Below are 53,653 nucleotides of genomic sequence, written 5' to 3'. Positions count from 1 at the left end.
GTCAAGTAAATCTGAAATAATTGACAATAGTGTTTCAGAACTTGATTTGATAATGCCGATTCTTTCTTTTTGCGGGTCTGTTAGTTTTCCCAGATGCTCATTAAGTAAAATATCTGCGTATCCTTGAATTGGAACTAGAGGTGTTTTTAATTCATGTGTAATCATTGCAAGAAATTCATCTTTTGCAACGTCTGTTTTTTTTGCATCTTCTTCTTTCTCTTTAATTGTATCTGACATTATGTTGAAGTTTGTTACAAGTTGTCCTACTTCATCCGTACCTGAATATTCTATTTTTTCACCATACACTCCTTCTTTTACCCTTGAGAGTGCCTTACTGATTGAATCTAGTGGGGAAAGTGATTGTCTGATGACAAACAAAACTGAAAAGAACACTGCGATATCTATTCCTAATAGAATTTGTATGATGATTTGTCCCTCTGAACCTTGGGCTTTTATCTCTTCATTCCATGAATTTTGCAGATTGTCAATGTTGCTAAACAAAATATATTTTTCATTATTCATTTCATTTTTTGCTGAATTAAATTCAGGTGATAAAAGTGCCCTTTCTTCAAGAATTTCTATTTTTATTTTAATTGACTCCCACAATGGATCTAATTTTCTTAATGATTCTGAATTCTCTCTCGGTATTGGAATTATTTTCTCATGAGTCATCCCAACTTTTTCTACATCCAAGTCTGCTGTAGAAATTTGTAGCAATTTTCTTAACCCTATTTCAAATTGCAAGTTCTTTTCATGCAGTATTTCTTGAGCGTTATCCCCTTCTCCGATAGAAATAAGGAGGCTTTGCTGTCCGATAATTTTGGCATAATCAGCTAAATCCTTTGAGATTTGTTTGTGTTCGTTGTAATCTCTGTCCAAATCATTGACTTCTTTTTTTAATTCATCTGTTAGTAGAACTAATTCTTGATTTTTCTGTAAAACATAATTCATTGCACCTGTAGCTTCCGAATCAAACACTGATGTCACTTCTACTTTGATTGCTTTTTCTTTGTAAGACTCCCATGATGTTAGAACTTTATTGTAATCTGGAATTAATGATGTTGGAATACTTGTTAGTGCTTGTCCTTTGAACTCCCCTCCATTTTTAATAATTGCCAATGTTGATTGTATTTCTTCAATTTCTTTTTCAAGTTCTCCTTTATCCACCGTTACCCCACTTGCAACTGATGTCGCCAAACCTGCAACAGATTCAGCTTTTACTTTTACATCTCCAGTTCCAATAATGGAGTATGACTGTGATGTCTCCAATTGCTGATCTTGATATAATAAAAATAAATTAAAAACGGCAACAACTATGAGAACAGATATCAAAACATATGCTTTACTAACTATCTTCATAACAAAAAAATACGTATAGCAGGCTATAAAAATAATGGGTGAATTCTAGTTATCATGTCTGATGAATTTATTGCTGTTGCAACTAAGGAAGTAAATGCTGATATTGAATCCCTTGAAAATATTTTAAAATCATGTACAAACGATGCTGATATATCTCTAAATTCTCCCAGGCTTCAAAAACACACTCATAAAATTAAAGGTCTGGCACCTATGATGGGCAAAGAATCCCTTGGAACCTTTTCTTCTTTACTTGATGATTTTTTTAAGAAAATGGCTGATGGTGTCTCAATTAATGGAATTTTTGATTTGATTTTGCCCTCTATTATCCACATGAAAAAATCAATGAATGAGACTGACTATGATTTTAGTCAAATTACTAAGAACATCAATGAACTCTGATTGAGGTTTGAATGCTGACATTTTTTAATGTGTGACTTTAAAGAAACACAATGGCCAAAATTTTGATTGCAGATGATTCTGATGCAATTCGACTTGTTTTGAAGGATATTTTGTCAATTGGGGAACATGAAATTATTGGAGAAGCAACAGATGGTGCTGAGGCCGTAGATTTCTATAAACAGTATAATCCTCAAGTTTTGTTGTTGGATTTAGCAATGCCAAAAAAAGATGGATTTACTGTTGTAAGAGAAGTAATTGCATATGATCCTACTGCAAAAATTATTCTAATTACTGCAAGTGATGATCAAAAAGTCATTCAACAATGCTTGGATGGTGGTGCCTCATCATACATTTCAAAACCTTTTGATTTTAACGGTGTTTTGGAATCCATAAAATCATTAATTTAAGAAAGTAATTTAGGGCCTAGGTTAATTGTAAAATTGATTAGAAAATTGTCAAAAATTGTAGCTGATACCAGTGTGATTGTCAACGGCCAACTTGTCTCTCGAATTGAATCTGGAAGTATTAGAAATTTTGAGATTATTATTCCTCAGGCAGTATTTGATGAATTGCAATCTCAAGCATCAAAGAAAAAAGAACAAGGATTCATTGGTCTTGAGAGAATTCAAAAACTAAAATCTCTATCTGGAAGTTATGGATTAAATGTAGTTGTTAGTGGTACACACCCTTCTTCAGATGATGTTAAACTTGCAAGCAGTGGGAGAATTGATTCCCTGATAGTAGATATGGCTAAACAAAACAATGCTGTTCTATACACTTCTGATCATGTGCAGCATTTAGTTGCTCAGGCAGAGGGTGTTGAAACAATTTTTCTAAAACCTGAATTCAAAAACGAATCTTTGGAATTTCTCAAATTTTTTGATTCTGAAACTATGAGTGTTCATCTTAAAGAAAATCAATGTCCCTTGGCAAAAAGAGGAAAACCTGGTGCATTTGTATTGACAAAGCTAAATGATGATCATCTTTCTAAAGATTATTTGGAAATGATTTCATCTCAAATATTGGATGTTGTAAACATCTCTGATTCTAGTACGTTGGAAATATCAAAAACTGGTGCATCTGTAGTTCAACATGGTGATTATCGAATTGCAATCACTTATCCTCCTTTCTCAGACTCTTTTGAAATTACTATAGTTCACCCAATTGTAAAACTGTCTCTTGATGACTATGCTATTTCTGAAAAATTAATGGAGAGATTCTCTGATAGTGCAGAAGGCATTGTTATTTCAGGTGCTCCTGGTTCTGGAAAAAGTACTCTTGCATCTGGTCTTGCAAATTTTTACCATCAAAAGGGAAAGATTGTAAAAACATTTGAATCTCCGCGCGATTTACAAGTTGATCCTGGAGTAACTCAATATGGCAAACTTGATGGGAGTTTTGACAATTCTGCTGATATTTTGTTACTTGTACGACCTGATTATACGATTTTTGATGAAGTTCGAAGACGTGAGGATTTTGTTACCTTTGCTGATTTGAGATTAACTGGAGTGGGGATGGTTGGAGTAGTCCATGCAAATTCGCCATTGGATGCAATTCAGCGCTTTATTGGAAAAATTGAGCTGGGAATTATCCCAAACGTTTTGGATACTGTGGTTTTTGTAAAGGATGGTGGAATTCAAAAAGTCTACGATTTAGAATTAAAGGTAAAAGTCCCTACTGGTATGACTGAATCTGATTTGGCAAGACCTGTAATTGAGATTAGGAATTTTGAAGACAATGTACTGGAACATGAGATTTACACCTTTGGTGAAGAGAATGTCATAGTTCCCGTAGGAAAAAAAGTTGATAAAATTGGAATAGAAAAACTAGCAGAAGATAAAATCAAAGAAACTTTTCGACGATATGATCCTAATGTGGAAGTTGAAATTTTATCTGATAATCGAGTCAAAGTTATGGTTAATGAACGAAATATTGCATCCATAATTGGTAGAGGGGGCTCAAACATTAATGAAATTGAAAAATTACTCAAAGTTCACATTGATGTTGTAGAAAAATCTTCCAATGATATGTCATTAACATCCAATGATCTGCCCTTTAGTTTTTCAGAATCAAAAACTGCTATTTTGCTTACTGTGAATAGGGATTTCACTTCAATGCATGCAGACATTTATGCAAATGAAAAATTTATCGCATCTGTTAGAATTGGGAAGAAGGGACAAATAAAAATCCCTAAACGTTCTGATACTGCACGGGCATTAATGAATTTTATATCTTCACAAAATGAGATCAAGCTTTATCTCAAAGATTTTTAAAATTATCTATGATTTTTGGATTTGCTTTCAAAAATGTTATAAATTTTCTTAACTGTTTGATGGTCTTTGGATTTAGGTGGTGCTCAATTCCTTCTGTATCTTGGTTTGCTGTGTCATACCCTACCCCTAAAATTTCAAAAAACTCTAATAATATCCCGTGTTTTTGTCTTATTCCTTCTGCTGTCTTTATTCCTTTATCTGTAAGGTTGATTCCATGATATTTTTCATATTCTAAAAATCCGTTTTCATCTAGTCTTTGAAGCATTTTGGTAACGCTTGGTGCACTGACATTCATGTATCTTGAAATATCCAAAGTTGTTGCATATCCTTTTAGTTCAACTAATTCTCCTATGATTTCTAAATAATCTTCCATTCTTGTACTTGAACGAGTTCTCTCTAATTGATGAGCTGCCTTGATTGAATCAAGTCTCTTGGAATCTTTATCTTTCATGTGTCTTTGTATCTAAATAAAATCTAGTATAATTGAGTGTCTTTTTCTTGATTTTAGCTATTCTTTGTTGACTTGAATGTGACCGGAGTTGATCTCTGTTTCTTAACTAATTTTTTATAAATCAACGATGGAATGGTTGACCCACTAAAGGAACGTCTAGATAAATTGAAGAAATTCTCTGATTCTGCTAAACGTAGAGCAAATCTGTATACTGAAGTTAGCAATTTTGATGACACGCACACCGCTCGTTCATTGGGTTCTCTTCAAAAAGCACCTGCCCCAGGTAAAAAACTTCAAAAAATAGGCTTTTTGATGTTGTGGATTCCTGAACCAACTGGTGTGACTTGCGCTATTGGCGGACCAATGATAGTGGCTGGTAGATATCTTGACAAAAAATACAATAGTTCCACAATACATGACATTGGACATCAGACAAAAAATAACATGTCTACAATTAGCGATTTCAAGAATTCTGTAATGTAATGGTGATTAATTTTATCAATGATTCTCAATGAATTGGAGAATCTTGTTGTTAATTGGATTTTGTACTCTATGCTTAAGTTCTCCCAATTCTTTTTAAAACATGGGTTGGTTTGGAAAAAGCAAATATCTGAAATATGGTCAAAAATTACCTGATATTGAAAAACTTGTTAGAGATGAACAAAAAAGATGCACAAACTGCAATCGCCTTTTATCCGAATATACTGAGAAAGAACTTTGTTATTCATGTATAGTGCAAAGCACATCATAGATTCTAAATTCCAATACGCTTAAGTTCAAAAGTTTAGTAGAAAATTCATGAACTTATTTGATTATTTAATAAAACAGAACGATCAAATTTCAACATCAATGCCTGAATGTGATAACATCAATACTGATGGGCAAGACGACGAGTAAGAAATGACTGAATCTTCACTTTCTAAACTAGATGACAAGGGTGTTTTCACTATTGTAAAAGTTGATAGCGTTCAAAGAAAAGTTGGTAAAGAAAACATCACTGAGATCAATATTGAAACTGAAGAAGAGTTTGATGGTGTAAAGAACTTTTATACTTCAAGAAAGATGATCGTCGCAAAATTTTATGATAATGACAAACCTACAGTTTTGGCTCATGATATACAAAGAGGAAAAAAATACCGAGTAAAAATTATCACTCAGAAATTTGGTAATGGGAAAGAAGATTATGACATTGCAAAGTCCTGATGATCTGTCTGTTAGAAAACTTTAATGCTCATATGAACAAACCAGAATAGATTGAATTGTTTTAGATGTGATGGTAAAGGCAAGTTTATGAATCAATTTGGCATAATGGAAAAATGTGAGTCATGCCAAGGACCTGATATGACTTTTCAAAAGAACGAAAATCCTAATTCAGATGAATGACATGGTTGAGAAAAAATCAAAGAAAAAAGATGGGAGAAAACAGAAAGGTGAAAAACTCTCTGAATCAAAACAACGAATTAAAAAATACAAAAGTGAACAGCAAAGAAAAAAAAAGTTTATCAAAAAACATTCCAAGTGAGCAGATTTTATTCCAATATGCTTAAGTCCACAATTCTTACAGATACTCCATGACCGATTATGATGAGGCGGGTAGGCTAATAATTTGCAGAGCCAAACAGTTAGATCAAATTCCTGAAGTTTGCTATCACTGTAATGGTGATGATCTTCAAATGATTATGACTCATGTGGATGGGGGTAGCTGGCTGTGCTTGAGCTGCAACAGTCTGAATTGTTATGAACCCTCTATGAGATTAACAAAGAATATGCCTTTCTCTATGCTAAATTTAGGGCGAGATGAAATTGTTTTTCTTCCTGAATGGGATTTTGAGTGATTAGATTCAAAACTCCTCATTTGGCACAATCTAACACATTTTAAAAGGATCCATACAAATTATTTCATGACAACTCGTGCTCAAGCATTAATTCCAATTACAATTGCAGCCGTGATTATTGGGATTATTGGGATGCTGACTCTTCCTGGCGATAGTAAGTTAGAATCCGTTGAATTTCCACGTGGTACTATCATGATAGATAATGTTCCACTTGAAGTTCAAATTGCAGACTCTGAACCACGACGTGTTAGGGGATTAATGTTTCAAGAACAACTTCCTTATGATCAGGGAATGATTTTCGTATTTACAGAACCTGGTTTGTATTCTTTATGGATGCTTAACATGCAATTCCCATTGGATATGATTTGGTTTGATCAAGATGGATCCATTGTACATATTGAACAAAATGTTCCACCATGTAAAACAGTAGTTGAAATCACGTCTTGTCAAAGTGTAGTTCCTGACAATGAAGCATCATATATTTTAGAGGTCACTGCTGGATTTATTGATCAAAATAACATAACTCGTGATTCTAAACTAACTATAATTTCGATTTAATATTGCAAAGCCTTATCTTTGAATAAAAAATCTATTTTTTTATGAACAAGATGATTATCATTCCTATTTTGGTGGGAATTGTAATTGTCATTTCTGTTTTTTTCCTACTGTTAAATGATGTCTCTTCAGACTCTGAATCTCAATTAATCTACGATGCCGGATTTACTTATTATGATATTGAAAAAATTCAAAATAATTTAAAAGATCATAATATTTTTGTCTCTTCTCCTACGGCAATCACTGATCACACCATAAGTCAATACTGTACTTATTTTGAAAAGGGACTTCCAAGAAGTGTAGAGTACTGTACCACCACTGCAGTATTGGATTATGAGGGAACTGCACTTGGAAATATTAACATCGGGGGTGATATTCAGTCTCCTGTTTTAGCTATTGCTAACCTTGAAACTCCTTCTCTGGAATCAAATCAAGATGAAGTTTTTGCAGTCTTTGAGGTGATGATAGAAACGCTTGTTTGTGACTGCTGGGAAGAGGAAAAATCTGAAAACTATCCTACAATCTCTGCATGGTTGGAGGGAGTTCAAGCCTTTTACATTGATTCAGACAAGCGTGATATTAAATCTAAAATTGATGATTTAGCAGGTCATGAAATTCTTTTAGAAATGACTACAAAGGATAATTCTATTTTGCAGACGTTAATTATTCTAAAATAGTTTAATTATATGGTGGAAAATTCTCTGATTACATTATCATGATTGATCAGTTATGGCTAATTCCTTTGGGATTTGCAGCCGGAATTTTAGGTTCAATGATTGGTCTTGGTGGGGGGATCATAATTGTTCCCATCTTGACATTCTTAGGATTTCCTCCAACAGCTGCTGCAAGCAACAGCCTATTTGCTGCATTAAGTAATGCCACTGCATCCACCATTTCTTATTCCAAACAAAAGCGAATAGAATATTCTTTAGGGCTCAAACTTGGTCTACTTTCAATTCCTGGGACTGTTTTGGGTGCAATTATATCCACTGATGTTGCGCCAGATATTTTTAAAATCTTATTTGGGTTTGTTTTAATTGCATCTGCATCTTACATATTTTTAAGAAAAAAAATTGAAACTAAAGAAAAAATAATCTCAAAACAAATGATTGTTTTTGCAATAGGTGCAAGCTTTTTTGCAGGAATAATTTCTTCCTTCTTTGGTATCGGTGGTGGGATTATCTTTGTACCTTTGATGGTGATTGGCATGGGCATGGCAATGAAAAAAGCTGCCCCCACATCTCAAATGATCCTCTTGTTTGCTTCTTTATCTGGTGTTATTGCACATAGTTTATTGGGACATCCTGATTTTCTTCAAGCTGGTCTGCTCTCTATTGGTTCTTTTACTGGTGGGTTGGTTGGTGCAAGACTCTCTATTGATGTCAAGGAGCGTTATTTACAAATCTTGGTTACTGTAGTAATTTTGATTGCATCAGCTAAACTGTTCTTTGATTCTTTATCTGGGAATTTTAATTTAGGATTTTAGACTTTTTTTATTTTGTATTTTTATATTAATTTTACAATACATGTTGTTCGTTAGGTATTGTAATTTGAGGGTGGGGCTAACCGACTTTCCTGTATTTTACTTGCTACAATATCTCCTTTCTGTGACTAAATCATAAAATTATCCATTTACTAATGGTTATATTTTAAATAATTACAATTAAAGGAATTATTTTTTACTTGACTAATTTTAGATTAAAATAAGAAAATAATTTAAAAAATACTTTGTATTTTAATTGGTTAAAAAATATCTGTTATTTTTTCTTTTTATCCAAACATGTCACTTCCAAATCTATTTCATTTAGTATGATAAAACTAGATTTGATTTTGAATTCAATTAAATTTTGAATAACTAATTGATTTCGTTCTACATGAAATCAATTTAATATTTCTTTATCAATTAAAAAAACAATCCGTATTCCATGAAATCAAAAAAAGGTTTCAATGTAAATGACTATAATCCATTTACACACTATGAGTTTGTGTATGGTGACAAGTCCAATAGAAATTAAAATAATTTTTTCATTCTTCTTATTTTAATTAAATTTTTTATCGTTGATCGTTTTTATTTTTCTTTAATTGAATGTTTTCGTGTGGGTTTTAGTTGATTCGGTTTTGCCTACAAACCTTGAATCTGATAAACGCAGAGTTGGTGTTCATAAATTTAAAATTTTAATTAGTTGATCTAATTCTGAATTAAGTCAATTCCATTCTACTTCATTAACTAGTGAAAACACATTATGCCATGAGTAAAACCTCAAACAAATCTAAAAAAGCAGCAAAAAAAGTAGAAAAAACTAAATCTAACTAGTCAATTTTCTAATGATTTTATTTCTTGTCTTGATTTTTCTTTACTAATTTTAGTGGGATTATTGTTTGCTGTATCTTTGAATCTGTAGGGCTAATCTAAATTTGAATGACTGTAAAAAGAATTTTTATTCTGTGTGTTGATTACACATTTCTAACTTTTTGGCTTTATAGAATCAGGATTTTTTATGATGTAATGGAACATGCACAATAGGTTAGATGTACATTGACATTTCATATTTGAGAGTTCAAATTTTATTATTTAAGTGATGTTTGAATTGACTTCATTTAAGATAAGATCAACTATTTGATTTTTTATTATATTTTGTCAATTTAAAAATTCTTTATTTATAAAAAATAAAATTACCTTTTATGGTTTTGGACAAAATTAAAGTGTTCGATGACTGCGACGGATTTGATGATGATGTCGATGATTCCGAATCCGACTATGATTGGGATTAGAATATCATCGTTTTTTATATTCAAATATTCGCGGTGTTATTTTTTTAATTTGTGATTGGGTTTTACTGTTTTTGCCCTGTAATCTTTGAAAGTTGTTTAATGAATAATGAAAAAAATCCCCCAAAGGATCAACAGTCCTATCTTGATTTTCACTCTGGAATCAGATACACTGGGAATTTGCCCTGATGGAAAACAACAAGACCACTTTTGTACATCTGTAAATCCTGAATGAAAAACTATGTCTAGTGCATTTGAATTTAATAACACTTAAAATTTTAATGCTTTTTCAAAAAAAGGAGTTTTTTCTTTAATCGTTATAGATGACAATAGTTCTGAAATCATTCTTGATGCTAAATGTGATGTCCTATCTTGAATGTCAAATGCGGGACAAACTTCCATAATGTCCATTCCCAATATTCCGCCGCGTGTAATATTTTTTAGAAGTATGGATGTTGTAATGGGATTTAGTCCCATAGGCACAGGAACTGAAACACCTGGTGCAAAAGAAGGATCTATGCAATCCATATCAAATGATATGTAGATGTTTCTTCCTAATTTTGAAAGTATGTCGTTAATGATTTGTTTGAATCCATGATACTGAATATTCTCTGGTGAAAAAACGGATATCCCATATTTTTTTATGTTTTCAATTTCTTCCAATTCTGGACTGCGAATTCCAATCATCACACTTGATTTTGGATTTATGTATGGAAGACAGTCATACACCACAGAGCCATAAAAATTTCTAGTAGATGAAAGAAAATCTGGATGGGCGTCAAAATATACGAGAGAAATAGGTCCACGTTTTTTTCCTAACTCTTTGATAATTTCTGCAGTCAAAGAATGATCTCCCCCCATGGTTATTGGAATTTTTCCTTCATTGAACATTCGTTCATAAACAAACGGAATATTTTCTCTTGAAATATTTCCCAAATCAAAAATCTTTGATTGTGGTTTCCCTGAATTTGTATATGCCAAGGATTCACGATTATTTTCAATGTATATGTCTCGTTCATTGGAAATTTTTCTTATTCTCTCTGGCGCACTTGAAGTTCCCTTACGTGTGGCATGTGAACGTGATTCGTCTTCAAGTCCGACAATCACATACTCGGATTCTCTATATGACTTGCAGTTTGACCAACAAAGTGTTTCCATCAATTCTTCACCAAAACCATACTTTGCATAACACAGTTAAAATGAAATTTTACATCCGTAACCATTTTACATTTTGTACATATGTGTTGAATTGCTGTTAGGCAGTATTGACATTTAGACAATGGTTTAATTTCAAAACCACAATTACGGCAAGATTCATCGGGCATTTTATATCGTTTTTTCAAATAGTCATTTTAACCACTGAAAAATTGAGAATATGGAATGTGGAATCAATTAGTTGATTTAATTCAGAATCAACTCAATTTATGATTGGCCTTTAAATGGTTTCTTCATCGTCGTATTAGTTGATAAAATATAGAGAATTTACGACTGAGGACAAATTATTTGATAAATCAGTTCATTGTGATTACTGTGCAATCAAATTAGATCATGAAAGTGATTATTGTTCAAATACGTGCAAAGAAAAGGATTTAGTTTGGCATAGAAATGATGTGTGAAAATTATGAATAATACTCTCTCTGATGAAAAAAACACAATAGAACAACAATTTGAAAAACTGTATCCTGATTATGATCATTCATTAGAATCCATATCTAATGAAAAAGATTCAAGAAAAAGAAAAAGAATGAAGACGATGTATTAATTATGTGTAAAAGTTTCAAATATATATAACAAAAAAATTATGACCACTTCTCATCCACATACTAGACACAGTCCTGTGTTGATACGACAAATGACAAATGAAGACATTCCAAAAGTTGTTGAATTGCAAAAGATTGCATTTCCAGTAATGGCTGCTGAGGGAGTTTACTGGAAACCAGATCAACTCAAAGCACATCTCAAAGTTTTCCCTCAAGGGCAATTCGTTGCAGAGTATCATGGAAAAATTGTGGGGTCTTGCAGCAGCTTGATCATAAAACTGGAATCCGAATATGAAGACCATACTTGGATGGCTGTTTGCGGAGATAGTTTTTTTAAAAACCATGATCCTAATGGAGATTCTTTGTATGGTGCCGATGTGTCCTCACATCCAGACCATAGACGGTTGGGTGTATCTACAAAACTTTATGATGCAAGAAAAAAATTAGCGGCAGATCTCAACTTACGAAGAATAATTGCAGGAGCTAGACTGATAAATTATTGCGAACATGCAAAAGATCTAACGCCTTTAGAATATGTTGCAAAAGTAAAGCGTCATGAAATTAAAGAGCCCGTTTTGTCATTTCAGATAAGAAATGGCTTCAAATTCATCAAAATATTGCCTAATTATATGAAAGATCCAAGATCATTGAATAATGCAACTTTTATTGAATGGAAAAATCCAAATTTTGTAGAAAAACAATGATTATTGACTGCCATGTTCACGTGAATCAATATGAACTGACCCAAAATATTCCATTACTGGAAGACCGATTAGAAATGCTACAAACTGAAATGACTAGTAACAATGTTGACTATGCCATAATTTTATCTTCTTACAAAGTAAATTCAGAGAGACCTTCAACTGAACAAATCATCGATGGAATTAAAAAATATGATAATCTTGGAGTCGCAGCTGGTTTCACCATAGATAATCACACTGATGAAGATCTTAGAAATTATAGACAATTGATCAAAGACGGTAAAATTAAAGCCTTGAAAATTTATTCTGGATATGAGCACTATTATCCTTACGATGAAAGATATCAAAAAGTCTATGACACTTGCATTGAATTTGGTATTCCTGCAATGTTTCACACCGGAGATACGTATTCTGAGAAAGGAAAACTACGATTTTCAAGACCTCTTAATCTTGATGAGGTTGCAGTTGATAATCCAGAATTAAAAATTGTAATGTGTCATTTAGGAAATCCTTGGATACAAGACGCCCAAGAAGTAATTTATAAAAATAAAAATGTTTATGCTGATGTATCTGGACTTGTTGTTGGATCTTTTGATCACTTTTTTGAAAAGATGATGAAAGATAAGGTTGCAGAATTGATAAATTATGCAGGAGAGCCAAGATATCTTTTGTATGGTACTGATTGGCCAATTAGCACCATGGATTCATACCTTAATTTTGTAGCTAAACTTACAATTAAAAAAGAGTTTAGGGATAATTTGATGTATAAAAATGCAAAAGAATTGTTTAAAATCTAATTCTATACAACGTTATTTCTATCGATAAATAAACAATGTATATTTTTGGTAGTATAAAATTAGCCAATACTGTGATTATCAAAGATGAAGTTAAATCTTAGATTGAATTGGAATGCATGTGCAGAAATTAGAATATGTTTTAATGATTGGAGTTGCACTAAGTGGAAAAACAACTTACATCAAAGCAAATTTTGATCATGAACGTGTGGCTTTATCATTTTTTGATAATATTAGAAAAAAAGAATTTGAATACATAGAAGAATGTTTGAAAGCAGGAAAAAGCGTTGTAATTGATGATACTAATCTAACTATTGCTATACGAAAACAGCACATAGATCTTGCAAAGAAATACAATGCAAAAGTGAGGGGGGTTTTAATGAATACCTCGAGGGGATTGCTTGAAAAAAGACAAAAAAGTAGACGTGATCCATTCCCGTTGGCAGTAATTTACAAACAAATCAGACAACTAGAAACACCTGTTAGTGAAGAAGGGTTTGATGAATTAATTGTAAAAAAGGACTACGAATCCCCTAAAGATACTTGATTAAATTTTATTCCTCGTCTACGTCGTCAAATAATTTCCTTCTTTTCTTCTTTATCATGATGTATCTGCTCATTTGTATGTCCCAAGTAATTCATCATCAAAATGTACTTCGGTTCTTTTCTTTTTTAAAATATTATACATGTGATCTATTATTTGCTGAATCATGACTCACTCCTATGTGATGTTGATGGAATGAATATGGATTCTGTCTCTTCATTCACATGTTGAGTTTTACAATGTTTCCAGATTTGACTAATTGACATTTAGTATTCATCATCCATTAACGTCCATGACAATCCTTGAAATTCTTGCCATGGATAGCCAAACATCTCTGTTGTCGGTGAACGTTTTTGTCCTTCTTGTACTTGTTTTTTTATGATCAGATTTGTTCTATATTCAAGATGTCTGTCCTCGGTAAGGAGTTGTGATGTACTCATAAAGACAAGACTGCAATTTTGATATTAAAGCAACAGAATTTTGTTCAAAATCAAAACAAAACAAATTAGTTATTTTGGTACAATTATTAGTCATCTAGATATCTTTGTATGAATAAATAGTCAACTAGTTTAATGCCTTCATGGGCATGTCTACCTCAAATCTTGCTGGGCTTAGAGTATTTCCCCCAGTTTCACTGCTTGACAAATCCTTGGAATTTTTTGAATTTTTAAGGTATGAGACCAAACCCTTTAGAGATGATGATGTATTACTAAAAGGAGAGTTTTTGGAGATGCTTTCTAAAAGTACTAAAACACCACAACTATCTAAAATTAAAAAGTCTGAACTTGTAAAACTATTTGAAAAATTTACAAAAGATTTGGATAAAACTTTGATGATTAAAAATTCCAAAGAAGAGATTACTGATATTAAATGGAACCAGATTGATGATTTTTGTAAATTACTACGATTAATTGAAAGAAGCGATGAAAGAAAGATTAGGTGGGCTTTATACCATGTATGTGCATCTGGAAATCTATCTATTACAAAAGAAAAACTATCTGAACTTTTAAAATATTTTAAAATTAAAAATCTCGATAAACTCATTAACAAAATCATAAAGGCTGAAACTTTGTCTGGATTAGATGCACAGTATGATGGGGAGACTTTTGTAATCAATCATGAAAAAGATGACAAAATCGTATCTCATTATTTGTCTGATGCAATAGAAGAACAATCCCGACGTTCTCCTGGTGAATTAGAAGAAGAAATATTGAACTTACTTGATGAAGGTTCTTATTCAAATCAAGAAATTTCACAAGCTTTGTTAGTTGATGAAGGACTTGTTTCAAGAACAATTGGCAAACTACGAGACAGCGACAAAATTATCCTTTCAAGTTTTGGTCAAAGAGGTGCACGATATTTTACAACCAATTGTGATAATTGCCCTTTTGGAACTACCAAGGCATCTTGTAAGAAAGAGGCTATCTCTTACATTGCAACTGCATTCATGCATGATTTCAATCTTGATCTTTCTGCCAATGACTTTGATTCTGTAGATACCAATCAGGCATTATTGAAAATCAAAAGAATTGTTATGAATGCACGAAAAGAAAAGACTACTAAACTTGAGATGAATATCAGTGAGAATCTTGACATTTTACTCTCAAAAGTAGTAGATGCTTTTACTGAAATAGAATCCCCTGACACAAAGAATCCTGCTTTGCCTGACATTAGCATGCAAACCAAATCCAATATGGCGAATCTTCCATTGTTGTATCAGTTAGGATTAAAAAAAGGCGCCCATGGTGGTATCAATTTAATGGATGAAATGCTCCATTTGGTCTCAAAATCTATCAAAAAAGAAGATAGATTGAAAATTAGAAAACATGCTTTAACAGAGTCAAATAAATTCCTCAAGCATATTGGATTGGATAAAAAAAATAAATGACTTTATTGCTAAAGGCTCAATGATTTTCTCAACAAATTCAAAAGATGATGTGACACAATGATTTTTACAACATTCTATTAGAAATTTATCGATAGTCATAGAAATTGTTGGGATACGGATTGTATTTTTTATTTTTTACATCTAACTGTGTCGATTTCTGTATTTTATTTTTACTTGAATTTAAAAATTAATTTCTAATACTAAATTCAACATAAATTCAAAGATTTTTTAATTATGCGCATATTCCTTGAAAAATAACTGTTTTCTTCTATTTTTTAATGAAGATCAGTTTTTCTACTAGATGAAAACTTGGTATGTATTGAAAATAGCTTTAATGTATAATAAAAAGATAATTGAACCTTCCGATGTCATTAACATTTCTGATATTCCTACACAAGAACACTACTCTTCAAAAACAATTGAACGAGTTGCCAAAGCTTTAGAAAAAGGTGGCCACACCGTAAAATTGATTGAGGCAAATATGCATGCTATTGATGAGATGCATAATTTTATGCCCAAAGTAATGGATGGTGATAGACCAGGTCTTGTCTTTAATATGGCGTATGGATTACAAGGTCATAACCGATACACTCACGTTCCAGCTTTGCTTGAAATGCTTGGTGTACCGTATCTTGGTTCAGGACCTGAAGCACATGCTATAGTTCAAGATAAAGTAATGACAAAACTTGTTTTACAAAGAAACCATATCCCAACACCTGGGTTTTGGGTATTTTCAAACCATGCTGATGAATTTGATGACATAATTTTTCCTGTAATCGTGAAACCAACATCTGAATCTACATCAATGGGTATGAAAGTTGTAGATAACTGGAATGATCTGAGAGATGCAGTTAAAGAGGAAATTGAAAAGTATCATCAAGATGCATTAGTTGAGCAATTTATTCCAGGACGAGAGTTTGCAGTAGGGTTACTTGGAAATGCTGACAGTGTTGAGGTTTTACCTATTGTAGAAATTGATTTACAAGGTAATCCAGATAAAATTCAAACAAAATCCGACAAGGTAGAAACACCTCTTGATAAAATATGTCCTGCAAAACTAACTGTAGAACAAGTAGAAGAAATGAAACGCTTGTGTGTTGTGTCTTACAAAAAACTTGGCATTCATGATTTCTGCAGAGTTGATTTCCGTATGGATAAAGATGGACACATGTATATTTTAGAATTAAATTCTATGGCAAGTCTTGGTCTTACTGGCTCTTTTGTATATGCGGCAAAGGCTGCTGGATATACTTACGAATCTCTTATCAACAAACTTCTTGATGTTGCAGTGATAAGATACTTTGGAGAATCTCCAACACATTCTCCACAAATGGATGCCTCTGAAAATATTCGCAGTCAACCATTACGAATTGCTGCAAGAAGCTATCTTCGTAGTCATTTACGTACAACTATTGATCTGCTGCAAGAACTTTGTAAAATTAACACAAGCATAAGAAATGTTGAAAATATTAATAGATTAGGTTCAATTCTCTCTAAACGATTAACTCATTTGGGTTTTTCTGAACATATTCATAGACAATTTGACATTGGAGATGTTCGTTATTTTACTAATCATGAAGGAGAAACAAATGATGTTCTTTTGATTTCTCATTTAGACACTCCTTATGCTGCTAGAGATTTTGTACAATTTAGAGAAGACAAGGCTAAATTATATGGTTCAGGAATTTCTGAGAGTAAGGGTGGAATTTCTGTAATGCTTTCTGCGTTACAGGCATTAAGATTTTCAAAGAAATTGAAGAAAATTAAATGTGGCATTTTATTAACCACTGATGATAGTATAGGGGGACAATATGCTAAATCTCTAATAGAGTCTTATTCCAAAAATACAAAATATGTAATTGGATTAAAGTGGGGTGCACTTGATGGAGGTATAATTACTTCTGCATCAGGAAAAGATGAATACAAAATAAATATTTCAAACATTACAGAATCAATCAATCCGACAATTTCAGAATTAATTCCAACTGTTTGTAAAAAAATTATTTCTATAAACAAACTGTCAAAAAAAGATAATGCAGTTAGAATAACCTCTATTAATGCACAAACATCTTTGGGCAGCTCTCCTGATCATGCATCGATATCTCTTTATACGACATTCAAAACTAAATCTGATGCTAATGATATAGAAAGAGAAATAAAATCTATACTAAAAAAACAAGAAAAGATAAAACTAGATATTGAAATATCTAAAGGTGTTCGTCGTGATCCTTACCCTGAATCAACAAACACAAAAAAATTGTATGGAATAGTTCAAGAGATGGCAGATAGATTAGAAATTAAAATAAAATCTAATCACAGAGGTATGTCTTCAGACATTAGTCATGTTCCACAACACATTCCCTCCTTGGAAGGACTTGGTCCAATAGGAGGCGAGTTTCGTTCTCCAAATGAGTATATTCTAAAAGATAGTTTGATAGACAGATCCCTTCTCTTGGCATTGACTATTAACAAATGCGCACAGGAAGAAAAATAAATTATTTCTAAATTAAGAGAACAAATATGGATATAGAAAAAATAGAATCATCATTTACTTCAACTAAAGACAAAAAATGCTCTGTTGCAAAAAAAGGAATGGTATCATCTGCATTCCCTGATGCTACAAAAGCAGGAGTTGAAATGCTCAAAAAAGGAGGTAATGCAATTGATGCTGCGTGTGCCACTGCTTTGGCATTGGGCGTATGTGAGCCTCAGGCCTCTGGACTTGGAGGCCAATCTATGGGAATTATTCATATCGATGGAAAGTCATATGCAATTGACGGTTCTAGTCGTTCTCCATCATTGGCACATTCCTCAGTTTATGCTAAGAAAAAATATCGCCGTCTAGGATACAAGGCAACTACAGTTCCAAGCACTCTTTCCATGATTGGATTTTTGCATGAACGATATGGTAAACTAGAATGGCAAAAAATAGTTACACCGTCAATTCACATTGCCAAAAAAGGATATAAAATTACTCAACTTCAACATGATTTACAAGAACGAGAACTAGAAAACTTTCTTTCAATTAAATCAAAATCTGGCGCTAAATATTTCTTAAAGGACGGGCTAGTTCCATACAGTGTAGGTGACAGATTCATTCAAGAGGATCTGGCTGAAACACTTACTGCCATTTCTGAATTTGGGTACCGTGTTTTCTATCAAGGTGATATTGCTAAAAAAATTGTTCAAGACATGAAAAATAATAGAGGATTAATCCAAGACGAAGACTTGGCATACATTCCTGAACCCCTTGTACGAAAACCCATCAGCAGGAAGTATAGACATGTTTCAGTTGTTACTTTACCTCCTCCTGCTGCTGGAAGAACTTTGCTACTTACATTGATGATGCTAAATCACCTTCCTTCAAAGTTTTTGCGTAGCTCAAAACCCAGCTCATACCATTTTGTTGCAGAAACTTTCAGAAAGGCATTCTTGCACAGAGTACAGCGACCATTTAATCGTCACACCTATAATCAAATTGAGGAAAAAATACATCTTCAAAGATCTTTTGCAAAACAGATGGCAAATTCAATTCACAATTCAATGGATGCTACTTTGCCTATGATTGATCCTGATTTTGGAGGTGAAGACACGACGCATCTTTCAACAATGGATGGTGATGGAAATGCAGTGGGAATAACTCAGTCAGTAGAACTTGCCTATGGCTCAAAAGCCGCAGCTGACGGTCTGGGATTTCTATACAATAATTACATGTCTGCATTTGAATTTACTAATCCAAACCATCCTTTCTATATTCGACCTAATTCAATTCCATGGACTTCAGTTTCTCCTGCTTTGATTTTCAATAATTCTAAACTATGGATGGTACTTGGAAGTCCAGGTAGCCAGAGAATATTTTCTACAGTGACACAGTTTCTTTCAAGGATTATTGACAGTGATTTGCCGATGAGTGATGCAATTGAAAGACCCAGATTTCATTGTTCCATTAATGGCACTGTTAGTATAGAAGATGGGGGATTTCGTACTGAGATAATTGACTATCTTAAAGATATGGGGTATGATATTTCTGTAAAAGACAGGTATTCATTTTATCATGGTGCAATACACGCTGTAATGAAATGTCAAGCAGGCGATGGATTTCAAGGAGTTGCAGAAGTCAGACGGGATGGAACTGCAGAGGGATTGAATTGACCAAACTGCCAATACTGTTATCGATACCACATGGTGGAACAAGAAGACCTCCAGAACTTGATGGCCACTTGTCAATTACAAACAAGGACTTGTTTGATGATTCTGATCCTTTTGTGATTGAACTTTATGATTTGGGTGATAAAGTCCAACGTGTAATTAAAACCGACATTGCAAGAGCCTTTGTAGATCTTAATCGTTCTTTACAAGACATGCCTCCAAATAATCCTGATGGATTAATTAAGAGCAAGACCTGTTATGACAAACCCATCTATACGAATGGAAAAGAGCCCGATGATTCACTTAAAACAATGCTAATTGAATTGTATTACAACCCATATCATAGTTCAATTCAAAAAAGTATTGATGAATTAGATTTACAGTTGTGTTTGGATTGCCATTCTATGGCCTCTACTGCTCCATATTTTTCTCCAGATAAAACCCAATCAAAAAGACCTATGTTCTGCCTTTCTAATAATGATGGACAAACATCATCACAAGAAATGATTGAGTTGTTATCTGACTCTATATCTGAATCTTATTCTATTGATAGAAATGAAATATCTCTAAATGATCCTTTTCATGGGGGCCATATAACCAAAACATATGGAAATAACCCTATTCCTTGGATTCAAGTTGAGATGAATAGGGATTTGTATCTATCATCTCCTTGGTTTGATGAAGATGCCCTTTCTGTAGATTCTAATCATCTTCAAAAGTTAAACAAACAATTTGAAAACTCACTTGATCTTTTATTCTCAAAAATTTAATTTTAGTATCTATCTGATACATCAAATGTCAATTTTGTTTGAGTCTAATTCTGATTAGGTGATCTTTTAATTTTATTTTGTGAGTATGATTAGAACATGCAAACATTGCGGAAATGAATTTCATGATTTGTACAGGGTTTGCTGCTCTTCAAAACGTTCTAAAGAAATCTCATAGGTTCAAAAAATGAAAAATAAAAGTAAATTTCTGACAAAATACTGGTCTGGTCAACAATTTCTCGGTTTATCTGTTTTTGACAGTAAGGGCAATGATTGTGGGAAAATAAGATCTTTGTGTATTGACCCTAAAACTTACTCAATTTCAGGAGTTATGGTAAAAAAGAGATTGTTTTCAGAGTATTTCTTATCTGTCACTTATTTTGAAAATTTAACTGAATCCTCTCTTAAATTAAATTCAATCCCAATAAAACCAAACGATAAGATTGTGGATGTGGATGGAAAATCTGTGGGAAAAGTAATCCAGATTAATCTTGACTCTGAAACAAACAAGATTAAGTCCCTTGAAATAAAATCACGATTTAAATCAAAAATTATTCTTTCTGATAGGATTGTTGGTGTTGGTGATAAAATTACGATTAAAGCCTAGTTTTACAATTAGTACACCCTAACAATATAGATATTAAAATAGCACCATTACACTATAATTTTGAAATCAACAACATGACCAATAAAAAAGTCAAATCTCAAAGTTCTGGAAAAACTCTCAAGAAAAAACAAGAGAATATTTTAGACGATGTCTCAAATAATTATGTTCAAACTATAGAACACGGAAAACAATTAGGTAAAGAATCTCTAGAAAAGATAACTCATATTGCTAACAATACAACAGATTTTCTTAAATCTCAAGAATATCTCAAAACATTGAAAATCAGTTCATTAAAAATTAAAGAAAAAGGTTTAGAGCAAAAAAATATGCTGAAAAAGAACAGTCCTAAATTTTATAAAAAAATCACCAATGCATTTTTCTACTTTTTTGAATTAATTGTAGGGCGAATCAAACTTGGTACACAATACGGTGCTTCAAGTCTTGATATCTTAGAAAAACTAGCAAAGCTTAAAGAATTGGGAATAATCACTGAGAAAGAATTCAATGATAAAAAGAAAAAGATCTTAGATAGAATTTGAATGTGTAGAATGAATTTGAGATAAAATTGACCGATGAAATAACTCTAAAACCTGGTAACGCCCCAACAAAAAAAACTATCGTTCTTAGAACCAAACTCTTACCTCAAGACATTGTGGAAGTTTTAGATAAAAAGAAAACATCTCTTTTTGGTTCTGCGTTAAGACGCCCAAAATCTGACGAGATTACAGTTGAAACTCCCCAATTGTATTTGGAGCAATTCATTTTCATTTCCGGCCATTATGAAATTGATTTTGATCGAAATGTTTCATACGTGATTAAAGTGGATCCTGATGTTGTTGAAGTTTCAATTGGAACTAAAAAATTTCCAATCTTAAACGAATCTGGTGTGTGGAAGAAATTTGGTAAAAAAGTGAAACACGGAGTTGGAATTACCAAACAAGATTTGGAACTAAATGTGGTTGAAAATGCGGTTAAAAGCATGACTGATTCTATGTATCTTGATCACAATGAATTGGACACTGCTTTTTCTTACAGTACTAACTCTGATGCAGTAGAAAATTATGTTCAAAGGACACTTGATGTAAATCGAGGACATATTCGAAGAATCAAAATGACTGATGATGAAATTTTTTCAAAACTATTTCATAAACTCAAAGAAAGCCTTAAACACAATTTGAAAATTAATCATGAGGAATATGTTGTGACTGAATTTCGTGAGATATTTGTTCCAATTTATGAGACAAAATGTTATGATAAGAAAAGTAAAGTTGCAATTGCTAGAGTAGATGCTGTAACTGGAAAAATTATTTGATATTATGACCGTTGAAGTAACTGATTTTCTTGCATTATTGGCTTTACTCTTAGGCGGAGGGATGATTGGAGCTGGAATAATGAAAAAAATTAAATTTCCTACGATTATTGGTTTTATTTTAATTGGAATGATTGCGGGGCCATATGGTCTTGGAATTGTTGATGATGTAGAACTGATTAATCTACTGGCAGAACTTGGAATTATTATTTTACTTTTTGTTGTTGGGTTGGAATTTAGTTTACAGAAACTGCGCAAAGCTGGAATAAAACCTATTGTCGTCGGAATGTCTGAACTTTCAATAATGTTTTTCTTGGCATACATTGGTGCATTTTCTTTTGGCTGGACTCACCTGGAGGCCCTTTATCTAGCAGGAATTCTATCTATCAGTAGTACTGCGATTTCCCTTCGAGTGTTGAGGGATCTTAAACTAGTCAAAACAAAAGAATTCAACACTGTCATAACGATTTTGATAGTAGAAGATATTGCAGCTGTTTTACTTTTAGTAATTTTGGGAAATGTATCAGCTGGTGCAGACCTTGATTTCACTGGAATTGGAATTTTAGTCTTACAGAGTTTAACTTTCTTTGTGATAGCGTTAGGTTTGGGCATCAAACTAATTCCAAAACTTTTAGAAAAAATTCACGGGTTGGATATTCCTGAAGCTCCCTTCATTACTGCATTAGCTTTGGGTTTTGGTTTAGCAGTTCTCGCTCATTTTCTGGGGCAAAGTTCTGCAATTGGTGCATTTATCATGGGAATGATTATTGCATCATCCAAGCATTCTGAACAAATAACTAAAAAGATTCTCCCGTTACGCGATTTCTTTGGGGTGATATTTTTTGTATCTATTGGAATGCTTGTAAACATCATGGCAATCCCTGAAGTTGCATTAATCTCAATACCTATCATAATTTTAGCAGTTATTGGAAAATATGTGGGTAATTTCTTTGGAGCATCTGTTGGGGGCCATGATATCCATGGTGCTTCTACTATTGGGTCTGTTATGGTGCCACGTGGTGAATTTTCATTTATCATGGCAAAACAGGCAGTGGATAGTGGCTCTGTAAGGGATACCTTGTATCCAGTAACAATGCTTGTAACGTTAGCTACGATGCTATGTATGCCATTGCTGTTAAAAATACTGCCTACAAATGCAGATAGGGCAAGCTATGTTCCAATGAAAATATTAAAACCCATTTTCATTGTAGGTAGATTTTTCCATGAATTAATGAATTCATCAGATGATGATAACTCATTTAATAAAATGCTCAAAGAATACGGTCCAAAATTCTTTGTAAATTTAATGATAGTAATCGCAATTTTAGCTGTAATTGATTACTTTAATGATGATATTGTAAATGTCATGAACCAAATTGGTATTCCATTAGCAATAGAGCCTGAAATATTATTAACTATTGTGAGTGTACTGTTAATTATTTATCCTGTAATTGCAATGCTTGGTAAAATTGAAAAACTAGTTACAAACATGTCTGATATTTTATCTACAAAATTAATCCCAACTGACACTACAAAGTTGGAAGAAAAGCCTCTTCATAGATTACTGCGAAATATTTTCTTTACTGGTTTTATTCTGATATTGGTTGCTGTCATACAACCATATGTGGGTGATATGCACTTTTTGCCCTTTTTGCCGTTTATTATTTCAGGCATTGGTCTTGCTGTGGCGATATTACTAATCACAGATTCTGTATTTGTGTTTCAAAAATTATCCCATGGGCATATTATGGACAGTTTAATGAAAGAAGATGAAGATTTAGAATCTGAATAAATAATAAAAAAATAAATTTTTTAGGTTGTCTTATCCTGAAAGTGATGTTATAAAATCAAGAACCTTTTCTAAGAAATTCTCCGTAGGATTTATTTCAAAAATTGTATTTAACAAATGTGGCAAGTTTCGAGTCTAACTTTACAAATATGTGTAATTTGAGCGGTGATCTTTATTTATCATAAATACAATTAAAACCATGCAAGCATACATCCTCATAAATTGTAATACTGGTCGTGAAATCAACGTAATTGCGGAACTCAAGGAATTGCCAGAAATTATTGAAATTAATGGCATATGGGGAAAGTATGATGTTTTTATAAAAATTAGGACTTCAGATCCTAATGGAGTAGAGCAAATAATCAAAAGATTACGAAATCATCCTGATATTACTGATACTTTTACAATGCATGTGTTGTATGGTCAAGGTGGAAGTATTGATCAAGAAAATTAGTATGTGATAACTTTTAGGATGGATTCATTGGGACAGACATATTGGCGAAATATTGTCAGAACATACTCCTTACAATGCAATCTATAAATCTAAAAACCTGTTATCAAAATAAAATAGATTGAACTTGAAAAATAATATTTCCACTAAGCGAACAATCATTTTATTGATTACAGGGATAGGCCTTGTTTTGTTTTGGAGGGGTATATGGGAGGTTTCATCTAGATTCTTTTCGGAATATGTCAGTTTGATTATAGGATTGATAATTTTAATTTTTGTTGCAATCTATGAGCGAAGGCAAATTTTCCAATTTTTTGGAGGTGGCCATTGATTAGTTTATCTTATGGAAAATTAATTTCATAATCAAGTATGTCCTTTGAGGCAATTCTATTCATTGCAGTACTGGTAATTGCATCAAAGCTTGGAGGCGAATTACTTCATAGAATTGGTCAGCCAACAATTCTTGGAAATGTTATTGCAGGAATAATTGTAGGTCCTGCATTTTTAGCTATTGTTCATCCAATTGAAGCGATAGAACTTTTTGTTTCAATTGGTGTGTTTTTCCTATTTTTTCTAATTGGACTAGAAGAAATCGATGTTGCTGGATTATTCAAGGTGATGAAAGGCAGGATTTTTGCAGGTGCTGCTATTGCATTTTTAATCCCATTTGCAATTGCTGGTATTTTTGGACTCGCCATAGATATGAGTTTCATTCAATCATTTGCTATTGCAAGTGTAATTGCTGCATCTAGTTTGGGTGTTACTGCAAAGGTTCTCAGTGATCTTGGAAAATTAAAATCCACTATTGGCCTTGAAATTTTTACCGTAACTGCAATTGTAGAATTTATTGCAATTATTTTTGTCAGCGTCTTTATTCAGATGGATACTAGCTCCGAATCTCTGGAAATCTCTGAAATGCTTTGGCTCTTTGCTAAAATGATTATTTTCTTTGGTGTGGCTGCATTTGTTTCAGTCTATGGATTACCGCAATTTTTCAGGCTAATCAAAAATCATCTTCGTGTCAAAGAAGCATATTTTGGTATCGTGATAGGAATGATTCTTCTTGTTGCATATCTTGCTGAAATCAGTGGGGTTCATGGTGCAATAGGCGCACTTCTCTTGGGAATCGCAGTCTCTAGAATGACTAGGGATGAATATCATGAAATTTCTAAAAACATTGGTGCGATAGGGTATGGAATATTCATTCCGATTTTCTTTGCAGGAATTGGCCTGCATTTCAGTTTGGCCTTTTTGGAACTAGATTGGTGGATCATTGCAGTTTTTATTCTAATTATGACTGGTGTAAAGTTTTTGAGTTCGTATATTGCTGTACGGATAGCCAAAATGCGACCTGCGACAACTGTTGCTTATGGTGTAATGTCAAAAGGCGCAGTAGATTTAGCACTGATGTTATCATTACTACAAGCAGAAATTATGGATAACAAATTATTTTCTCTTTTAGTTTTTGGTACTCTTATCACCATGATAATATCTAGTGTTGAACTTCAGCGTAAACTAAAGAAAATCACTCCTTTCAAGGTTGGAACATCTGAACTTGGACTTGTACCACTCTATTTTAGAAGAGTGGTATCTGACACTCCTGCAATTGCGGTAATTAATACTGCATTTTCAAAAACAACCCCGGAAGTTACAGTTAAAGAATTCCTTGAAAAAAACACTGTAACAAAAAAACCATTTCTTGTTTTTGACAATGAAGATAAATTAGTAGGCCTTGTCTCAAAACGAGAAATAGACAAATCTCATAAAAAAACCCGAGATCTTATCACAATTGGTGATATAATGTATGAAAAATTTCATACAACATTACCTGATGATTATCTTTTTACCGTAATTCAAAAGATGAACTCTCATCCATTTGATATGATTCCTGTTGTTGATCCAAATGATCTTCGAAAAGTTATTGGAATAATCACTGATGAGGCAATTATGAATTTACTATCTGATATTAAAAAGCCAAAAACAGATTAATTTATACTATTTTTTATTCATAAAATATTTAAAAAATAACTAATTTTAATTTAAAATTAAAATTGCCCCGTGAAAATTCTTTGAAACATCTTCAATAGTACTCGGATAATGTATTTTTTCATATCTCGTACGGTTTTTCATTCCCATGATTATCAAATCTACACTGTGTTTATCTGCAAATTCAAGAATTGTTTGTGCTGCCATGTTACTTTTAATTATTTTAGACTCTGGTGAAATGTTTTTCTTCTTTGCATATTCTCCAAGTTTGAGATGCTCTTTTAAGACGAATTTTTGTTCATTCTCAAACTCTTGTTTTTGTGTTTTGGTTTTGAATAATCCAAACGTTGCTCTGTCTTCTAAGCATGTCAAAATTGTTATTTTTGAATCTGTTAGATGTGCCAAGTCCATTGCCTTTTTGAATGCCTTTTGACTTCCTGGGCATCCGTTATATGGCACCAATATGTGCTCAAAAATTTTACTTGTCATTTTTCCTACATCTACCTAAAAAACAGTATATTTTAAAACATCTCTCACGATCTCTCTTTTCATTTTTGAAAATCAATGCTGCTAGTAATATAATAAAAAATTCGATATATAGCGATGGATTCAAAAATTCTTTTGATTTCACTTTTTTTAGTTTTAATCTTTATTTTTGGCCCGACAACTGTTCATGGTGAAACATGGAGGGTGCAAATCCCTGCAGGTTCTGCCGAAATTGATGCTCCTGCGCATTATTTGCCATCTGAAATTTCTGTAAGGCCTGGAGACAAAGTAGAATGGGGAAATGCTGACTCTGTTGATCACACTATTACTTCTGGGACTCTTGAATTGGGATTAACTGGAATTTTTGATAGCGGTTTTATGGGTCCTGGAGGCAAGTACACTGTAACATTTGATGAGAGAAATATTGGAGAAATCAAATATTTTTGTAAAATACACCCTTGGATGTTTGGAATTGTCAATGTGATTAATCTTGATACTGGGTTTCAAATATTTCATAACGTAGGGAGTGGTGTATCTGAGTCACCTATAGATCTGGCATACAAAGTAGAAAGAAATTTGGTAAATGTTGATGTGGATACTGTACGCAATAGTCTCACTTTTAATTTTGTAGGAAAAATAAACAATGATGAATTTACAGTTGTACTGCTTGAAAGCCTGATCAAAAATCCCCAGTCTGTTTGGATAAATGACAAACAAACCACAAACTATGAGTTAACAAAAATCAATGACCTGACTACATTGACAATGACTTTGGGAGATCATGTTAGACAAGTTAAAGTTGTGGGGACTGATGTGATTGGAACATCTATTACAAAAGAGCATGTTTTGGCTAATCAAATCCATGGAATTACAGACAAAAAATTCTATGAAAGTGGTGATGAAATAATCATTTCAGGAATAGTACAAAACTCTATGCAATTATATGAAATCTCTTTGGATGTCGTATCTCCAAAAGGCGTTACTGTATATCATAAGGATCTTCAATTATCTGATTCTGCTAAATTTACTGAAACTGTACCTACAACTGGAACATTGCGAGACTTTGGAGAGTATGATGTAAAAATTACTGCTCCCAGCGCAAAGAGCTTGTTTTTATCTTTTGAATATGGAATAGAGCCGAATGAATTTCAGTCTCCATTAAAACAGATGAGATCTGGAACGGATTCAAGTGATGTTATCTGTAACGAGGGGTTGGAATTATTTAATAAAGTGTCTAATGGAAAAGCAGTTTGTTTAACTGAATCTACTGCAATAATTTTATTGCAAAGAGGATTTGTAGACTATTTTTAATCTATTTTATGGTGATATGAAAATTATTTTGGAAAGTTGTTTTTCATTATGATTCTTTTCTTCAATTATTGAAAGAGGTTTCAGTACATCTACAAAAATGATTCAAACCTCTATGGATTCCCAATACGGATTTCAAATAAACTGATCATATTCCTTAAATCTATGAATTATAATTGAATTTACGTTAACAAGATTTGTAGGCATAACTAGTTGAAGAAATCCATAATGACAGAAAAAGCTATAATCAAAGAATTATCATAAAAAACTTAGATATGTGGCATGATTCGACTGATTCGTATACAATATGAGATTACCTCTTTTTAGAAAATCATCCAAAAAACCAGGAGATTCTCCTGGAACAATTGTGTATGTGGGGGATGTGACAAATGAAAAAATTGAACTTGAGTTAATTAATTATGATGTTGCCTCATTTTCTGAAGAAGAAATTCTCATTAATGACATTCACACCATTGAAGAAAAATCCGGAATAAAGTGGTTAAACGTTACTGGAATTCATGATACTAATCTAGTATGTGAAATTGGAACCAAATTTGACATACATAAATTAGTTTTAGAAGATATTGTAAATACTGCACGACATGCAAAAATTGAAGAATATTGTGATTCTCTATATGCAATTTTGAAGATGTTTTATGTTGATGCTAATGATGAAATCAGAATGGAGCATATTAATTTGATTTTGAAAAAAGATTTTGTAATTTCTTTTCAGGAATCAAAAGGCGATGTTTTTGAGCCAATTAGAAAAAGAATACGAGATGGAAAAAAGAAAATCCATGAAAGTGGTTCTGATTATTTGTTTTATGCTTTAATTGATGCTATAATAGATAATTATTTTGTCATACTGCGTAAAATTGGAGAGCGTATAGATCTTCTAAAAAAATCTATTGCATTTAATGTTGATAAGGAAAATTTACTTGTTCTTGATATACTTCAAAATGATGTTTTAGTACTACAAAATTCTATTATTCCTTTAGAAAGTTTACTTAATGAGATTGAAGATGGTGATTCACAGTTAATACATGAATCCAATTTGATTTATTTTAGAAATCTTCATGATCATATCAGTCAAATTCTGTCTTCTTTATCTGCTGTAAAAGACAAACTATCTTCTATGAATGACTATTACATTTCTGCAGTTTCTAACAAAACAAATGAAATTATGAAAACATTAGCTCTTGTTGCAACCATCTGTGTTCCAATCACTGTCATTGCTGGCATATATGGGATGAATTTTCAATATATGCCTGAATTATCATCTCCAATAGCATATCCGATGGTTTTAGGTTCAATGGCAGGTGTGGGACTAACTCTTTATGGATATTTTAGAAGAAAAAAATGGGTTTAATGATGAAAAAATATTTCATTTTATTGTTTTTTATTGGATTTTTTGCTCCTACTGTATATGCACAAACTATTGATGATTCATTATTATTTCAAAATGCCCAAAATTTTCTTAATGATAAAGAATACGAAAGTGCAATAATTGAATTAAATAGGATCCTCCCGTTTTTCCTCTAAAAAATCAGAAATATGTATTGCAACTTCAGATGAAAAACCAGACATTGCAAATTCAACTGTTTCGTCTTTGAATACAACTGCACCTGTAGGAGAATCAATTATTCCAATCTGATCAATCTTTACTGTTTCATAATCTGGATCTATGTCATCAATTTTCATTGGAATCCGACATTATTTTTTCTATTTTTCTCTCCTCCGCAATCATGATTTTTTCAAACTCTTCTCTTAATTTATCACATTTTGTTTCTTTATCCTGTTCATTCATCTTAGAGAATCGAATATCTCTAATTTCATTTACAATTGCAGAAACTTTCTCATTTGTTTCAATCATAATATCATCGATCTTTTTTTGAATTTCAGAATTCATGATAATATTATCTGGAATTCTTTACATTAGTATTATCCTGATTGTTATTTTTGACAATCAAGAATTTTCTTTTAATAAAGAACACTGTGAGGCAGTGTTTGGAATGTGAAATAGATGCTAGTAATTTGCAATTTATCATGTATTATCTATTTTTTGCAAATGCACCTTGATGATCAGTTAAACAACAAGGACATTGTTTTGTGTAACATTCATTAATTTTTTCATGGCCACAAGAACCACAATCACAATAATCACTCATGATTTTAAAGAACAATTTTGGTAGTTAAACTCGTCTGAAATTCTCACATGTGGAAATTGTCTTTGACTAATGCTATCTATAATGCTTCATCATTTACAGATATTGTATCAAAACTGATGCCTTTACACTGAGGACAGCTAGTTATGATCACTACTCCTGCTTTTTTGGTAAATACATTTCCACAGGATTTGCATGCACGTAATTCACTTAATGTGGTCATGATATTCTTGAAATGTTATTTTAAATAAAATGCTTGGTTGTTTTCAACTCTGAAAATTTGCATTGACATTGAATTCTTCATTACGGTTAATTATCAAATGTGACAATTTACGATGTTTATTTAATCATGTTTTATGTAATATGCGAATGGTGAAAAAACTAGCAAAATCAGATTCTGCTATAACTCCATCTAGAGGTTCTAGTTGGTTTGATATTGACAAATCAATTGAAAGTTTTAGAAAAGAAATGGAAAAAGCATTTTCATCTTTTCCATCGATATCTATGCCTCACACATCTTGTGATATTATAGATGAAGGAAACCAATTTCGAATAAAGATGGATACTCCTGGAATCAAAAAGAATGAGATAAAACTCAATGTAACTGATAATTCTATTGAAGTTACAGGAGAACACAAAGAAGAGGAAAAAAAGAAAAACTATCTAAGAAAAGAGAGACATAGTGTCTCATACTATCAAACAATTCCTCTATCTGAAAAAATCATTCCAGGAAAAGTAAAGGCAAAACTAACAGATGGTGTATTGGATATTACATTGCCAAAAACAAAGCCTACTCCTATTCAAAAGAAAAAATCTGTCAATGTACAGTAATTTTCTTTTTTTATTTTTAAAATGACGACTTGATATGCCCTCTACGGTTTTATTCTGTATAATGAACCAACAAAGCACTATCCATTACTGGTAATACGGAAATGATATTTTCACCGTGTTGGGCTAGAAATTCATTTACTATGTCTTGAAGATAAACTCCTGGAGCCAATTGTTTGGATTCAAAATATTTTATTTTATGAATCATACACATTTGATGAAAGTAATCTGTATTAATAATTCAGTCGTTGCAGAGGAAACTCCAAACTAGGCCAATTGAATCCATACTTTCTGTTACTGCGATATATTATCATAAAAATGAGAAAATGTTTGTTCATTTGAACAAACAATCCCACATAACTTGATCGCTATACTGAACATGTTGATAATGACTTCGGAAAACCAAATCAATCTTTTTGATAATGAATCTGACACTGCAATGTATGGGCATAAACTTACTCTTGATAAAATCCGAAATGAACTAATTCATTTTGGCCTTACTAAAAGCCAGGCAAAGGTGTTCATTTATCTTGGAAAGTATGGTTCAAAGTCTGCTTCTGAGATAGCAAAGGCACTACTGTTGCCTAGAACTGAGACATATCATCTGGTCAACTCACTGCAAAATATGGGGTTAGTTGTAGCTGAATTGGCTCATCCTACGAAATACATTGCAATGGATATGAAAGAGGCAATATCTACATTGGTAAAACAAGAACAGGATAGAATTGATATCTTGGCAAACAAGGAAGAATCTCTTTCAGAGATGTGGAATGAAATTCCATTTTTTGCAGTAGAGACTGACGAGTCCAAATCAGAAAAGATGCAGCTACTACATGGATCAGGACCTATCAATAATAAAATTAAAGAGATGACTGGTTCTAGTAATGACAATTTCAAAATCTATGGCAGTGTTTTAGATTTACTTCGAATGTATAATTCAGATGTGTTTGACTGGATAGATGTTGCACCAACTAATCTTAAAATGGTTGTTTCTCCATTAAACAAGATTCCTGAATTTCTTTCAGAGATGGATTCAGAAAAAATTAGAGCAATACCCTCAAATTCTGAAAACAAATGTTTTATTATAAATGACAAAAAAGAGGTTCTTATTTTTATGCGCAATGCAACACACCCAACTAAACAAGTCTTTGCTTGGTGGTCTGATTCAGAAACTCTAGTTGATATGATGAGTTCATTATTTGAGCTATCTTGGGAAAATGGAGAGGCGTTATACTGAATGGGTTGCCTACTTGTTCTAAATTAAAAAATGTAAATATAATTGGCAGAACCATCAACTCCGCTATCTTTTTTCATACCTTTATCTAGAAAATATTTTTCAATCTCTTTACTGTCTTTTTCATTACTTGTAGACCAGTCTTTCCAATGTTTGATATCTTTACCCTCATTACTGTGCTGATCTTTTCTAATTTTTGGAGTATCTGTAATCCCTATGGTCCATGTGGAATGCCCTCTTGTTTTTGACCTGCTTACTCTACCTTCAATTTCAGTAATTATTTTTAGTTTATCCACAATGATCATTATTGTGACCATTACTTAAGAGAATAATTCTTGGAGTCATGTTCAATCCTCATCTTCCCAGCTATTTTCTAAATATTCTGGAGCCATATGATCATTTTTTTTAGATGTGTTTTGATTTTTTTCTGTATCTGTTAATTCATCTTCGGCTTCTACTGAACTAAATTCTCCAATGCTTTTTTTTGAATCATTTTCGATTCCTCTGATCTCTTCTTCTATTTTGTCAATGTCTTCTGTTGATAGGGATATCTTAAATTCATTATCTTTTGAAGTGCTCGACTTGCTATTTGAAGATACTTTGATTTCAGAAGTGATTTTGGTTTCTTCTTTTTTAGATGCGGCATTCATTTCTTTTGAATTATGTTGAATTGTTTATGATGCAACTACATGTCCTTGAGCATTGAGTGTATTGCCACATGTTTTACATTCCCATGTTTCATCAGAATCTGTTTGATCATTTACATTCTTTGATGTGTTACAAACCTTACAACGTACTGACATTTTTATTCATTCTCCTGTTTTGATTCATTTTTTTCTAAATGATTTTTTTCGTGTTCACGCACTTTATCAAAAGTATCTACGGTTCCTTCCCATTGGAAATCACATTCTTTACATTGATATTTCATTTTGATTTTTCTTCAGGTTCTTTTACATTCTCTGTGGTTTTGGTTTTATTGGAACCAAATCTTATTTTTTCAATAATTTTTTTAAACATACTTTATGATGATCCTCGTGGGTATATACCGGCGTATTTGTAAAATTCATGCCTAACTATCTATAGATATTTCATGTTTCTATAATGAAAATGATTCAATGTGTTGGGAATTGATTCTAAAAATCAACTGTGAGAATGTCAATGCCTTTTAATTATAAATAAGATTTCTAACCTGATATGACTGAAAACAACACAGATCAACAAAAATGTAATTCAATATTGGAATTTCCTGAAATAAGATTTGCAGGATTTTTAGATTATATGGGAAATCTGATTGTTGGAGATTTCAAGCCAGGAATATCTCCATTAAAAGATGAGTATGAACGAAAAAAGATGTTTGTTGAGGCTGTTTTGCGAATCAGAACCCGTCAAGACTTTGATGATAATCTTGGTCCAGTAGAATATGCGGCAGCTAGAAGAAAAAATGTTGTAACTATGACTATGCCTTTTGAAAAAAATATTCTTTTTATTGCTGCAGAACCAAATGTGGATATTGACAAGACAGCAAGAAAAATTTTAGATTTATTCCAAATGGTCAAATAACAAATTTATCTTTAAAGTGTGTTGGAGTTTAAGAGTTATTTTCTGCATCCATCATTAAAACAGGACAAGATGTATTTTCAATAATCTTTCTTGAAACACTTCCAAGTGTTAGGAGACTTTTGAGTCCTTTGAGTTTTCTCCTCTTTGCCATTACGATTAGATCGACGTTTTCTTTTTCAACAACATTTAAGATTATTTCAGCTGCATCTCCAATTTCCACCTTGATTTCAGAATCAATATTGTTTTCTTTACATTGTTGAGAGTATTTTTCCATTTCTCTCTCCATGTCCTGTTTCATTTCTTCATTTGCCTCATCTACTGCTTTTATCAGACTGTGTCGTTCAGATGTGGCTAATGCATATGTTGGTGGATATGAGAGAGTTTCAACTATGTGTAAAATAATTATTTTAGATGTGTTTTTTGCTGCATAAATTGCATGTTTTAATGCCTTGTCTCCGGCATCAGTTCCTGCATGAGGGACAAGGATTGTATTATACATAATCTAAAAATGCTATCTCAGTTATTTAAGATAAGGGGCGATTCTTAATGCTAATATGGAATAAATATTTCAAGTACTTTTTTAATGATGTATCTGTACTTGTTTTTAGAATGTGCAATTGACTCTGTTTTTATTTAGAATTAATCTAATTTAGAGCCTTGATTTTTCTGTTTACGTCCTAGGAATGCTAAAACCCACCCGATTACTATGAGTACACTTCCAAACAATGTCAACCATTCATAATATTTTATGTATTCTTCTTCAAATCTAGGATCTTCTTGAAATTGTTCTTGTGGAATGTCAGTTAGATACAGTGCCCACAGTGAAAATCCCACTAGTAATACTCCCAATGCAAAAAATGCAACCATTACAAATTTTGGAGCCCCTTGTATCATGCTTGCAATCTCGCTCTGCCCTATATAGAACAATGCTTTAAAATCATTTTTTGTAAATCATCTTTGAAAATCACAATTAAAGAATTAATACGATGAACATTTTATGCGATTTGTGATACATCCAGAACTTATGGCATTGCTTGAAACAATCGATGTTTTAGATGTTTTAAAAGATTCAGTTTCATACCAGATGCAAAAAATTCAAGGTGTTGAAAAAACAACTGAAGGTAGGGATTGGTATCAAGAATTGCCATTAATTGTACGAGAAAAGTTTGATAATTATAAGGCTGATTATGAACATCTTTCTGGAATACTTCAACAAGAAAAAGAACAAATTAAAACTGAAATGAACAAGGGATACTATTACTGGAGATTATTACATTCTGCATGCAATACATACCGAAATGACTTGGTAGAGTATGACCAGCAACTAAATCAAGAATTTAACTTTAAAGAGACTGAGGCTATTTCAGATAATGAAATACTGAATGAATGCATTGTGGTTTTAACCCAACATGTAATTGAAGATTGATCTTTTCATGTTCAACATTCATTCTATTTTTCCATGTGTAAAATGATATGGTTTCAAAAGATACAACCCTGATAATTGTTGCACTTTTGATAGGAGTTGTTTCTTTAGCTGCCATGATTGGATTTATCGGCCAAGGAAATGTAAGACATGTTTCAATTTTCTGGCAAGAGCGAGTTGAGCAAACTGTTGCTTTTGAAGATGTAGATGGGCAAGTCCGCCTTCAGGGTTTAGTTGGAGTTGATGGTGATCCCAACCCCCATCTGATAACTAGGACCTCTTTTGCATATGTTTTGACTGTAATTAATAATGGCAATACCCATCACAGATTATACATTGAAGGATTAAATGTTCAAACAGATTTGTTGGGTCCTGGAATGCAAGAAACACTTACAATTTATCCTACACATGAAGGTCTTTACAAATATTATGACAAACGAGAAAATCTTGAACATCTAGGCTTTGTGGAAGTGGTAACTGTAGTTGCCAGTGATGAATTTACTGGTATTTGGCGTGATTTGATTTAATTATTTTTAATATCTGATATTTTTCTAATTTTGAGGATATTTTCATTTGTGGCAATTGCCTTGTATTTTTTATAGCCTGCTGAATTTGTAAAATTATGAAACATGCACTTGATTACAAAAATACGCCAAGAACAATAAAATATGAATCCAATCTTGCTGATGTTTTAAAAAAAATAATTGATGAAAAAAAGAGCAGAATTTTAGTTACTGAGAATGGTAAAATCACTGGTATTGTGACTGAAAAAGATTTGGGGGTTTTTCTCCTAACTAATGATACTGAAAGAAAATTGGATGAGATTCCATTGTCTACTATTGTTAAAAAAATAATTTCTGTTGATGAACATACTAGTCTTGTAGAGTGTGCTGAAACAATGCTAACAAAATCAATTGGTTCGTTGGTAGTAAAATCTGGCGATGACGTTGTTGGAATTTTAACAAAAACTGATCTTGTGAGATATTTCACTAAAACACATCCTGATGAAAGAATAGTTGGCGAATACATGTCTCCTTACTATGCCTGGCAATATTCTGACACTCCTCTATACAAAGTAGTTTTAAAAATGATTGATGAAAAAATATCTCGAGTGATACTTCGAGATCGTGAAGAAATTCCTGTTGGGATTATCACGTTTAGGGATTTATTTGAACTGGCACTTAAACAAGGAAATTATGAAGATGTACTTGATAATACGGATCCAGTAATTTCTGTAATATTTCCAAGAAAAGGATTCATTTCAGAATCTGGATTTGGTGGAAGTGTCAAGGCTGATGATATCATGAGCAAAGACATTGTTTCTGTAAATTACGATGATGATTTGGCAAAAACAGGAAAAATGCTTTTAGATAAAAATATCAACGGGGCCGGAGTTTTATCTAGACATGGTAACATTGTTGGGATTATCAGTAAGACTGACATTGTAAAGGCTGTGGCATTTTTAAAATAATTTAAATCTGTATTTGGATTTTTTTAAAAATTTTATGATTTTCAAAGTAATGTTCAAATTTGTAGATGAATTTGCATTGCACATCTGCTACATGACTCATAAACAGTATGACAATTTCAAATAATTGCCTACAACAAAGTAATGAACCCAAAGAGAAATAAAGTAAAAATGAACCGATATGACCTCTGGTCTTCAATTGTTACAGCATTTGCAAATAGTATTTACATAAATCAACTTTTTTAAGAAGTTCGATTTCATTACTATTTATGATAAATTTTTATCATAATTATGACCTTGAAGAGTGAATATGATGAATAAAGAAAACCTTGACCTTGATGAATATGCTGATAAATGTACAAAGATCTTGGAGGATCCTGAAATCCTTTTTGCTGGGCTGTTAGATGGATTTGGAACTCTTTTAGCTGGGGGATACAAACAAGGAACTTGTTCTAGATTAACTGATGAACAACATCAGACTATTTGTACTGAATTAGCATCAAGAGTTACGAAAAGAAAAAAATTTAATTCTGAATTGGGCAATGTAAAATATTCTGCATCTCGAAGAGATCGTGCCGTGATTATGAGTTTTCCAATTTTTAATAATGTGGTGATGATTCTTGCAGAACCACACATCAATATAGACAGATTTGCATTTAGAATCCTTTCTCATCTTGATAGGCAGTGGGGGGACAATGATGAGGAATTGGAAGATTGATCTTAAATTTTATCTGGGCGGTTCTTTTTTAATTCTGTAAATATTCTTCTTCGATATTACGATAATTCCTTCATCTTGAGATGCTCCTTCATAATCTACAAAAATTTTTCCAAATTCCTCATCAAGATCTTTTATTTCTGAAATTGTGAATTTCAATTTTAACACTTGATCTGTGTATAATGGCTTGAGAAATCTTGTGTTTCTGTTTTCCCATTCTGCATCACCATCAGTTCCAAGAAAAATTATATCATTTCCATAAATTTGGCTCAGTCTTGTAAATTCCCCCTCCATCCTTGATAGGATTGCTCTTCCTGAAACTATCTTTTGTTTTCCTTTTCCTTTGTCCTCCAAGAATGCATTTCTGACTCTGGAGAATTTTAGATATTCTTCTAGTTCTTTATCTGAAATACTGCATGTGGAATGAAATGTATCGTTTACTCTAAACTCTGAAAATTTTTTCATTCTTACCTTGATTCATCAACACAAAATACAATTTCTGCTGATGATGCTGCATTTTCTGATACTAGGAAATTAAATGCATCTGCAATTTTTTGATTGTTTGGTTCTGAACCTGTCACTGTTCCTGGGAAAATTGTAAACATTCTGATCTTTGAATTTAGAACATCACTTAATTCTTGATTGACAGTAGTTGTAAATGGTCTTAGTGCTCCTCTGAAAACTTCTACCTGTGCTCTTTGGATGCCTGTTACTTTTCTTCCTATTGGTAAATCTGGACCAATAATCATAATTGCACCTTTGGCATCTTTGTATAGTCTAGGATCTTTACTTCCGCCTGGAACAAATTGTTCTAGTGCTCTTTGTGCAACAGTTGCTGGAGTTGAAATGAACTTATCAGTTAATGCTTCCCATACGGATCTTGAGACTTCTGTTAATTTTGGCATGTCTGGTAGTTTTCCAGTAACGTGAATAACGCCTAAAATTTCACCAATGTTGGTTTTTGCGGTGTTTAGCCACCTTGCAACCTCTTCTGGATTCTTTATGTCTACTACATGTGAATGGAATTTACTGCTGATGTATTCTTGTAGTTCGTATGATGTTGTTTGTGATATGAAACAAGCAACTTTCCCTCCGTTCTTCTCAACATGTTGTGCCAAAAATTCGACTCTTTCTGCATCTGCTTTGTCAGTAGCATCAATTGTGAAAACAACTGCTTTTCCTGTAAAGTCTGGTTGGTGAACTCCTGGGGTACTAGTTCCAATGTGTGGTTTAACTGGATAGAATACTCTGTCTCCTGGAATTACTTTACCGTTAATTATTTTTGCAATTTCATCATCACATAGATTGAGAACAGTCTCGGCAACTTGGTCTTGTGATAGAAATTCTTTGTTTGCAATCATATGTGATGTGTTGTTTTGAACTTTTTCTGCAATAGTTTGAATTTTATTTAATAGGTTGGCAAATGTCTCTGTAAGTTTTGAAACATCTTTTCCATTTGCAAGTTTTGTTGCAGCAGATGCAATTCCTTCTTTAACTGTATTTTCATCTTCCCCTAATAATGGAAGCAGTTCTTTATTTGCTTCGTCTACTTCAGTTGGAATTAAATCTTCAAATCCACTCACGCGCATAAACTCTGCTGCAGCTTTTGGATATACTGTTTTGTAAATTCTATCTGAATGAACTGGTCCGGGATTTGTTGCAATAGATATGATTCCTTTATCTGTTAATTCCCATGACATTAATTCTGCCAATCTGTTTTTTGCCCCCTGTGCTGCCGTATATGGGCTTCTGAATCTGTAAGGTCTTTGTTCTAATGGTTTTTCTTCTGTGAAGAATGTGGATATGGTGATGATTTTTCCTCCCTCTTTCATTACTTTTAGTGCTTGAACAGAGCCCCAAAATGTACCTGTTAAATGAATTCCAATCGTACTTTTGAATTCATCAAGTGATGCATTTGCAAAACAGGTGACCGGTCCTGAAACTCCTGCATTATTAATTACATAATCTATTGTGGCATTTTCATTTTTTAGTGTATCAAACATGTTGTTCATTGCTGTCTCATCTGCAACATCTACTCCTGCAAAAATTCTAACTGAAGCATTTGTGCCTTGGGGTATTTTTCCTTCAAGTTCTTTTGCTGCTTCTTCTAATGGCTCTTTTCTTCTTCCAAGAATTATAACACTAGCTCCTTCTTCGATGAATTTTGTAGCGATGGCTTTGCCTATTCCAGTGCCACTTCCTGTAACTAGGGCTATTTTATTTTGGAATTTTAACATTAGATAACGTCTCCAATCTTCTGTGATATTTATTTTGATTGATCCCTGCCTTCAACATTTTCTTGATATCTTTATTTGTGGGTATGATTCATGATTTTTGATGCATGATACAGAGTCAGACACATTTGTCTATCAATCATGGCCTGAAAAATTTTCTAATATGTTAAAAGAGATCGGTGTGGATTCAGAAGCTAAAGAAATTGGAACTGATGAAATTGAAAATGATGATTACTATAGTAGATACTTTGCTCAAACACCTAGAATGGTAACTAACAAGGGATGTATTGATGTTAAGAATTCAAATATTGACGCAATACAAATAATTCAAAAGGGATGATCATGCAAGATCCAAATCCACTTCCATGGGGCGCATTAGATAGGTTTCAAGCTCAATTCATAGTAAGAAAAAATTCTGGTTCTAGTTTTGGTAATTATGTGGCAAAAACTAGACTAACTACAAAGGGTCATTTTGCATCAAAAACTGTGGTCAAAGTGGAGTGGGATGGTGCAGGTAGTTTGGCATCAAAATTAAACTCTGATAACGAACTTAATGAAATGATAGCAAAACAATCTGTTAAAGATGCCACTATCTATGTGGAGCCTACTGAAGTGGCAGTACGAATTAGAGGCAAATGGGATAATCACATTGCTTTTGGAATTACCAAAGATCTTTTTGAAATTTATGATAGAATAGCTGGCCACATAAAATCTGTCTAAGCTTTCCACCAATCTAGCGCCAAGAAATCAACTTTGTCTTTGCCTTTTGGAATTGCCAAGATGAATTGTTTTCTAACTGTAGTTGCCAGTCTTCCGGCTAACACAATTCCTGTGGATGAAATTGATTCACTTCTAGTGTACACTTGAATCAAAAATGGTGCATGATCTATGCCTGGACCTTTTTCATACACTGCAAAGTCGCATCCAAATTTAATTCCAGGATTAATGATGTACCCTTTATCTCTAAAGTTTTTGTATACTAGATATTTCTTATCAAATTCAAAAACTTCTTTTTTACAAATTTCAATTAATTGTTCTGAAGTAATTTTTTGTTTGGATTTTGTTATTGTGATTTTTTTATTTTCTAGTAGGTATAATCCTTCAATCAAATCTAAAATTAACGGTGCGTCTATTTCTTCAATTACTGGTTTCGGAATTCCTATTGGTTTTCCATAATATCCTTGACTGAAAAGCTTCTTTGAATCTTCAATATCCCATACTATGATTCTATTTTCAATTAGCTCACTTTTCATAAATTTGTAATCTCTTATCTGTATATGAATTCTATAGTAAAATGTGATGTTGTTTTAAATTAAAAATAAAGTAAAAGTGGTAAGGATTTTGATTGGTTATAGGCTCAGTGCTAACAATATGAAAGAATCTGAAACTCTTTGACACTTGTCTGACATTTCTTCAATCCCCTCAATGACATCTTTGATTAACAACAATTCTTTTGTATCTGTAACTGATGTTAAGAGTTTCATTGTTGCTTGTCTGTATTTTATGTCAATTTCTCTTTCAATTGTTTGTGTTTCCTGTGCCAATTCAATGGCATTAGCAGTGTTTGTGTTAAGACTTCTGATGATCTCATTTAGTTTGTAAACTTCGTCTACTACTAATTCAATCAGTTTTGTAATGTCTGTATCCAGTTTTGCACTTTTTAATGTCGTGATTTTTACGTTTGATAGCTTGAATGAAATGCCTGTGATGTAACCTGCAATCTCATCCATTGTGTATGCTGTGTTCAAAAGATTTTCTCTATTCATGATTAATCCTCCGACATCGGCAACTTCACGTGTGATCTTTCTTCTCAAGTTTTCAACTTCTTCTTCAATTGTTGAAATTTGTTCTAGTGTGTTTTTGATTCCTGCTTTGTCTTTCTTCATCATTAATTCAGGAAGTGTTGCAAGTTCTCTGGATGCATTTAGAATTCTGTTGATTTCGTCTTGTAAAACTGCTATAGCCTTTCTTTTTGCTTGAACTTCAAGCTCTCCGCTATACATAACATAAATGAAAAAACCTCGTGGTAATTTAAATCCTCTATGATTTTAGATATTTTTTGAGCGCAAATCACATTAAATTTTTGTCATGTGCCACTTTTTTCTGTCCTTTGTATAGTGTGAGGACCTCTTCATTAGTTGATGCATCTTCTACTGCTTTTTCAACTCTTATTTTTCCAGTAAATTTGGGGAATCTCAAAGCCAATCCTGCATCTTTTCTAATTACATCCATTGCAGCTTTGTGAATTGGACTAAGAGTAATTTCAGATGCCACTACTTCGATTACTAGTTCTGGTTCGAACCATACGTCTGCTTCCATTTCACTTATGATGCGTGGATTTTTTTTAATTGTAACTTTGGGATGTAGTATTTGGTATAGTTGGTCTAAGGATTCATCTGAAAACCCTGTTCCCACTTTACAAATACTTGGAAACGTGTCTTCATCTTCATCATAAGTTGCTAAGAGCAGTGTTCCATAATTTCCTGTTCTTCGCCCTTTGCCAAAATATCCTCCTATTACTACAAGATCTAAACTATCTCCTAACTCATTTCTGTATTCTCTTTTTAGTTTTAACCAATGACTTCCTCTGGATCCTGCTTGATATGGTTTGTCTAACATTTTTAACATTAATCCTTCACTGCCCGCATTGATGCTATTTTCCATAAAGTCTTCAATTTCATTTTCATTTTTTACTAGAGTCATTGGAATGTATTTTGCAAATTCATCTTCTTTCACATGTTTTTCTAGTTTCTCTCTTCTGTCCTTGTAACTTAATTCCATGCAACTTTTTCCATTGCAGTACAGTATATCAAAAAAATTTACTGTGATTGGATATTCTGTAACTGCTTTTTCTATTTTGTATTTTCTTCTTCTGTGCATTAATTCTTGAAACGGCAAAAACTCCCCTGTGTTTTCATTTATTGCTACTGCTTCAGCTTCTAATATGATGTTGTCTGCTTGAATATTTTTAGGAATTTTTTCTACAATGTCTGGATAATAACTTTCAATATTTTCCAAACTCCTAGAAAACAATGCCACTTTGTCTCCTTCTATGTGAAGTTGTACTCTTTCTCCATCTAGTTTGTATTCAGCTGCAAATTCATTTCCCATTTTTTCCATTGCTTCAGATTCACTTTTTACTCTATCAGCTAACATTGGTCTAATTGGGTTGAACAAACTGATTTCAAATTTTTCAATCCCTTCTATGCCTTTTGTTGCAATTATTTCTGAAACTTTTCCTAAATCGCTAGATACATTGTATGCGTATTGTAATTTTTTTCTATTTTCTTTATCTCCTGTAAATGCTATTGCTAAAGCATCCATAACTGTATTTTCTGCAATTCCTAGTCTTAGAGTTCCTAGCAAAATTTTCAAAATATAACTTGCCTCTAATGGAGTTGCATCGTTTAGTAAACTTGAAATGTATTTCATTTTCATGTCTTGAGATCTAGATCCTCCTAGTTTTGCAATTTTGAATAATGTATCGTACACTCTTTCAACTGTTATGTCTTCAACAAGAAATGTTGTTTGGGTTTTTTGCTCTAAAATTATAGAAGATGCATGACCTAGATCCCCTCCTTTTCTGTACTCATCTTCAATTTTTTTAATTGGGATGCCTGATGATTTTGAAATTGCTCTTATTGCGAGTTTTTCGGCAACTCCTAATTCAATTCCTTCAAAATCTGGTCTTAATTTTCCTTGAATAAGATATACAATTTTTGAAATCACATCATGAGGGGTCTTCTCAAATAATTCTACTAAAAATTGTGTTAATTCTAATCTTTTTCTGGTAGATTCCATTTTGTTAAAAGATTCAGCTAAACTAGAAAACTCCATTTCACTTCTCTATGTAATCTTGAATAAAAGTCTGAATTAGATGTATCTGAAGATTGTTGGTTTATCTGACTTTGGAAGATCTGAAATCAATGCAAAGTTGTAAAATGGGTATGATTCTTTGTATTGCTTCATAAAACTCCATGCGACATCATGTGTTTTAAAATCTGTTCTAATTCCGTCAATCTTGCTTTTCTTACCATACACATCAAATGGCACAACTGTGTATTCTTTTGGACGATTGTGTGGTTTTGCTTTGAGTAGCCATGCAAATGCAAAAATGCACACTGCTCCTAATACCATGTATTCTCCTGCAATTTTAAAAAATGCTAAAATGATTCCTGGAATGGTTTGTCCAAATAATACTGCTACAAAACTTGAAAAAGATATGACTGCCAATGCTGTGAAAATATACGTTTTCCAATCAAACACCTTTTGAAAAGCATTCATGTTCTATAGTGAATAAGGTCTTTTTTGATTTAACTATTTCCTATGATTGGCAAGATCTAACCTTGCTAATCTGGATCTTCGTAATTCTCTTTCTTTTCGCCTGATGATATTTTTTCCATTGGTTTCATCTTGGTTTCGAGAACATCCATTCTTGCTCTATATCCTTCAGCATATTCTAGTTCTGATGGTACCAGTGTTGCTGGGTGGATGAATCCTTGACTTCTAATTGCAATAGCTTTCTTTGTTGCAATTTCTCTAATGTAATCCCAATCTGGTGTTGAGAATCCATCAAATGGTCCTACTAACTTACCATTATGCATGCTGAACACTAGTGATTCTACGATGGGAATGCAAAAGTTGATTGATGCTGCTGAATTTAATTTCACTGGCATTAATGGCATGTTGTGACTACCTCTTGTATTGCCTGCAACATAGTGTGGGTTGTTAAACGTACTTCCTACTTCTTCTGTTGCTGGAAAATTCTTTTGTGTTCTTACTAACATGATTGGATCGTCTTTTCCAACATATGTTCCTGCAATGTTGTGTAGTCTATCTGTAGATGCATCCAAAATAGGTTCTCCTTCTTTAGTGTAAACTGAATCTACAACGTATCTCCCTGGATACATTAATGCAGCTTCAATAGTTGGTTTGTCTTCCCATAAATGCAATTTTGCAATTTGTGCTTTTTCAACATCCATGATATTCATTACTACTCCGCTTGCAAGACTTTTGTTTACAATCAATGCTGTGTTGCTTAATGTGTCTACAAACATTCTGTATATTGGATAATTGAATGCGCCTGGCTCTGTTTTATCTGCAGCAAAAATAGTGAATGCTTCATTTGGTCTTTCTTCGAATTCCAATTCTGCAACTCCTGGACCCATTCCTTTTACATTTCCTGAAAAAGAATCTTTTAACAAATCTTGACCTGCACCATACAACCCTTCTTCTTTTGCTACTTTGGTTCCTGCCATGAATGCATCCCATGCTAGTTTGTGGACTTTTTCATTATCCACTCCATGTGTATGAGTCATTACGATATGTGTATCATCTCCACAATATCCTATGTAGTGATCAATAAGTAAATCTCCAGAATTTTCAACGGTATCTCTAATTGCTTTGATTAGGCCGTCACTAGGTTTTGTATGTCCGCCAATTCCGCCGACATCTGCTTTGATAACTGAAACTGTAATTTTCATACATCTAATTTTTATTCCTTTGATTTATGTGCTTTTAGCAAAGTATTATGATCTATAATTAATTGAAGATTTTTTATTTTTTTTTCAAAAATTCATAACAGTAATAAATGCCCTCAGTTAGGCAATCCATATGGCAGATAAACCCCACTTGAACCTGATTGTTACAGGACATATTGATAATGGAAAATCAACTACTATGGGTCATTTTTTGATGGATCTTGGAGTTGTAGATGAAAGAACTATTGCAGCTCATGGTGCAGAATCCGAAAAGACCGGAAAAGGTGATACTTTCAAGTATGCATGGGTTATGGATAACATTAAAGATGAAAGAGAGAGAGGTATTACAATCGATCTAGCTTTCCAAAAGTTTGAGTCACCAAAGTACTTCTTTACTTTGATTGACGCTCCTGGTCACAGGGACTTTATTAAAAACATGATTACTGGTGCTTCTGAAGCAGATGCCGCCATTCTAGTACTTTCAGCAAAAGAAGGTGAAACCGATACTGCAATTGCTGCAGGTGGACAAGCAAGAGAACATGCATTCTTGCTCAAAACACTCGGTGTAGGCCAACTAATTATTGCAATCAACAAAATGGATGCAGTAGAATACAAAGAAGAAGCATTCAATGCAGCCAAAGCAAAAGGTGAAGGTTTAGCAAAATCTGTAGGTTACAAATTAGAAAATGTACCTGTCATTCCAGTTTCTGGATGGAAAGGCGATAACTTGGTCAAAAGATCTGAGAATATGGCTTGGTACAAAGGTAAAACATTGCTTGAAGCATTTGATGACTTTACAGTTATTGAGAAACCTGTAGGTAAACCACTACGTGTTCCAATTCAAGATGTCTACACTATTACAGGTGTAGGTACTGTGCCAGTAGGTAGAGTTGAAACCGGTATCATGAAAGCAGGTCAAAAAATCATTGTAATGCCTTCAGGTGCACTCGGTGAAATCAAATCTATTGAAACACACCATACTGAAATGCCAACTGCAGAAGCAGGTGACAACATTGGTTTCAACCTTAGAGGTATTGAAAAGAAAGATATCAAGAGAGGAGATGTTCTTGGTACTCCTGATGCACCACCAATGGTTGCAAAAGAATTCAAAGCCCAAATCATTGTTATTCACCACCCAACAGCAATTGCTCCTGGTTATACACCAGTAATGCACGCACACACCACACAAGTTGCAGCAACTGTTACTGAGTTCCTACAAAAGATCAACCCTGCATCTGGTGCAGTTGAAGAAGAAAATCCAAAATTCCTTAAAGTTGGAGATTCTGCAATTGTAAAAATCAGACCGGTGAGACCAACATGTATCGAAACTTTCGCAGACTTCCCTGAAATGGGTAGATTCGCCCTTAGAGATATGGGTGCAACTATCGCAGCAGGAATTGTAAAAGAGATTACTGAAGAGTACAAACCATAGGCGAATTTTATGACACAAACCGCCCGTGTTAAACTCACTTCTACCAGTCTACCTAAATTAGACACTGTATGTGGTGAGATAATGGGCATTGGTAAAAAAACCGGTGTTAAAGTTAAAGGTCCGACTCCACTCCCTGTTAAAAGATTACATGTTGCCACTAGAAAATCTCCATGTGGTAGTGGGACCGAAACCTATGAAAAATGGGAAATGAAAATGCATAGAAGAATTATCAATATCAATGCTGATGATAAAGCAATTCGACAACTAATGAGACTAAAAATACCTGATGACGTTTACATTGAATTGTCTCTGACATAATCTGGTATCCTTAAATTATAGAAATTTTGATGATAAATATGGTTGAAGAAGAAATTGATGAATTAGAAGAAACTCCTGTTGAAACTTTTGATGTGAGCTATTCTTGTTTAAGATGCGGTACCAGTGTTTTAAATTCTGAATTGTCTAGGTTACCTGAAATTAAATGCATTTGTGGATTCAGAGTATTTACTAAAGATAGACCACAAGTAGTTAAAACAGTAAAGGCAATTTAGTTATCTGTCTTTCTTGTAACTGTGTTCTTTCTGTAAATGAGTTCTCATATCTTCCATATTTGAAAAATATTTGTTACATTCTTTACAATCGTACTCTAAATCTTTACCATGAATTATTTGTTTGTGATTCATTACTTCTTCTTCTTTTGAAAATTTCTTATCACAAACTTCGCATTTTATTTTTTTAAAGAATCTCAATTTTATCCAAACTCTGACTTTTTTTCATCCCAGCATTTTCTACAGAGTTGACCTTCTATTCCCCAATTGCTCTTTGGATTATATCTGATTAGCCCCATCTTTCCTCCGCACAATGAACAAAAATTCTTTTTCTTGCCGTGATCTTCTTCTTTGCTATCAAAGCATTTTTTACATAACAGCCCTTCCATGTCCCATTGCCATCTTGGTTCCCACAAATCTGTAATTTTTTGTGTTACTCCACATACAACACAAGGTTGTCTGACTTTGCCTTCATAGTATTCTTTTGATTTATCAAAATGACAATCTCCACATAGTGGCCCTTTGATGTCCCATTCTCTTTTTGGTTTGTGTTTGTGAGTGAGTTCTTTATCACAAACACTGCAAAATGATGGTTTTTTATTAAATAATCCCATTTTCTCTGATGATCCTCATGATATGATATATTCTATAAATGTAAACAAAATAAAAATAACAAAAAATGTTTATTCGCTTAAGATTTTTTCAAGAGCCTGACTTGCATTTAGCATACCATTTCTCTTGGCAAATTCTTCGATCATTTTGTACTGTTTTTCAGTAAAACATACTGGCATTGAACGATTTTCCATACTAGTTGTTCCAATTTTTTACTAATATCTTTTTCTCTCAGAAAGATATTTGAAACCATTTCTTATCTGTCTAGATTGTGGCAAAGAAACGACAGATTTTGGTTATTGGGCATAATACTAATGGATGCACTCCAGAACATGAAAAAGTTGCATATGATGTTGGAGTTGAAATTGCAAAATCTGACTCTGTTCTAATTACTGGTGGCTTGGGCGGTGTGATGGCTGCAGCTTCTCATGGTGCAAAGGATGCAAATGGATTGACTGTAGGAATTATCCCTCAGGCTGATGCTTCTGAGGCCAATGAGTTTTGTGACATTGTGATACCTACAGGTATGGGATTGACTCGTGATTTTCTCAATGCACTAAGTGCTGATGGTGTAATTATAGTGGGTGGTGCTTCTGGAACTTTGTCTGAGGTTTGCGCAGCATATATGAACAAAAAACCCATGGTGGCAATTAGAAATCTGAACGGTCCTGTGTCTCAATATATTGATGGATACATTGATCATAGAAAAAATGTGAAAATTATAGGTGTGGATAATGCTCAAGATGCTGTTAAGAAAATTTTGGAATTAATTATTGCATAGATATTAACAAAGGATCTGGTCTGTAAAATTCTCCATATTCATCAGCAAGTTTGTTCAGCTCATCTACAATTTTTTTAATCCCAATCTCTTTTGCGGTTTCAAATAACGGTTTTTTAAGACCTAATCCTAGCTGGGCCGCTTTTTCAATCTCTTCGATATCGCTTGCTCCATTTGTAACAAGCCATGCTGCATTGTTTAAAATATTTGCAACAAGTTGAATTGGATTGCATTTCTCAGCCAATTCTTCTGAAAGTGCAACACGTTCGTACTTGTCGTCAGAATATTTGTAATACCCTTCACCTGATTTTTGCCCTAGTTTTTTATCATCAAACATTTTCTCAACAAGTGGATGTGGATTGATTACTTTTTTGTCCCGTAAATGCATCTCTACTGTTGCTTTGTGAATTACGTCCATTCCGGTAAAATCTGCCAATTCGAATATGCCCATTGGAAATCCTAGTTTGAATTTCACAGCTGAATCAATCTCTTCAAGCGTTGCACCTGTTCGGTCTTTTACAAAACATGCCTCGTGAACCATTGGAATGAATAACCTATTAATTATAAATCCTGGAACATCCTTTCTACACAATACAGCTTGTTTGTTAACTGATTTTACATATTCTTTAGTTAAATCAGTAACCTCTTGGGATGTTTTTTCACCTGGAATAATTTCTACTAGTCTCATTAGTTGTGGTGGGTTGAAAAAATGAATTCCTATAAATTTTTCAGGGCGTGATGTTGTGTTTGCAATTTCTGTAATTGGCAATGTGCTAGTATTTGATGCAAAAATCACTTCCGGTCCTGCAACTTTATCTAATTCTGCGTATACCGTTTTCTTTAACTCCATAATTTCTGGAACTACTTCTATAACTAATTCAGCATTTTTTACTGCTTCCCCCAAATCTACAATTGGAGTTATTCTTGCAAAAATCGCATCTCCTTCTTCTTTACTTATTTTTTCTTTTGAAACTAATTTATCTAAACTCCATTTTATTTTCTCCATGGCTTTATCTAAAAATTCTTGTTTGATGTCTCGTAATACCACATTATATCCTGCAGTCGCTGAAACTTGAGCAATTCCATGACCCATTACTCCTGACCCTAAAACTGTGATGTTTTTTACTGTCATAATTTAACAAAAATCGAGTATCCTTTATAATGTATTTGAAGAATCCATGATTCTTTACGGTTCAAACTAGATGATATTTTAAAATCCCTTTAACTGTTTTAAAAATTCCTCATTGTTTATCATTAGTGTATCTTCTGGGTAGCAATTTAACATCCATCCATTTTTTATTTTGTGAAACTCCCAATCCAAACAGTCCTGATCATATTCCATTGGAGAATTATCGTACTCCCAATCAAATCCATTTCTAATGCTTGGATCTGGATAATTATGTCCTTTTTTTAATGTCATTGTATTTTTTTCATAATCTGTAACTATTTCTGCATACAATGCATTTGGATAAAGATACACTACATTAGGATGACTTGTAATTGCATCAAACTCATTCTTTGTAACATATTCGTTGTGCAATACGATAACTTTATCATATTGTTTTAGAATGTATGGGTTTTTGTCTACATCAATATCTGTTATTATTTTATATTGTAATAACTCCAATATTTTTATTCCATTGTTACTTGATGTAAATCCGGACGTTCTGTTCTGAATTGAAATTGTCAGACATTTTTCATTACATGAACCATCATAATAATTATAAAATCCAGGAACTTTGTAAGCATTGGCAGTAAATGTAGGTTCTATGACTATTGTATTTTGGGAATTGTCAAATAACCCTATTTCTTCATATGTTTTGAAGAATTCTTTTTTAAAAATAAAATTTAATATTTCGGGAGTTCCACTCCCGTCTGAATCCATTTTAAATTGTTTGTAGTATACATAAACATGAAATAGATTAAATTTATCTGGAGGGTACAAATAAACTTCATTTGAATTTTTAATTTTTAAAAATTCAGTTTGCGCTTCTTGTATTGCAAGATTAAGTCTATTGGAAGGTTCTTTTCTAAAATCTTCAATCATTTGTTTGATTTTATTTTCACAATTAAGTTCTTTTTTACATTCTTGCTCAGCTTCTAATATTTTTGAAAGATAATATGGTGACAGATCGTTATATTTTGTCAAGTCTTGTTGTTGAGTGAGATTTAATATCATTCCAAGAATAATGAATCCTACTACTGATATCCCTATTCCTAAAATAATGTAGTTCTTTTTCATTCGATGCTATATTTTCATATCTCCCTATTATCATCTTGTATCTTGATTTACAAAATTATATTTGAAATTGTAAATTAGGCCAATATTGGGTAAATGGCATTAATGTACAAACGTAATTTTGTGAAGATTATAAAGGACGGTTAGTATCATTTTTAATGTATTTCAAAATTTTATTGTTTAATGGGTTTATTCAAACGTAAGAAAGATGATGAGATTAAAACCAAATGTGATGTTTGTGGAACTGAATTGCATGATCCTGAACGATTAAAAAAACATATGAAAAAAGCACATGGAAACATACCTGCAAAAAAATTAGATCCTAATGCAGGCGATGGTGGAACTTGGTAGATGGAACTCAACTCAAGCCAGAAGACTAGTGCTGTCTTTATCGGTGCTTTTCTGACTGCTGGGATTGTATTGTCTACTATGGTATTCCCTTTTTGGAATTTGATTCGTGAAGACGTCTTTGAAGATGTGATTATCTTGACAAATGATGATGGCGTATGTTATGTTGAAACTACTGACACAATTCCTAAAATTATTGAGGATTGCACATTGGAATCTGGTGATGTTGCCACTATCAAATTTGGAGAAGGTCTTGCCTGGGCAACTATTGTTGAGCCTTAATAGATGATTTAATATTTTAAAACATTTGATGAATGTTGTGGATTGTATTTTTTGTAAAATTATTTCTGGTGAAATTAAATCAAAATTTCTAAAAGAGACTATTCATTCTGTTTCTTTCTTAGATGCATTTCCTCTTGCAGCAGGACACGTATTGGTTATCCCAAAAAACCATCACCAAAAAATTCAAGATATGAGTCTTGAAGAAAATACTGACCTATTTTCATTAGTTCATGAGATGATTTTTAATGTTGATAAAATCACTGGTTCAACTTTGATTGCAATACATGATGGAAAAGATGCCGGTCAGGAAATTCCACATGTTCATGTTCATCTGGTTCCTAGAAATAAGAACGATTCTGCAGGTCCAATTCATAGCATGTTTAATTCTAAGATTGATTTGTCTGAATCTGAAATGGACGAACTATACAATAAACTAAAAATCTAATAGGGATATAGTCTTTCTTTAGTCTCTGCATCTTCTACTATGATTGCTTTCGTTGGACATGTCTCTGCAGCATTCATTATTTTGTTAACTCCTGCGCCTTTTTGATTTATCACTGATGATTTAGGATTTGATCTGCTTTCTTTGTTAATTGAAAATACATCTGGTGCAATCATCTCACAACTACAGCATCCTATGCACAAACTTTTGTCTACATTAACAAAAAGATCTGGTTGTTTTTTTGGCTCTTGTGCTTTTTCATATTCTCCATTTCTTCCATCCGCACGTACTCGTGCATTATAATCTTCCCAGAATTTCCTCTCGTATTCTTTCCAAAAGTCAGGATCTCCCTCTTCAAATTCACGTGTATATTTGCCCCAATCTTGTTCTGGTATGCTGCCATCATCTGGTGCGCCCCATTGCCGTTTTCTTTTAAAATCATTTTTTGGTTTGTTTTGGGTTGTATTTTCATGTCTCGAATCTGTTCTCTGATTGTGGTTTTTCTTTAGATGATTATATGCTTCAGTGATTTTTTTAAATTCACTATCTTCTGTCTTGTCTTTGTTTTTATCTGGATGCACTTCTAATACGAGCTTTCTGTATGCTGCCTTGATCTCAGTTTGCGATGAACTGGAATCTACATTCAATACTCTAAGTGCTTGATATGTATTCACTAGAAATACAGATTTGTCATATGTTAAAAATAATTGCCTATCATTTAGAGTTAATTTTGTCTATTCCAACAACATTTCATTATCTGCCTTCCATGCAGGTTCAACAATACATAAAAATTTTAAATCACCAGTTCCTGAATTTTCAATAAATTGTTTTGTATTAGGTAGTACGTATACTGAATCATCTTTTTCTAGATCGTATTTTTCTTCATTTACGTATAAAGTTCCTGAACCTTCCAAAATATAGTATACCTCAGAGGAACTTATTTTATGCAGTTTTGATCTTTTTCCTGACTCAAGTATGAATTGAGCCAAACTGTAGTTGATTCCATTTAATGTGTTATGTGGATGAAAATATTGTTTAATTTTGGTTCCTTCGTTCCCTTGAATTGAATCTATTTCAGAATTTTTACGTAATGACATTTCATTTAGATGATTTTTGAAACTTTGGTTTTAAAATCTGATTCATACCATTCTGTTTTGTATGCTGTATTTTTTTTTGGCAAGATGTTGATGGCGATGTGCGAAAATTCTTTTTTCTTATCAATTGAGCCATGTGTGTGGAGTGTTTTTGCTGGAATGTGAACAATGTCCCCTTCATTAAGGCTAACTCTCTCCATCTTTTTTATTTTAAAGTTGGATTTGCTTGTGCCATATTTTTTAAAAATCTCAAGACTGCCTTTTCCTTTTATTCCGATTAATACTTGGTTCCCATTATGCTGGTGAAGTTTTGTTCTTGAGCCTTTTTCAAAATGAACATGGTAGATATCTTGATCTTTTGCTTTAATTTTTTCGGAAAGAACCTTCATCCATGTTTTATTGGTAAACCATTCTGGGTTTACATTTCTTTTATCTCCTGTGCCTGAAATATTTGTTTTTTTCATTTTAAATCCTAGAAAGTATTTTCTTCTTCTTCTCTTGGAATTCTTTTTCAGTTAAAACACCTGCCTTTCTTAATTTTCCAAGTTTTTCAAGCATTTTCAAATCTTCTTCCGAATTTGATGTCATTTT

Annotated in this window: 74 protein-coding genes (2 of these 74 cut by a window edge); 43 read left to right on the top strand and 31 right to left on the bottom strand. The window is 32.8% G+C overall.

Features of this window, described 5'->3' with window-relative positions:
- On the bottom strand, positions 1-1,359 hold the 5' portion of the coding sequence (locus tag ACW9XH_RS04475; protein WP_457759447.1) for a sensor histidine kinase. Its footprint begins 528 nt before the window's first position; the window shows 1,359 of its 1,887 coding nt (coding positions 1-1,359); its start codon is at positions 1,357-1,359; its stop codon lies beyond the left edge, outside the window.
- Between the two features lie 54 nt (positions 1,360-1,413).
- On the opposite strand from ACW9XH_RS04475, the gene ACW9XH_RS04470 reads away from it, so the two are divergent.
- The 3 genes from ACW9XH_RS04470 to ACW9XH_RS04460 are packed head-to-tail and all read left to right on the top strand — an operon-like array spanning position 1,414 to position 4,031.
- The gene (locus ACW9XH_RS04470) at positions 1,414-1,758 is read left to right on the top strand and encodes a hypothetical protein (protein ID WP_457759446.1); all 345 of its coding nucleotides are present in this window, start codon (positions 1,414-1,416) and stop codon (positions 1,756-1,758) included.
- A 50-nt stretch (positions 1,759-1,808) separates the two neighbouring features.
- Positions 1,809-2,165 (top strand): response regulator, encoded by a 357-nt coding sequence (locus tag ACW9XH_RS04465; RefSeq protein ID WP_457759445.1) that lies wholly within the window; start codon positions 1,809-1,811, stop codon positions 2,163-2,165.
- A gap of 45 nt (positions 2,166-2,210) precedes the next feature.
- On the top strand, positions 2,211-4,031 hold the full coding sequence (locus ACW9XH_RS04460) for an ATPase, T2SS/T4P/T4SS family (RefSeq protein ID WP_457759444.1): 1,821 nt from the start codon (positions 2,211-2,213) through the stop codon (positions 4,029-4,031).
- Here the strand turns inward: ACW9XH_RS04460 and ACW9XH_RS04455 are convergent.
- Positions 4,018-4,482: a metal-dependent transcriptional regulator gene (locus ACW9XH_RS04455; RefSeq protein WP_457759443.1), complete on the bottom strand. Its 465-nt coding sequence runs from the start codon at positions 4,480-4,482 to the stop codon at positions 4,018-4,020. The two genes, ACW9XH_RS04460 and ACW9XH_RS04455, sit on opposite strands and share 14 nt — an antisense overlap.
- Positions 4,483-4,614: 132 nt before the next feature.
- Between ACW9XH_RS04455 and ACW9XH_RS04450 the strand changes: the two genes are divergently transcribed.
- The 8 genes from ACW9XH_RS04450 to ACW9XH_RS04415 all read left to right on the top strand — a co-directional run bounded on the left by ACW9XH_RS04450 (position 4,615) and on the right by ACW9XH_RS04415 (position 9,876).
- A complete protein-coding gene (locus ACW9XH_RS04450) occupies positions 4,615-4,965 on the top strand; it encodes a hypothetical protein (protein WP_457759442.1) in 351 nt (116 codons plus the stop codon).
- A 417-nt stretch (positions 4,966-5,382) separates the two neighbouring features.
- Positions 5,383-5,685 (top strand): hypothetical protein, encoded by a 303-nt coding sequence (locus ACW9XH_RS04445; RefSeq protein ID WP_457759441.1) that lies wholly within the window; start codon positions 5,383-5,385, stop codon positions 5,683-5,685.
- A 172-nt stretch (positions 5,686-5,857) separates the two neighbouring features.
- Positions 5,858-6,004, top strand: a complete 147-nt coding sequence (locus ACW9XH_RS04440; RefSeq protein ID WP_457759440.1) for a hypothetical protein — start codon at positions 5,858-5,860, stop codon at positions 6,002-6,004.
- 49 nt (positions 6,005-6,053) lie between these two features.
- Positions 6,054-6,317, top strand: a complete 264-nt coding sequence (locus ACW9XH_RS04435; protein WP_457759439.1) for a hypothetical protein — start codon at positions 6,054-6,056, stop codon at positions 6,315-6,317.
- Between the two features lie 66 nt (positions 6,318-6,383).
- Complete coding sequence (locus ACW9XH_RS04430; protein WP_457759438.1) at positions 6,384-6,875, top strand: DUF192 domain-containing protein; 492 nt, start codon at positions 6,384-6,386, stop codon at positions 6,873-6,875.
- Positions 6,876-6,916: 41 nt separating this feature from the next.
- Positions 6,917-7,549 carry a hypothetical protein gene (locus tag ACW9XH_RS04425; RefSeq protein WP_457759437.1) on the top strand — a complete coding sequence of 211 codons (633 nt, stop codon included), beginning with the start codon at positions 6,917-6,919 and terminating at the stop codon, positions 7,547-7,549.
- Between the two features lie 38 nt (positions 7,550-7,587).
- The gene (locus ACW9XH_RS04420) at positions 7,588-8,358 is read left to right on the top strand and encodes a sulfite exporter TauE/SafE family protein (RefSeq protein WP_457759436.1); all 771 of its coding nucleotides are present in this window, start codon (positions 7,588-7,590) and stop codon (positions 8,356-8,358) included.
- Between the two features lie 1,392 nt (positions 8,359-9,750).
- Entirely contained in the window at positions 9,751-9,876 is a 126-nt protein-coding gene (locus ACW9XH_RS04415; protein ID WP_457759435.1) for a hypothetical protein, read from the top strand.
- A gap of 35 nt (positions 9,877-9,911) precedes the next feature.
- Here ACW9XH_RS04415 and ACW9XH_RS04410 read toward each other — a convergent pair whose 3' ends face one another.
- Entirely contained in the window at positions 9,912-10,799 is an 888-nt protein-coding gene (locus tag ACW9XH_RS04410) for an arginase family protein (RefSeq protein WP_457759434.1), read from the bottom strand.
- Between the two features lie 463 nt (positions 10,800-11,262).
- Here ACW9XH_RS04410 and ACW9XH_RS04405 point away from each other — a divergent pair, with 463 nt between their 5' ends.
- The 4 genes from ACW9XH_RS04405 to ACW9XH_RS04390 all read left to right on the top strand — a co-directional run bounded on the left by ACW9XH_RS04405 (position 11,263) and on the right by ACW9XH_RS04390 (position 13,443).
- Positions 11,263-11,403: a hypothetical protein gene (locus tag ACW9XH_RS04405; RefSeq protein ID WP_457759433.1), complete on the top strand. Its 141-nt coding sequence runs from the start codon at positions 11,263-11,265 to the stop codon at positions 11,401-11,403.
- 90 nt (positions 11,404-11,493) lie between these two features.
- The gene (locus ACW9XH_RS04400; protein WP_457759488.1) at positions 11,494-12,105 is read left to right on the top strand and encodes a GNAT family N-acetyltransferase; all 612 of its coding nucleotides are present in this window, start codon (positions 11,494-11,496) and stop codon (positions 12,103-12,105) included.
- The gene (locus ACW9XH_RS04395; protein ID WP_457759432.1) at positions 12,102-12,899 is read left to right on the top strand and encodes an amidohydrolase family protein; all 798 of its coding nucleotides are present in this window, start codon (positions 12,102-12,104) and stop codon (positions 12,897-12,899) included. Before ACW9XH_RS04400 ends, ACW9XH_RS04395 begins: the two co-directional genes overlap by 4 nt.
- 112 nt (positions 12,900-13,011) lie before the next feature.
- Positions 13,012-13,443: an AAA family ATPase gene (locus ACW9XH_RS04390; RefSeq protein ID WP_457759431.1), complete on the top strand. Its 432-nt coding sequence runs from the start codon at positions 13,012-13,014 to the stop codon at positions 13,441-13,443.
- 263 nt (positions 13,444-13,706) lie between these two features.
- Here ACW9XH_RS04390 and ACW9XH_RS04385 read toward each other — a convergent pair whose 3' ends face one another.
- Positions 13,707-13,880 carry a hypothetical protein gene (locus ACW9XH_RS04385; protein WP_457759430.1) on the bottom strand — a complete coding sequence of 58 codons (174 nt, stop codon included), beginning with the start codon at positions 13,878-13,880 and terminating at the stop codon, positions 13,707-13,709.
- Positions 13,881-14,020: 140 nt separating this feature from the next.
- Between ACW9XH_RS04385 and ACW9XH_RS04380 the strand changes: the two genes are divergently transcribed.
- The 10 genes from ACW9XH_RS04380 (at position 14,021) to ACW9XH_RS04335 (ending at position 26,389) form a co-directional block, all read left to right on the top strand.
- Complete coding sequence (locus ACW9XH_RS04380) at positions 14,021-15,328, top strand: hypothetical protein (protein ID WP_457759429.1); 1,308 nt, start codon at positions 14,021-14,023, stop codon at positions 15,326-15,328.
- 301 nt (positions 15,329-15,629) lie between these two features.
- Entirely contained in the window at positions 15,630-17,822 is a 2,193-nt protein-coding gene (locus tag ACW9XH_RS04375; protein WP_457759428.1) for a M20/M25/M40 family metallo-hydrolase, read from the top strand.
- A 26-nt stretch (positions 17,823-17,848) separates the two neighbouring features.
- The gene (ggt, locus tag ACW9XH_RS04370) at positions 17,849-19,480 is read left to right on the top strand and encodes a gamma-glutamyltransferase (RefSeq protein WP_457759427.1); all 1,632 of its coding nucleotides are present in this window, start codon (positions 17,849-17,851) and stop codon (positions 19,478-19,480) included.
- On the top strand, positions 19,477-20,247 hold the full coding sequence (locus tag ACW9XH_RS04365) for an N-formylglutamate amidohydrolase (protein ID WP_457759426.1): 771 nt from the start codon (positions 19,477-19,479) through the stop codon (positions 20,245-20,247). The genes ggt and ACW9XH_RS04365 overlap by 4 nt, the downstream gene beginning before the upstream one ends.
- Before the next feature lie 184 nt (positions 20,248-20,431).
- On the top strand, positions 20,432-20,851 hold the full coding sequence (locus tag ACW9XH_RS04360; RefSeq protein WP_457759425.1) for a PRC-barrel domain-containing protein: 420 nt from the start codon (positions 20,432-20,434) through the stop codon (positions 20,849-20,851).
- A gap of 74 nt (positions 20,852-20,925) precedes the next feature.
- Positions 20,926-21,390 carry an SHOCT domain-containing protein gene (locus ACW9XH_RS04355; protein WP_457759424.1) on the top strand — a complete coding sequence of 155 codons (465 nt, stop codon included), beginning with the start codon at positions 20,926-20,928 and terminating at the stop codon, positions 21,388-21,390.
- A gap of 26 nt (positions 21,391-21,416) precedes the next feature.
- Positions 21,417-22,163 (top strand): hypothetical protein, encoded by a 747-nt coding sequence (locus tag ACW9XH_RS04350; protein WP_457759423.1) that lies wholly within the window; start codon positions 21,417-21,419, stop codon positions 22,161-22,163.
- A gap of 4 nt (positions 22,164-22,167) precedes the next feature.
- A complete protein-coding gene (locus tag ACW9XH_RS04345; RefSeq protein WP_457759422.1) occupies positions 22,168-23,952 on the top strand; it encodes a cation:proton antiporter domain-containing protein in 1,785 nt (594 codons plus the stop codon).
- A gap of 196 nt (positions 23,953-24,148) precedes the next feature.
- The gene (locus tag ACW9XH_RS04340) at positions 24,149-24,403 is read left to right on the top strand and encodes an Lrp/AsnC family transcriptional regulator (protein WP_457759421.1); all 255 of its coding nucleotides are present in this window, start codon (positions 24,149-24,151) and stop codon (positions 24,401-24,403) included.
- Positions 24,404-24,769: 366 nt separating this feature from the next.
- Positions 24,770-26,389, top strand: coding sequence for a cation:proton antiporter domain-containing protein (locus ACW9XH_RS04335; protein ID WP_457759420.1), 1,620 nt, complete (start codon positions 24,770-24,772; stop codon positions 26,387-26,389).
- A 45-nt stretch (positions 26,390-26,434) separates the two neighbouring features.
- On the opposite strand, the gene ACW9XH_RS04330 is transcribed toward ACW9XH_RS04335, so the two are convergent.
- On the bottom strand, positions 26,435-26,875 hold the full coding sequence (locus ACW9XH_RS04330; RefSeq protein ID WP_457759419.1) for a universal stress protein: 441 nt from the start codon (positions 26,873-26,875) through the stop codon (positions 26,435-26,437).
- 114 nt (positions 26,876-26,989) lie between these two features.
- On the opposite strand from ACW9XH_RS04330, the gene ACW9XH_RS04325 reads away from it, so the two are divergent.
- Together ACW9XH_RS04325 and corA are read left to right on the top strand one after the other, a co-directional pair.
- The gene (locus tag ACW9XH_RS04325; protein ID WP_457759418.1) at positions 26,990-28,183 is read left to right on the top strand and encodes a cupredoxin domain-containing protein; all 1,194 of its coding nucleotides are present in this window, start codon (positions 26,990-26,992) and stop codon (positions 28,181-28,183) included.
- Positions 28,184-28,487: 304 nt separating this feature from the next.
- A complete protein-coding gene (gene corA / locus ACW9XH_RS04320; protein WP_457759417.1) occupies positions 28,488-29,549 on the top strand; it encodes a magnesium/cobalt transporter CorA in 1,062 nt (353 codons plus the stop codon).
- 143 nt (positions 29,550-29,692) lie between these two features.
- Here corA and ACW9XH_RS04315 read toward each other — a convergent pair whose 3' ends face one another.
- The 3 genes from ACW9XH_RS04315 to ACW9XH_RS04305 form a co-directional block, all read right to left on the bottom strand.
- Entirely contained in the window at positions 29,693-29,881 is a 189-nt protein-coding gene (locus ACW9XH_RS04315) for a hypothetical protein (protein ID WP_457759416.1), read from the bottom strand.
- Positions 29,871-30,089: a hypothetical protein gene (locus tag ACW9XH_RS04310; protein ID WP_457759415.1), complete on the bottom strand. Its 219-nt coding sequence runs from the start codon at positions 30,087-30,089 to the stop codon at positions 29,871-29,873. The genes ACW9XH_RS04315 and ACW9XH_RS04310 overlap by 11 nt, the downstream gene beginning before the upstream one ends.
- A gap of 335 nt (positions 30,090-30,424) precedes the next feature.
- Complete coding sequence (locus ACW9XH_RS04305; protein WP_457759414.1) at positions 30,425-30,568, bottom strand: hypothetical protein; 144 nt, start codon at positions 30,566-30,568, stop codon at positions 30,425-30,427.
- 146 nt (positions 30,569-30,714) lie between these two features.
- On the opposite strand from ACW9XH_RS04305, the gene ACW9XH_RS04300 reads away from it, so the two are divergent.
- The gene (locus tag ACW9XH_RS04300) at positions 30,715-31,176 is read left to right on the top strand and encodes an Hsp20/alpha crystallin family protein (RefSeq protein ID WP_457759413.1); all 462 of its coding nucleotides are present in this window, start codon (positions 30,715-30,717) and stop codon (positions 31,174-31,176) included.
- Positions 31,177-31,225: 49 nt separating this feature from the next.
- Here the strand turns inward: ACW9XH_RS04300 and ACW9XH_RS04295 are convergent, their stop codons facing one another.
- Entirely contained in the window at positions 31,226-31,381 is a 156-nt protein-coding gene (locus ACW9XH_RS04295; protein ID WP_457759412.1) for a hypothetical protein, read from the bottom strand.
- Positions 31,382-31,561: 180 nt separating this feature from the next.
- Here ACW9XH_RS04295 and ACW9XH_RS04290 point away from each other — a divergent pair, with 180 nt between their 5' ends.
- Complete coding sequence (locus tag ACW9XH_RS04290; RefSeq protein WP_457759411.1) at positions 31,562-32,410, top strand: TrmB family transcriptional regulator; 849 nt, start codon at positions 31,562-31,564, stop codon at positions 32,408-32,410.
- A gap of 23 nt (positions 32,411-32,433) precedes the next feature.
- On the opposite strand, the gene ACW9XH_RS04285 is transcribed toward ACW9XH_RS04290, so the two are convergent.
- The 4 genes from ACW9XH_RS04285 to ACW9XH_RS04270 are packed head-to-tail and all read right to left on the bottom strand — an operon-like array spanning position 32,434 to position 33,335.
- Positions 32,434-32,703, bottom strand: a complete 270-nt coding sequence (locus ACW9XH_RS04285; protein ID WP_457759410.1) for a hypothetical protein — start codon at positions 32,701-32,703, stop codon at positions 32,434-32,436.
- A 51-nt stretch (positions 32,704-32,754) separates the two neighbouring features.
- The gene (locus tag ACW9XH_RS04280) at positions 32,755-33,057 is read right to left on the bottom strand and encodes a hypothetical protein (protein WP_457759409.1); all 303 of its coding nucleotides are present in this window, start codon (positions 33,055-33,057) and stop codon (positions 32,755-32,757) included.
- Between the two features lie 24 nt (positions 33,058-33,081).
- Positions 33,082-33,210 (bottom strand): hypothetical protein, encoded by a 129-nt coding sequence (locus tag ACW9XH_RS04275; protein ID WP_457759408.1) that lies wholly within the window; start codon positions 33,208-33,210, stop codon positions 33,082-33,084.
- Positions 33,211-33,212: 2 nt separating this feature from the next.
- A complete protein-coding gene (locus tag ACW9XH_RS04270) occupies positions 33,213-33,335 on the bottom strand; it encodes a hypothetical protein (RefSeq protein WP_457759407.1) in 123 nt (40 codons plus the stop codon).
- 266 nt (positions 33,336-33,601) lie between these two features.
- On the opposite strand from ACW9XH_RS04270, the gene ACW9XH_RS04265 reads away from it, so the two are divergent.
- Positions 33,602-33,967, top strand: a complete 366-nt coding sequence (locus ACW9XH_RS04265; RefSeq protein ID WP_457759406.1) for a DUF6659 family protein — start codon at positions 33,602-33,604, stop codon at positions 33,965-33,967.
- Between the two features lie 28 nt (positions 33,968-33,995).
- Here ACW9XH_RS04265 and ACW9XH_RS04260 read toward each other — a convergent pair whose 3' ends face one another.
- Complete coding sequence (locus ACW9XH_RS04260) at positions 33,996-34,466, bottom strand: universal stress protein (protein ID WP_457759405.1); 471 nt, start codon at positions 34,464-34,466, stop codon at positions 33,996-33,998.
- Positions 34,467-34,606: 140 nt separating this feature from the next.
- The gene (locus ACW9XH_RS04255) at positions 34,607-34,861 is read right to left on the bottom strand and encodes a hypothetical protein (protein ID WP_457759404.1); all 255 of its coding nucleotides are present in this window, start codon (positions 34,859-34,861) and stop codon (positions 34,607-34,609) included.
- Positions 34,862-34,964: 103 nt separating this feature from the next.
- Here ACW9XH_RS04255 and ACW9XH_RS04250 point away from each other — a divergent pair, with 103 nt between their 5' ends.
- From ACW9XH_RS04250 to ACW9XH_RS04235, 4 genes are all read left to right on the top strand, one after another.
- Positions 34,965-35,393 carry a hypothetical protein gene (locus ACW9XH_RS04250; protein ID WP_457759403.1) on the top strand — a complete coding sequence of 143 codons (429 nt, stop codon included), beginning with the start codon at positions 34,965-34,967 and terminating at the stop codon, positions 35,391-35,393.
- A gap of 47 nt (positions 35,394-35,440) precedes the next feature.
- Complete coding sequence (locus tag ACW9XH_RS04245) at positions 35,441-35,917, top strand: hypothetical protein (protein WP_457759402.1); 477 nt, start codon at positions 35,441-35,443, stop codon at positions 35,915-35,917.
- A gap of 95 nt (positions 35,918-36,012) precedes the next feature.
- Positions 36,013-36,861, top strand: coding sequence for a CBS domain-containing protein (locus ACW9XH_RS04240; protein ID WP_457759401.1), 849 nt, complete (start codon positions 36,013-36,015; stop codon positions 36,859-36,861).
- A 310-nt stretch (positions 36,862-37,171) separates the two neighbouring features.
- The gene (locus tag ACW9XH_RS04235) at positions 37,172-37,576 is read left to right on the top strand and encodes a DUF6659 family protein (RefSeq protein ID WP_457759400.1); all 405 of its coding nucleotides are present in this window, start codon (positions 37,172-37,174) and stop codon (positions 37,574-37,576) included.
- Between the two features lie 9 nt (positions 37,577-37,585).
- On the opposite strand, the gene ACW9XH_RS04230 is transcribed toward ACW9XH_RS04235, so the two are convergent.
- Together ACW9XH_RS04230 and ACW9XH_RS04225 are read right to left on the bottom strand one after the other, a co-directional pair.
- Positions 37,586-38,038 carry a hypothetical protein gene (locus tag ACW9XH_RS04230; protein ID WP_457759399.1) on the bottom strand — a complete coding sequence of 151 codons (453 nt, stop codon included), beginning with the start codon at positions 38,036-38,038 and terminating at the stop codon, positions 37,586-37,588.
- A 2-nt stretch (positions 38,039-38,040) separates the two neighbouring features.
- On the bottom strand, positions 38,041-39,810 hold the full coding sequence (locus ACW9XH_RS04225) for an SDR family NAD(P)-dependent oxidoreductase (RefSeq protein ID WP_457759398.1): 1,770 nt from the start codon (positions 39,808-39,810) through the stop codon (positions 38,041-38,043).
- Between the two features lie 100 nt (positions 39,811-39,910).
- Between ACW9XH_RS04225 and ACW9XH_RS04220 the strand changes: the two genes are divergently transcribed.
- Both ACW9XH_RS04220 and ACW9XH_RS04215 read left to right on the top strand, forming a co-directional pair.
- Positions 39,911-40,147, top strand: coding sequence for a hypothetical protein (locus ACW9XH_RS04220; protein ID WP_457759397.1), 237 nt, complete (start codon positions 39,911-39,913; stop codon positions 40,145-40,147).
- 2 nt (positions 40,148-40,149) lie between these two features.
- Positions 40,150-40,527, top strand: a complete 378-nt coding sequence (locus tag ACW9XH_RS04215) for a hypothetical protein (RefSeq protein ID WP_457759396.1) — start codon at positions 40,150-40,152, stop codon at positions 40,525-40,527.
- On the opposite strand, the gene endA is transcribed toward ACW9XH_RS04215, so the two are convergent.
- From endA to fbp, 5 genes are all read right to left on the bottom strand, one after another.
- Positions 40,524-41,060 (bottom strand): tRNA-intron lyase, encoded by a 537-nt coding sequence (endA, locus tag ACW9XH_RS04210; protein ID WP_457759395.1) that lies wholly within the window; start codon positions 41,058-41,060, stop codon positions 40,524-40,526. The genes ACW9XH_RS04215 and endA overlap by 4 nt on opposite strands.
- Positions 41,061-41,156: 96 nt before the next feature.
- Entirely contained in the window at positions 41,157-41,810 is a 654-nt protein-coding gene (locus ACW9XH_RS04205) for a DUF47 domain-containing protein (protein WP_457759394.1), read from the bottom strand.
- Between the two features lie 67 nt (positions 41,811-41,877).
- On the bottom strand, positions 41,878-43,644 hold the full coding sequence (locus ACW9XH_RS04200; RefSeq protein WP_457759393.1) for an ATP-dependent DNA ligase: 1,767 nt from the start codon (positions 43,642-43,644) through the stop codon (positions 41,878-41,880).
- Positions 43,645-43,680: 36 nt separating this feature from the next.
- The gene (locus tag ACW9XH_RS04195; protein WP_457759392.1) at positions 43,681-44,091 is read right to left on the bottom strand and encodes a hypothetical protein; all 411 of its coding nucleotides are present in this window, start codon (positions 44,089-44,091) and stop codon (positions 43,681-43,683) included.
- 65 nt (positions 44,092-44,156) lie between these two features.
- Positions 44,157-45,290, bottom strand: a complete 1,134-nt coding sequence (gene fbp, locus ACW9XH_RS04190; protein ID WP_457759391.1) for a fructose-1,6-bisphosphate aldolase/phosphatase — start codon at positions 45,288-45,290, stop codon at positions 44,157-44,159.
- Between the two features lie 130 nt (positions 45,291-45,420).
- Between fbp and tuf the strand changes: the two genes are divergently transcribed.
- The 3 genes from tuf to ACW9XH_RS04175 are packed head-to-tail and all read left to right on the top strand — an operon-like array spanning position 45,421 to position 47,270.
- Positions 45,421-46,719, top strand: coding sequence for a translation elongation factor EF-1 subunit alpha (gene tuf, locus ACW9XH_RS04185; protein WP_457759390.1), 1,299 nt, complete (start codon positions 45,421-45,423; stop codon positions 46,717-46,719).
- A gap of 9 nt (positions 46,720-46,728) precedes the next feature.
- Positions 46,729-47,037, top strand: coding sequence for a 30S ribosomal protein S10 (gene rpsJ, locus ACW9XH_RS04180; protein WP_457759389.1), 309 nt, complete (start codon positions 46,729-46,731; stop codon positions 47,035-47,037).
- Positions 47,038-47,066: 29 nt separating this feature from the next.
- Positions 47,067-47,270 (top strand): RNA polymerase Rbp10, encoded by a 204-nt coding sequence (locus tag ACW9XH_RS04175; RefSeq protein ID WP_457759388.1) that lies wholly within the window; start codon positions 47,067-47,069, stop codon positions 47,268-47,270.
- Here ACW9XH_RS04175 and ACW9XH_RS04170 read toward each other — a convergent pair whose 3' ends face one another.
- The 3 genes from ACW9XH_RS04170 to ACW9XH_RS04160 form a co-directional block, all read right to left on the bottom strand.
- A complete protein-coding gene (locus tag ACW9XH_RS04170; RefSeq protein ID WP_457759387.1) occupies positions 47,271-47,468 on the bottom strand; it encodes a C2H2-type zinc finger protein in 198 nt (65 codons plus the stop codon). It abuts the gene before it with no gap.
- Positions 47,469-47,470: 2 nt separating this feature from the next.
- Positions 47,471-47,881, bottom strand: coding sequence for a hypothetical protein (locus tag ACW9XH_RS04165; protein ID WP_457759386.1), 411 nt, complete (start codon positions 47,879-47,881; stop codon positions 47,471-47,473).
- A 69-nt stretch (positions 47,882-47,950) separates the two neighbouring features.
- Positions 47,951-48,073 carry a hypothetical protein gene (locus ACW9XH_RS04160; RefSeq protein WP_457759385.1) on the bottom strand — a complete coding sequence of 41 codons (123 nt, stop codon included), beginning with the start codon at positions 48,071-48,073 and terminating at the stop codon, positions 47,951-47,953.
- Between the two features lie 77 nt (positions 48,074-48,150).
- Here ACW9XH_RS04160 and ACW9XH_RS04155 point away from each other — a divergent pair, with 77 nt between their 5' ends.
- The gene (locus tag ACW9XH_RS04155; protein ID WP_457759384.1) at positions 48,151-48,660 is read left to right on the top strand and encodes a TIGR00725 family protein; all 510 of its coding nucleotides are present in this window, start codon (positions 48,151-48,153) and stop codon (positions 48,658-48,660) included.
- Here ACW9XH_RS04155 and ACW9XH_RS04150 read toward each other — a convergent pair.
- Both ACW9XH_RS04150 and ACW9XH_RS04145 read right to left on the bottom strand, forming a co-directional pair.
- Entirely contained in the window at positions 48,650-49,789 is a 1,140-nt protein-coding gene (locus ACW9XH_RS04150) for a 3-hydroxyacyl-CoA dehydrogenase NAD-binding domain-containing protein (protein ID WP_457759383.1), read from the bottom strand. The two genes, ACW9XH_RS04155 and ACW9XH_RS04150, sit on opposite strands and share 11 nt — an antisense overlap.
- A gap of 78 nt (positions 49,790-49,867) precedes the next feature.
- Positions 49,868-50,899, bottom strand: coding sequence for a hypothetical protein (locus ACW9XH_RS04145; RefSeq protein ID WP_457759382.1), 1,032 nt, complete (start codon positions 50,897-50,899; stop codon positions 49,868-49,870).
- Positions 50,900-51,079: 180 nt separating this feature from the next.
- On the opposite strand from ACW9XH_RS04145, the gene ACW9XH_RS04140 reads away from it, so the two are divergent.
- The 3 genes from ACW9XH_RS04140 to ACW9XH_RS04130 are packed head-to-tail and all read left to right on the top strand — an operon-like array spanning position 51,080 to position 51,971.
- Positions 51,080-51,247: a hypothetical protein gene (locus ACW9XH_RS04140; RefSeq protein ID WP_457759381.1), complete on the top strand. Its 168-nt coding sequence runs from the start codon at positions 51,080-51,082 to the stop codon at positions 51,245-51,247.
- Complete coding sequence (locus tag ACW9XH_RS04135; RefSeq protein ID WP_457759380.1) at positions 51,248-51,526, top strand: hypothetical protein; 279 nt, start codon at positions 51,248-51,250, stop codon at positions 51,524-51,526.
- Positions 51,527-51,563: 37 nt separating this feature from the next.
- Positions 51,564-51,971, top strand: a complete 408-nt coding sequence (locus ACW9XH_RS04130; RefSeq protein WP_457759379.1) for an HIT family protein — start codon at positions 51,564-51,566, stop codon at positions 51,969-51,971.
- On the opposite strand, the gene ACW9XH_RS04125 is transcribed toward ACW9XH_RS04130, so the two are convergent.
- The 4 genes in view from ACW9XH_RS04125 to ACW9XH_RS04110 are tightly spaced (at most 60 nt apart) and all read right to left on the bottom strand, a layout consistent with a single transcriptional unit that may run on beyond the window.
- Positions 51,968-52,642: a DnaJ domain-containing protein gene (locus ACW9XH_RS04125; RefSeq protein ID WP_457759378.1), complete on the bottom strand. Its 675-nt coding sequence runs from the start codon at positions 52,640-52,642 to the stop codon at positions 51,968-51,970. The two genes, ACW9XH_RS04130 and ACW9XH_RS04125, sit on opposite strands and share 4 nt — an antisense overlap.
- A 60-nt stretch (positions 52,643-52,702) precedes the next feature.
- Positions 52,703-53,065: a cupin domain-containing protein gene (locus ACW9XH_RS04120; RefSeq protein WP_457759377.1), complete on the bottom strand. Its 363-nt coding sequence runs from the start codon at positions 53,063-53,065 to the stop codon at positions 52,703-52,705.
- A 5-nt stretch (positions 53,066-53,070) separates the two neighbouring features.
- The gene (locus ACW9XH_RS04115; RefSeq protein ID WP_457759376.1) at positions 53,071-53,526 is read right to left on the bottom strand and encodes a cupin domain-containing protein; all 456 of its coding nucleotides are present in this window, start codon (positions 53,524-53,526) and stop codon (positions 53,071-53,073) included.
- A gap of 1 nt (position 53,527) precedes the next feature.
- A protein-coding gene (locus ACW9XH_RS04110; RefSeq protein ID WP_457759375.1) for an SHOCT domain-containing protein crosses the window boundary here: on the bottom strand, positions 53,528-53,653 show its final stretch. The gene runs 240 nt beyond the window's last position; only the last 126 of its 366 coding nucleotides appear in the window; its start codon lies off the right edge, out of view — the gene reads right to left on this strand; the stop codon is at positions 53,528-53,530.

It is taken from the genome of Candidatus Nitrosopumilus sp. bin_32a (assembly GCF_054095935.1).
Note: the sequence above shows the minus strand (reverse complement) of the source record. Positions and strands in the feature narration are given on the sequence as shown.

What these genes read in the sequence shown, in the direction of transcription:
- ACW9XH_RS04435 (WP_457759439.1), top strand. Translation starts at nt 6,054, where the DNA reads ATGACCGATTATGATGAGGCGGGTAGGCTAATAATTTGCAGAGCCAAA.
- ACW9XH_RS04255 (WP_457759404.1), bottom strand. Translation starts at nt 34,861, where the DNA reads ATGATACAAGGGGCTCCAAAATTTGTAATGGTTGCATTTTTTGCATTG.
- ACW9XH_RS04390 (WP_457759431.1), top strand. Translation starts at nt 13,012, where the DNA reads ATGCATGTGCAGAAATTAGAATATGTTTTAATGATTGGAGTTGCACTA.
- ACW9XH_RS04465 (WP_457759445.1), top strand. Translation starts at nt 1,809, where the DNA reads ATGGCCAAAATTTTGATTGCAGATGATTCTGATGCAATTCGACTTGTT.
- ACW9XH_RS04470 (WP_457759446.1), top strand. Translation starts at nt 1,414, where the DNA reads ATGTCTGATGAATTTATTGCTGTTGCAACTAAGGAAGTAAATGCTGAT.
- ACW9XH_RS04215 (WP_457759396.1), top strand. Translation starts at nt 40,150, where the DNA reads ATGCAAGATCCAAATCCACTTCCATGGGGCGCATTAGATAGGTTTCAA.
- ACW9XH_RS04445 (WP_457759441.1), top strand. Translation starts at nt 5,383, where the DNA reads ATGACTGAATCTTCACTTTCTAAACTAGATGACAAGGGTGTTTTCACT.
- ACW9XH_RS04135 (WP_457759380.1), top strand. Translation starts at nt 51,248, where the DNA reads ATGGAACTCAACTCAAGCCAGAAGACTAGTGCTGTCTTTATCGGTGCT.
- ACW9XH_RS04200 (WP_457759393.1), bottom strand. Translation starts at nt 43,644, where the DNA reads ATGGAGTTTTCTAGTTTAGCTGAATCTTTTAACAAAATGGAATCTACC.
- ACW9XH_RS04345 (WP_457759422.1), top strand. Translation starts at nt 22,168, where the DNA reads ATGACCGTTGAAGTAACTGATTTTCTTGCATTATTGGCTTTACTCTTA.
- ACW9XH_RS04330 (WP_457759419.1), bottom strand. Translation starts at nt 26,875, where the DNA reads ATGACAAGTAAAATTTTTGAGCACATATTGGTGCCATATAACGGATGC.
- ACW9XH_RS04270 (WP_457759407.1), bottom strand. Translation starts at nt 33,335, where the DNA reads ATGAAATATCAATGTAAAGAATGTGATTTCCAATGGGAAGGAACCGTA.
- ACW9XH_RS04455 (WP_457759443.1), bottom strand. Translation starts at nt 4,482, where the DNA reads ATGAAAGATAAAGATTCCAAGAGACTTGATTCAATCAAGGCAGCTCAT.
- ACW9XH_RS04145 (WP_457759382.1), bottom strand. Translation starts at nt 50,899, where the DNA reads ATGAAAAAGAACTACATTATTTTAGGAATAGGGATATCAGTAGTAGGA.
- ACW9XH_RS04440 (WP_457759440.1), top strand. Translation starts at nt 5,858, where the DNA reads ATGAATGACATGGTTGAGAAAAAATCAAAGAAAAAAGATGGGAGAAAA.
- ACW9XH_RS04420 (WP_457759436.1), top strand. Translation starts at nt 7,588, where the DNA reads ATGATTGATCAGTTATGGCTAATTCCTTTGGGATTTGCAGCCGGAATT.
- ACW9XH_RS04175 (WP_457759388.1), top strand. Translation starts at nt 47,067, where the DNA reads ATGATAAATATGGTTGAAGAAGAAATTGATGAATTAGAAGAAACTCCT.
- ACW9XH_RS04280 (WP_457759409.1), bottom strand. Translation starts at nt 33,057, where the DNA reads ATGAATGCCGCATCTAAAAAAGAAGAAACCAAAATCACTTCTGAAATC.
- ACW9XH_RS04195 (WP_457759392.1), bottom strand. Translation starts at nt 44,091, where the DNA reads ATGAATGCTTTTCAAAAGGTGTTTGATTGGAAAACGTATATTTTCACA.
- ACW9XH_RS04235 (WP_457759400.1), top strand. Translation starts at nt 37,172, where the DNA reads ATGAATAAAGAAAACCTTGACCTTGATGAATATGCTGATAAATGTACA.
- ACW9XH_RS04415 (WP_457759435.1), top strand. Translation starts at nt 9,751, where the DNA reads ATGAAAAAAATCCCCCAAAGGATCAACAGTCCTATCTTGATTTTCACT.
- ACW9XH_RS04260 (WP_457759405.1), bottom strand. Translation starts at nt 34,466, where the DNA reads ATGTATAATACAATCCTTGTCCCTCATGCAGGAACTGATGCCGGAGAC.
- ACW9XH_RS04265 (WP_457759406.1), top strand. Translation starts at nt 33,602, where the DNA reads ATGACTGAAAACAACACAGATCAACAAAAATGTAATTCAATATTGGAA.
- rpsJ (WP_457759389.1), top strand. Translation starts at nt 46,729, where the DNA reads ATGACACAAACCGCCCGTGTTAAACTCACTTCTACCAGTCTACCTAAA.
- ACW9XH_RS04385 (WP_457759430.1), bottom strand. Translation starts at nt 13,880, where the DNA reads ATGAGTACATCACAACTCCTTACCGAGGACAGACATCTTGAATATAGA.
- ACW9XH_RS04220 (WP_457759397.1), top strand. Translation starts at nt 39,911, where the DNA reads ATGCATGATACAGAGTCAGACACATTTGTCTATCAATCATGGCCTGAA.
- ACW9XH_RS04250 (WP_457759403.1), top strand. Translation starts at nt 34,965, where the DNA reads ATGCGATTTGTGATACATCCAGAACTTATGGCATTGCTTGAAACAATC.
- ACW9XH_RS04405 (WP_457759433.1), top strand. Translation starts at nt 11,263, where the DNA reads ATGAATAATACTCTCTCTGATGAAAAAAACACAATAGAACAACAATTT.
- ACW9XH_RS04355 (WP_457759424.1), top strand. Translation starts at nt 20,926, where the DNA reads ATGACCAATAAAAAAGTCAAATCTCAAAGTTCTGGAAAAACTCTCAAG.
- ACW9XH_RS04245 (WP_457759402.1), top strand. Translation starts at nt 35,441, where the DNA reads ATGGTTTCAAAAGATACAACCCTGATAATTGTTGCACTTTTGATAGGA.
- ggt (WP_457759427.1), top strand. Translation starts at nt 17,849, where the DNA reads ATGGATATAGAAAAAATAGAATCATCATTTACTTCAACTAAAGACAAA.
- ACW9XH_RS04150 (WP_457759383.1), bottom strand. Translation starts at nt 49,789, where the DNA reads ATGACAGTAAAAAACATCACAGTTTTAGGGTCAGGAGTAATGGGTCAT.
- ACW9XH_RS04430 (WP_457759438.1), top strand. Translation starts at nt 6,384, where the DNA reads ATGACAACTCGTGCTCAAGCATTAATTCCAATTACAATTGCAGCCGTG.
- ACW9XH_RS04300 (WP_457759413.1), top strand. Translation starts at nt 30,715, where the DNA reads ATGGTGAAAAAACTAGCAAAATCAGATTCTGCTATAACTCCATCTAGA.
- ACW9XH_RS04335 (WP_457759420.1), top strand. Translation starts at nt 24,770, where the DNA reads ATGTCCTTTGAGGCAATTCTATTCATTGCAGTACTGGTAATTGCATCA.
- corA (WP_457759417.1), top strand. Translation starts at nt 28,488, where the DNA reads ATGAGATTACCTCTTTTTAGAAAATCATCCAAAAAACCAGGAGATTCT.
- ACW9XH_RS04340 (WP_457759421.1), top strand. Translation starts at nt 24,149, where the DNA reads ATGCAAGCATACATCCTCATAAATTGTAATACTGGTCGTGAAATCAAC.
- ACW9XH_RS04115 (WP_457759376.1), bottom strand. Translation starts at nt 53,526, where the DNA reads ATGAAAAAAACAAATATTTCAGGCACAGGAGATAAAAGAAATGTAAAC.
- ACW9XH_RS04375 (WP_457759428.1), top strand. Translation starts at nt 15,630, where the DNA reads ATGAAAACTTGGTATGTATTGAAAATAGCTTTAATGTATAATAAAAAG.
- ACW9XH_RS04205 (WP_457759394.1), bottom strand. Translation starts at nt 41,810, where the DNA reads ATGTATAGCGGAGAGCTTGAAGTTCAAGCAAAAAGAAAGGCTATAGCA.
- ACW9XH_RS04395 (WP_457759432.1), top strand. Translation starts at nt 12,102, where the DNA reads ATGATTATTGACTGCCATGTTCACGTGAATCAATATGAACTGACCCAA.
- ACW9XH_RS04450 (WP_457759442.1), top strand. Translation starts at nt 4,615, where the DNA reads ATGGTTGACCCACTAAAGGAACGTCTAGATAAATTGAAGAAATTCTCT.
- tuf (WP_457759390.1), top strand. Translation starts at nt 45,421, where the DNA reads ATGGCAGATAAACCCCACTTGAACCTGATTGTTACAGGACATATTGAT.
- ACW9XH_RS04295 (WP_457759412.1), bottom strand. Translation starts at nt 31,381, where the DNA reads ATGATTCATAAAATAAAATATTTTGAATCCAAACAATTGGCTCCAGGA.
- ACW9XH_RS04400 (WP_457759488.1), top strand. Translation starts at nt 11,494, where the DNA reads ATGACAAATGAAGACATTCCAAAAGTTGTTGAATTGCAAAAGATTGCA.
- ACW9XH_RS04315 (WP_457759416.1), bottom strand. Translation starts at nt 29,881, where the DNA reads ATGAAAATTGATGACATAGATCCAGATTATGAAACAGTAAAGATTGAT.
- ACW9XH_RS04290 (WP_457759411.1), top strand. Translation starts at nt 31,562, where the DNA reads ATGACTTCGGAAAACCAAATCAATCTTTTTGATAATGAATCTGACACT.
- ACW9XH_RS04360 (WP_457759425.1), top strand. Translation starts at nt 20,432, where the DNA reads ATGAAAAATAAAAGTAAATTTCTGACAAAATACTGGTCTGGTCAACAA.
- ACW9XH_RS04140 (WP_457759381.1), top strand. Translation starts at nt 51,080, where the DNA reads ATGGGTTTATTCAAACGTAAGAAAGATGATGAGATTAAAACCAAATGT.
- ACW9XH_RS04410 (WP_457759434.1), bottom strand. Translation starts at nt 10,799, where the DNA reads ATGGAAACACTTTGTTGGTCAAACTGCAAGTCATATAGAGAATCCGAG.
- ACW9XH_RS04230 (WP_457759399.1), bottom strand. Translation starts at nt 38,038, where the DNA reads ATGAAAAAATTTTCAGAGTTTAGAGTAAACGATACATTTCATTCCACA.
- ACW9XH_RS04305 (WP_457759414.1), bottom strand. Translation starts at nt 30,568, where the DNA reads ATGACCACATTAAGTGAATTACGTGCATGCAAATCCTGTGGAAATGTA.
- ACW9XH_RS04225 (WP_457759398.1), bottom strand. Translation starts at nt 39,810, where the DNA reads ATGTTAAAATTCCAAAATAAAATAGCCCTAGTTACAGGAAGTGGCACT.
- fbp (WP_457759391.1), bottom strand. Translation starts at nt 45,290, where the DNA reads ATGAAAATTACAGTTTCAGTTATCAAAGCAGATGTCGGCGGAATTGGC.
- ACW9XH_RS04120 (WP_457759377.1), bottom strand. Translation starts at nt 53,065, where the DNA reads ATGTCATTACGTAAAAATTCTGAAATAGATTCAATTCAAGGGAACGAA.
- ACW9XH_RS04310 (WP_457759415.1), bottom strand. Translation starts at nt 30,089, where the DNA reads ATGAATTCTGAAATTCAAAAAAAGATCGATGATATTATGATTGAAACA.
- ACW9XH_RS04380 (WP_457759429.1), top strand. Translation starts at nt 14,021, where the DNA reads ATGGGCATGTCTACCTCAAATCTTGCTGGGCTTAGAGTATTTCCCCCA.
- ACW9XH_RS04275 (WP_457759408.1), bottom strand. Translation starts at nt 33,210, where the DNA reads ATGTCAGTACGTTGTAAGGTTTGTAACACATCAAAGAATGTAAATGAT.
- ACW9XH_RS04425 (WP_457759437.1), top strand. Translation starts at nt 6,917, where the DNA reads ATGAACAAGATGATTATCATTCCTATTTTGGTGGGAATTGTAATTGTC.
- ACW9XH_RS04165 (WP_457759386.1), bottom strand. Translation starts at nt 47,881, where the DNA reads ATGGGATTATTTAATAAAAAACCATCATTTTGCAGTGTTTGTGATAAA.
- endA (WP_457759395.1), bottom strand. Translation starts at nt 41,060, where the DNA reads ATGAAAAGTGAGCTAATTGAAAATAGAATCATAGTATGGGATATTGAA.
- ACW9XH_RS04160 (WP_457759385.1), bottom strand. Translation starts at nt 48,073, where the DNA reads ATGGAAAATCGTTCAATGCCAGTATGTTTTACTGAAAAACAGTACAAA.
- ACW9XH_RS04325 (WP_457759418.1), top strand. Translation starts at nt 26,990, where the DNA reads ATGGATTCAAAAATTCTTTTGATTTCACTTTTTTTAGTTTTAATCTTT.
- ACW9XH_RS04240 (WP_457759401.1), top strand. Translation starts at nt 36,013, where the DNA reads ATGAAACATGCACTTGATTACAAAAATACGCCAAGAACAATAAAATAT.